The following is a 57671-nucleotide window of genomic DNA, read 5'->3' as shown; positions in this document are numbered from 1 at the left end:
CCGGAATTTGATTGGCCTGATACAACAAAATATCAGCGGCCATCAGCACCGGGTAGGTAAATAGTCCAGCGTTGACGTTGTTGTTGTGACGCTCGGATTTGTCTTTGAACTGCGTCATCCGTCCCAGTTCACCAAACTGAGTATAACAGTTCAGTACCCAGGCCAGTTGGCTGTGCTCCGGCACATGGGATTGCATAAAAATACTGGAGCGAGCAGGATCAATGCCACAGGCTAAATACAGCGCCAGGCTATCGAGCGAGGCATTACGCAACGCTGCAGGATCTTGTCGCACGGTAATGGCATGTAAATCGACAATGCAATACAGACAGTCGTAATCGTCCTGCATCCGATCCCACTGACGAAGGGCGCCCAGATAGTTTCCAATGGTCAGTTGTCCTGAAGGTTGTGCTCCACTGAGCACGATCGGCTTGCTTGTCATAGATCCTTTCCGTCTTAAAATTGTAAAAATAATCCTGCAGTATAACTGCTTCCCATACCCTAAGGCAGCAGCAAACTCCGTTTTAGCCTACTTTAGCCAGCTCAGCCCGCATCGCGTCGATGGTATCGCGATAGCTTGGACTGTTAAAAATGGCAGAGCCGGCTACAAACATATCCGCACCGGCCGCTGCAATTTCAGCAATGTTATCGGTTTTCACACCACCATCTACCTCCAACCGAATCGGTCGGCCAGATTGGTCGATCAACTGCCGTACTTGTTTTAGCTTATGCAACGTCGAAGGAATAAAGCTTTGACCACCAAAACCCGGGTTGACCGACATCAGCAAAATCAGATCAACTTTATCCATCAGATAATCCAACACCGATAACGGGGTGGCAGGATTGAGCACCAGACCAGCTTCACAGCCATGCTGACGAATTAATTGCAAGGTGCGATCGACATGACGGCTGGCTTCCGGATGAAAGCTGATAATGCTGGCTCCGGCTTCGGCAAATTGTGGTACCAGTGCATCCACCGGCTCTACCATCAAATGCACATCAATCGGGGCCTGGATCCCGTAGTCGCGCAGAGCCTGGCACAGCATGGGACCAAAGGTCAGGTTAGGCACATAGTGATTATCCATCACATCAAAGTGCACCACATCGGCACCAGCGGCCAACACCTGATCCACATCTTCTCCCAAACGGGCAAAATCGGCAGACAAAATGGAAGGCGCAATTAAAAAAGGTTGCATGGCTAAGTTCTCCGCACCAAAAGAGTGGCTACTTTACTGAATTTAGGCCGGAAAAGCACCCGTATTCACTGCACAAAAAGCAAGCAGCATTGCACCAGCCCAGCACAATAAAGTATGCCTGCGGCAACGAAAATAAGCTTAACAATCTGATTTATATAAATAAATTAAGCTGGCACAGTTCTTGGAATCGCCATGTGATAATCAAAACACAAGGACAACTGCAATGAAGAAAACCATCCTAGCCAGCGCTTTGCTGCTCGCAATCAGCGGTCTTAGCACAGCTCAAGCCAACGAAGTCGGCATCAGCGCCGAAGTAAGTGGGATGACCAAGTATGTATTCCGTGGTTACAAGCTCACCAATCACTTCCACGTGCAAGGTTCGATTGAAGCGGATTACCAGGGCTTTTACGCCGGTTTCTGGGGCACGACCGATCAAGAGGTTGGTTCAGAGACCAACCTTTACCTTGGCTATGGCTTTGATGTCAGCGATAGCATTGCGCTGGATATTGGTGTGCTGCAATACCGTTTTGACGGCATTGATGAAGACTATCTGGAATACCATATTGGCGTCGATTTTGGTTTTGCCGGCATTACCTTTTATTACGATGAATTCGATAATATATACATCGAGGCCAGCACCGAGTTTGCCTTAAATGATCAGTGGAGTATTGGCCTGCATGCCGGTTGGGAAGACTCCGATGAGTCGCTGTACGATGTTGGCATCAGTCTAAATTACGCCATTACCGATACATTGACCGCCTCAGCTTTTGCTACCAAAAAAGAAAGCGGCGATCGGGCCATCTTTTTCGGTCTCACAGCGTCTTTCTAAGACGCTTTACTTACCAACTGCTTGCGCAACAGACCAGCATAAAAGTAAATAACTTGTATCCCACCGCTCATTCTGCTATGGTATCTGCCATAGTTAGGATGCTGCGGGATTTTTTTGATGGAAGCTTTGTTACAGCATAAAACACGGATAGCCCTGCTGGTCTTAGTGCTGCTGGCTAGCGGTGTTGCGTGGCTGCTGCAGTCTGACCACAGCACACTTTCTTGCCAGACCTCTGCTGAATGCGCTACCCAATTTAGCTGGCTAAGCTGGTTGCAGGGGCAAAGCCGCTCTTCACAGTTTCACTTTGTTGACTTAGTTGAGTTGCTGGATCGGATGCTGCCAGTCAACAATGACAACAAATAAGCCCGCCTCCTGGAAGCAAGTTCTCAAAGCTGTTGCCGGTGCATTTATCGGTGTTCAATCCGAGCAGCAACGCCAACAAGATTTTAATGCCAACAGTCCTATGCCCTACATCGTTGTAGGGGTGGTAATGGCCTTAATTTTTGTCGTTACCGTACTGCTCGTCGTATCTTGGGTACTACGCTGATCACATTGCTGACTGGCGGTTGGTACAAAGCAAATAGCTCTGCCACCTTTTTGCGTCCATCGCCTTTTTGACTAATGGAGCGGGCGACCTGGATTGGATGTAAGCTCGCTTGCTGGTAAATTTTTCGGGTTAAGGTGGTATCGTGATTACTGATAAGCACAGTGCAGCCCTGTTGCGATGCTTGCTCGGCAAGGTTGGCAAGTTGCGCCTGATCATCCAGATTAAAGCCTTCCCGGGCATAGCTGGTAAAACTGGCGGTTTTACTGAGCGGTACATAAGGTGGGTCGCAATAAACCACTGATCCCGGCGCTAAGTCAGCAAATACCTGTTGATAGCTGCTGCAGCTAAACTCAGCCTGCTGCGCTTTTTCTGCAAAAAAATACAGTTCAGCTTCTGGGAAGTACGGCTTCTTGTAACTGCCAAAAGGCACGTTGAACAAGCCTTTCAGATTATAGCGGCATAATCCATTGTACCCGTGGCGATTAAGGTACAAAAATAGCACCGCTCGTTCATAGGTATCGGTACTGTCATTAAAACGCTGGCGGAAATTGAGGTAACACTCTTTTTGATTGCTGGCTGCAACGAAACAGGCTCTGGCGTCCGCCACAAACTGTTCAGGTCGCTGTTTAACAATCTGATACAGGCTGATTAGATCCTGATTAATATCATTCAGCTGGTAACGAGCATACTGGGTATTCAAAAATACAGAGCCTGCACCGACAAAAGGCTCAACCAGAGTATCACCTTGTGGCAAAAAACGGGCTAAGGACTCCACCAAGTTGTACTTGCCACCAGCCCATTTTAGAAAAGCCCGTTGTTTGGATTTACTCATTGACTGTGATTACCCTGTCCCGGTTGACTCGAGCGAATCTCCTGCCACACCTGTTGCATCGATTTAATAAAAGGAGTCTCAGCTCTTAGAGCCGCAGGGATCTCAGCCCGGATTGCTCTGGCCTGCTCAGCAGTTCGGTAAGCAGCAAGCACTACCACCCACTGTGACTGCCCATTGTGCTGTCGCTGATAAATCAACACGGTTAGTTCCGGGTAAGACTGACGCACTGCCTGAGCAGCATTTAGATTTGCAAAGGCGCCCAGTTGCAAGACATAGTGGTCTTCATTCATCGCTAATAGCTTGGCTTCATCATATGGCCAAGCATTAGGTTCCAGTAAAATCGTATCGGATCCAGGCGCAACGTCTTCTGGGTGCTCAGTGATAGCAGTTTGCCCGGCCATCGCAGATTGTTCGGCACTAGCGAGCTGCTCAGTAGTCTCTGGCTGCATGGCAGGCACAGCTGAAGGTATTTCCAGCGCTGGCTCATCCATAAGCTCTTGCTCGCCGGCTGCTATTGATTCGGTTAGATGCAAGGCTTCAGCATCAGTCAGCAAGGTATCGTCGGCGCTAGTTTCATTAGGAAGCCTATTGTCAACGTCCGTTTGACCGGGTTCAGCTTCAGACACCACAACATCGGCCGGGCTCCACGCTTGCACCACTGGCCTGGGCTGATTATCAGCCAGTAATAACTCTGGCTCTGATGGCTGAGACAGCCACCAAAATAGCAGAATAGCCACAACCCCCAACACAGCCAGCACCAGAGATGCTGTTCGGTACTTTTGAGCCAACATAGCAACCGGCTTGCTGTCGCTTCGCTCCGACACAACCTCGGGCTCCAGCAAACGGTGTAAATTGCCTGCAGCGGCTTGCAAGCGCTCAGCAGCCGAGCGCGTTTGCAACATCTGTACTGGCAGCAACTGCTCTGCTTCAGCTTCAGTTACCGGTGAAATCGCCAGGTTAAGCTCAGCCTCCGTTAATACATCAGGGCCTGTGGTGATGATATGAATAGGGTGGGCTCGCAACAACGATAAACAGCCTAACGGCAAACTACCCTGACTATCTAAGATCCAGACCAATGGTTGGGGATGCGGCTGCTCCAGCAATTCCATCAGGTTTGTTTCAAACTCACTTAAACCAAACCATTGCTGCAGAAGATGCTTCTGACACTGTGTAGTCGTCATATCTGGCTGGGAGGAAAAATAAGCCAGATTCATTGCATCCGATAATAGCTCTGCAAGCACCAGACTCAGTGTTGTTTTACCTGAGCCGGTGCCGCCAATAAGATGGATATGTTGAAACCCATTGAACTCAATTTGAAATAATACCCGTTCCAGCAGCTCACGCTGCGAGGGCAGTAAAGTAGCGTGAGCTTGTAGCTTAGCAGCTAGGGGTGATAGCGACATTCAGGAAAAAACACTCAGCAATTCAACTTCATCAACATCAGCAATGATTTCACTATAGCCAAACGAAGTTGGCAATACAAATCGCATCTTGCCAGCCCGGACTTTTTTATCCGTCTTCATATAGGGTAAAAAGTCCTGTATCGACATGCCTTCAGGTTTTGCCACCGGCAGGGAAAAACGTGTTAGCAACCTTTGAATACGATTCAGCTCGGCTGCCGATAACCAACCGCGACTGTGCGCTAATTGCCCAGCCATGACCATACCAACAGCAACTGCCTCCCCATGAAGCCAGCGACCATAACCAAGCCAAGCTTCAATCGCATGCCCAAAGGTATGCCCCAGATTCAACAAGGCACGTTTGCCCTGCTCCGTTTCATCTGCGGCAACGATATCTGCTTTCATCTGACAACAGTGTGCAATCATTTCGCCCAGTACAGTTGGCTCCAAACGCTCAATGGCTTCAGCTTGTTGCTCTAAATAATCGAAAAAGTCAGGATCCGCTATCAGGGCATACTTAACAACTTCCGCCATGCCCGCAGCAAACTCTTTCGCTGGCAGTGAAGACAGCACATCGGTATCAATCAATACCTGCTGTGGCTGTTTAAAAGCCCCGATCATATTCTTACCAAGGGGGTGATTCACCGCTGTTTTCCCACCGACCGAAGAATCGACCTGAGACAACAAAGTCGTTGGGATCTGAATGAAGTCGACACCACGCTGATAGGTGGCGGCAACAAAGCCGGTGATATCCCCGACAACGCCACCACCAAGTGCGACCAGCAAACCATCACGCGCAAAGCGATTTTCAAGCAAAAATGTCTGAATATGACCAAACTGCTCCAGCGTTTTGTAGGCTTCGCCGTCCGGCAACAAAAAGTGCAGCACCTGGCTGTTAGCAAACAAACGGCTTGCGGCTTCTAGATAAAGAGGCGCGACAGTCTCGTTGCTGATGATGATAACCTGAGGGTAGTGTTTTATCAGCAGGCTTGGCTGCTGCAGTAGGGCTGGGCCTATATCGATAGGGTAGCTGCGTTCACCCAGTTCAACCCGAACACGATGCATAAGCAGCCCCCTTTAACTGAAAGATAGTAAAACGAAATCAGAAACCCAGCTGTTCTACGATTTGGCTGGCTACGGCGCGAGCACTTTGCTCATCCGTCCGCACAGTCAGGTCGGCAATTTCTTCATACAACGGATTACGCTCTGTTGCCAGTCGCGTCAGCACCTCTTCTGAATCTTCTTCTGTTTGTAGCAATGGTCTACGCTTATCGCGTTGAGTACGGGCAACCTGCTTTTCAATTGGAGTTTCCAGATACACCACAATACCACGTGCGGACAGCCGATTCCGGGTTTCTTTGCTGGTAACAGAACCACCGCCCGTTGCCAGAACAATGCCCTGCATTTCCGTCAAGTCTTGAATGACATTCTCTTCACGAACCCGAAAACCAGCTTCACCTTCTAAATCGAACACCCAGGCGATATCAGCACCGGTTCTGCGTTCAATTTCCTGATCCGAGTCATAGAAATCAAGATGCAGCATGTCTGCCAAATGACGGCCAATTGTGCTTTTACCAGCACCCATAGGACCTACAAGGAAAATATTACGTTTTTCTGCCATATGTCGTCGTGCTAATTCATTGTCTTGGTGAACTTAAAGTCAGGAACAAAGGCTCCCACGAAGATTTGAAGCGCTGAATTATGTCAGCAATGGCGTTCGCTTGGCAAGCTTATTTCAAAAATATTAGCCGGTTTGCCGACCACTCAGCAAGCAGGCCGGACATAGCCGGCCTGCTTGCTGAGCTTAGAGCTAAAAAGCAGCTCACTTACAAGCCATCGGTTAAGATCCTTGGCGTCACGAAAATCAACAGCTCAGTCTTTTCATTGAATTCGCTGGTATTCTTGAACAAGCGACCAACATAAGGGATATCGCCAAACAACGGAACTTTGGAGATAGCAGAGATAGCCTGTTGCTGATAGATTCCGCCCAGCACAATGGTTTCACCATTATCAACCAGCACCTGGGTTTGAATACGTTGGGTATCAATGGCAGTGGCGGGGCCTGTTGGCGTTTGGACCGTATCACCCCGTGTATCCTGAGTAATTATTAAATCAAGGATAATGCGGTTGTCAGGGGTAATCTGCGGCGTAACTTCCAAACTTAACACTGCTTTTTTGAAGGTAACCGTAGTAGCACCACTGGATGCAGCTTGCACATAAGGGATTTCAGTACCTTGCTCGATGCGAGCCATTTTCTGGTTGGATGTAGTGATCCTTGGGCTGGCAATGATTTCGGCTTTATTTTCTTGCTCCAGAGCCGACAACTCTAAATCAAGGATGGTACCATCCGATAACTTAGCGACATGAAAGGCGATATTACCGGCCGGATTAGTGACCGGTAAATTGACATTCCAGCGCTGATCCAGGCTAGGAATGACACCACCCGCTATTGTATTAGCACCGGCCGCAGTACCTGAAGTACCCTTGGTGCGCTGCTGATCAGAGAATCCCCAGCGAATACCGAGATCTTCCTGCACATTGTCTTTGACGGTAACCATCCGCGATTCAATCAACACCTGCCGAACAGGAATATCCAGGCGCTCTACCAAACGACGGGCATTTTCAATTGAGCGACTGGTATCACGGATCAAAATGGTATTGGTTCGATCATCCACTGTGACAGCGCCACGCTCAGATAACAAGCTGGTATCCTGATTACGCAGCAGTGCGGCTATGTCAGCAGCTTTGGCATAGTTGATGACCAGAAAATCAGAATACAGTGGCTCCAGATTTTCAACATCCAGCCTTGCTTGCAGTTCACGGGCCTCTCGGCTAGCCAGTTCATCAGTCGGCGCAACCATTAAGATATTACCATCCATGCGTTTATCCAACCCACGAACCCGTAATACGATATCCAGCGCCTGATCCCAAGGCACACCATCCAGACGTAGAGTGACATTACCAGTTACCGAGTCGCTGGTAACCAGATTAAAGCCATTGTAATCAGCAATAATCTGCAGCACGGTCCGAACCGGAATATCCTGGAAGTTAAGAGAAATGGCCTGCCCCTGATACTCACGCCCGCCTAAAATACTGCGTTGAGTGGTATCCCGCTGCACGGTCAGAGTAAAAATATTGTCGACTTGCTGGTAGCTGTGCGTGAAGGCTTCCGTTGGTTCAATCACCAGTCGGCTGATACCATCCTGATGAAAGGTTTCAATCTGCCGAACAATGGTACCGAAATCCATCACGTCTAAAATATACAACATGTCATCTGGAATGCTGGTGTTATGAAAGTCCAGATGCAATTTGCCGGCGCGCTCAGTCACATTCACTGCCGCGGCATTATTACGCAGGAACACCAAAACACGCCCCTCACCACGCTCACCACGACGAAAATCAATGGCCTGGATGGCATTTAGTGCACGCGGTTTAATTTGGTTGTTGTACGTTGGTATCGACTCAGTCTGGCTGTCTTGTAAATGCAGAAAAAAGCTGTTGCCATCCTGTCGTGTCTGGTAGGGGTTTAACCGTTCCAGGTAGATCACGATACGGGCACTTTGCTCTTCACTGAACGTATTTATTTCCTTGATACCAGCCCGGCCTACATCGATTTGTGCCAGCGCTTCATCCACCCCTATATTGCTGAACAACAGCTCAATACGGGCCGGTTGGCTGAACACCTGGACATCCGGAGACTGGCCAAACGATCGATCAAATACAAACTCAAGCTCAGTCTCACCGCTCATTAATGGGCTGTAACGCACATCATGCAACAATGGCCTGGCCGTTGCCGGCAAGCTCAGCAACACCATTAATACCATAGCCTTGTAGATGGCGTATTTTACATGGCTTCTCATTGTTTTAGTCATCTTATCCATCATGCATTACACACCTGTTAATTAGCAGATCCAGCCATCTGCAACGTTGTTGTTCTTTCCTGCCAACAGCCTGCTCCATCAGGGATTAGCTCAAGCAATTCAATGTGCGTTGGAGTAACTGCCAGCACCCGGCCATGGTACAAACCAAGATAGTTACCCGTTGTCACCCGATGCAATGTTTGATCCCCTGCCTGGATCAGAGCCCATAACTGGCTGCTGTCACCCAGAGTACCACTCATGATCAAATTATCTAACGCAAAACTTTCCAATGGCTCCCTACGCCGATTTGGATCGGGGTGCGGACAATCACGTTGCTGCACAAAACGCTCCTGAATGACCTCGCGCCGTGGCAGCGCAAACGGACTTCTTGCCTGCGCACCTTGATAAGCAATGTGTTGAAACTCTTTCATTTCAGGCAAAGGCTCAATTCGGGTACGCGTATTGGCTTTCACTTCAGCCTCAAACTGATGAATATCCGAAATATCATCAAAACAGGCTGTTAAAAATAGCACCATTGAAACTAACCACAACCACCTCATTGGTCAGCCTCCTTGTAACGATAGGTTTTCGCCACAACATTAAAACGCAGCTTACCATCCTGCTCCGCAGCAATATTAAAATCGTGCAGACTAACGATACGCGGTAAGCGAGCAACTTCACTGACAAAGTTACCAAACTGATGGTAGTCACCTATCACATCAATACGTATCGGCAACTCGGTATAAAACTCTTTCTCAATCTCCGGCATCCAGTTAATCCGAACAAAGTTCAGTCCACTGGTGGTGCCAACATAGGTAATGTCATCCAATAGACCAGGGGTTTCATGCGTTGCCGGCAACTGTTTTAACAAAAACGAAAAGGTTTGCTCCATCTCGGCCATTTGCTGTTTGTAAGGCTCCAAATTCACGGCCGATGCATACTTGGTGCGGTACTCCTGACGTAGCTGCGTTTCCTGACGCTGGGCTGCATTTAAATCATCAATCTTACTGCTAACAAGCATGTAATAACTGAGCGCGGCAACTGCTACAGCCACCATGGCTGCAAAGATGACCTTCACCACAGCAGGCCAGCTGCCAATGTTGTCCAGTGTCAGCTCATTGACGTCAATGTTGGAGAAGTCAATATTCAAATCAAGCTTCATGGCATCTCCCCTTGCAGCACTTCAAAGCCTTGCACCCGGACATGCATTTTGAAGTCACTCAACAGCTGATTACTACGACCCGTTTCAATAAACTCCAGCAAAGGGTCCGACAGCAGCTCGGAGTCTTCCACCAGACGAATCATATTGGCCAAGCGATTATTGGATTCACTTCGACCATTGATAAGAATGGCGTTGCCCTTTTTCTCCAAACTGGTCAAATAAACGCCGCTTGGCACCACTCGCACCACTTCGTCCATGATCTGAGTTCCCAAGTTACGACTGCCTTGCAACTGGCTGATCAGTGCCATCCTCTGCTGCAGACTATTCTTGGTCTCATTCAAATCACGAATTTCAGCAATTTGTCGGTTCAGTTTATTAATCTCAGCTTGCAAATACTGATTGCGCTTTTGCTGCCCTTCCAGCCTGGCACTGTAAATCGAACTCACAACGAAAACCAGCATGAAACTCACCAGGGCTACGGCAGTCAAAATGCTCATATATTTCTTTTGCCGCTCTTTACGCGCAGCCTCGCGCCACGGCAGTAGGTTTATATGTGCCATGGTGAAAAACTCCTCAACGCCAGGCCTGTGGCAACCATCAGTTGCGGCCCCTGCTGTTTCAGTAATTCTTTATCAACCGAGCTCGCGCAATTCATGTCGGCGAATGGCCTGGCGATCACGGTATAAATACCTAATTCGTCCGTCAGCAACTTATCGATGCCTTCAAGCAGAGACGTACCACCGGAAATCACCAGATAATCAATATTCTCTTTACCACTGGTGGTCAAATACATCTGAACACCACGCCGAACTTGCTGCAGCAACATGGTTTGAAAAGGTGCCAACACTTCAAAGGTATAGTTGGGTGGTAAATCACCATTTACCTTGGCTTGCTCTGCCTCTTCGTAACTTTTGTTGTAGTAGGATAAAATACTGCGAGTGTATTGCTCACCACCAAATACCTGGTCACGGGTGTAAAGTGTTTTGCCTTTTTCCAACACCGATAAAAGTGTCATGGTTGCGCCAATATCGACCATAGCAACGACTTTCTGGTTGGCATCATCTGGCAACTGTTGCAGACAAAGAGCCGCTGAGCGGCTTAGTGCATAGCTTTCCACATCGATCACTTTGGCATGAAAACCACCATGCTCCAACGCCGCTACACGGCTTTCCACACTCTCGGTGCGGGCTGCACTTAGCAATACATTGACTTTGGATGGATCGGATTCATTCGTATCCAACTTCTCAAAGTCCATGCTGACTTCGTTGAGTGGATAAGGAATGAGGCTATCGGCCTCGACCTCAATTTGGCTTTCCAGTTCAGCATCGGTTAAGGCGACATCCATAAAAATGATTTTACTGATGACCGTTGAACCTGAGACTGCTGCAGCAGAAAACTTAACCGAGCGCGGAATTTTTTTACGGATTTTATTTAATACATTGCCCACGGCTTCAATGTCCTGGATTTCACGTTCGGACATAGCTCCTTTGGCCATCGGTTCAATTGCAAAGGCTTCCAGCTGGAATTGATCCTGCTGCTGACTTAGCAACACAGCTTTTACCGAGTGGGAGCCGATATCTATGCCCACCATCATCGGAGACTGTTTTCGAAAGAGTGGTTTCATCATAGCAACACACAGCCGTAGTTATTACATTTGTTATTGTTATACAATGTAGCTTAGATCCTTTTTTCAGGAATAAAAAGAGTTTATTCAAAAACAAACAACTATATACTAGTTGTCCGATGTCCAAATTGACAGTTGTAACTGAGGCGAATGGGTGTCCTGGCTTAAAAAAATTCTGTATTTGTGCTTAATTGGGCTTGTTCTGGCTGTGTTAACAGTGGCGGGGGCCTATTGGTATGTGAAAGATGATCTACCTGATGTGAGCTTGCTGCAGGATGTGCGGCTGCAAACGCCCATGCGCGTTTTTACGGCAGATGGTGAGCTGATGTCGCAATTTGGCGAGCAACGGCGCATACCTCTGACCCTTGACGAAATGCCACCTCAATTAATTGAAGCTTTCCTCGCCACGGAGGACAGTCGCTTCTACGAGCACCCAGGCTTTGATGTGATTGGCATGATGCGAGCTGCTATCGTAGTAGCCAGCACCCGGGATGCTAAGCAGGGTGCCAGTACCATTACCCAGCAGTTAGCACGAAACTTCTTTTTAACCCGTGAAAAGAAAGTGATCCGAAAGATCAAAGAGATCTTCTTAGCCGTTCGTATTGAGCAACTGCTGACTAAGGATGAAATTCTTGAGCTCTACCTGAACAAAATTGAACTGGGCCATCGCGCTTTTGGTGTTGGTGCTGCTGCTCAGGTGTACTTCGGTAAAACAGTTGATGAACTCACCCTGGATGAAATCGCCATTATCGCAGGTTTACCTCAAGCTCCTTCTGTGTTAAATCCTGTCCGCTCACCTGTCAATGCCCGTAATCGGCGCAATATTGTGCTGGGCCGAATGTTGGCCATGAACTATATTTCTGAACAGGAATACCGTGAAGCTCTGCAAGCGCCGGTCATAAGCCGTCGCCATGGCGCTCAGATTACTGCTTCGGCTCCCTATGTTGCGGAGATGGTCCGACAGCAGGTCGTGGATATGTTTGGTGAAGATTACGCCTACAGCGCTGGTCTGCAGGTATTTACCACCATCACTAAGCCTATTCAGGATGCAGCCCGTCGCTCCCTCCAGCAAAATTTGTACGATTACGATGAGCGTCATGGCTATCGAGGGCCACAAGCCCAGCTTTGGACCGCAGTAGTAAATGGAGCGGAGAAGGATCCAACCTGGCAAGAAACAGAGATCCTAAACTACCTGTCAGAGCACACCACCCTGGAAGATTTGCATCATGCCATCGTGGTCGCAGTTGAAGAACAAGAAGCTCAAGTGCTGCTGGCTGATGGTCGGCAACAGACCTTGCCGTGGGACGGCCTCAAATGGGCCCGCCGTTTTATCAACGATCAACGCCAGGGGCATGCCCCTAAGCAAGCAGCAGATATTCTGCAACCTGGCATGCACATCCGGGTGCGTCACAATGGCGAACACTGGCAATTAAGTCAGGAACCCGAAGCCACCAGCGCTCTGGTGGCCATAGATCCAAATACAGGTGCCATCCAGGCATTAGTCGGTGGCTTTAGCTTTGCTCAAAGTCAGTTTAACCGGGCAACCCAAGCCAAGCGTCAGGCAGGCTCTACCATTAAGCCTTTTATTTATTCGGCAGCCTTAGAGCATGGTTATACTTTAGCGTCCATTGTCAATGATGCCCCTATCCATCACTGGGATCAGGGCGCAGGCATAGCCTGGCGTCCCCGCAACTCTCCCGCCGTGTACGACGGCCCTATTCGGGTGCGTGAAGCGCTGGCCAAATCAAAGAACGTGGTATCGGTGCGCTTACTACGCGGTGTCGGCATCGACGCCACCATTCAACACTTGCGCAATTTTGGCTTTGCTGAATCCGACTTACCGCGTAATGAAACCTTATCGCTAGGCTCTGCGTCAGTGACTCCACTGGAACTGACGGCCGGCTATGCTGTTTTTGCCAACGGCGGTTTTCTGATTGATCCTTATGTGATCGATCGTATTTACAACGAAGAAGGCGAGCTGATTTACCAACACCAGCCTAAAATTGCCTGCCGTGACTGCTTGGAACGACCGGAGCCAAGCGCTAAGGGACCAGCGCATGCAGACGGCGATGCAGAAGCTCAGTTGGCCCAACTCTTTGCCAGCTTAGATCCGGTCCCAGAAAAGTCACAGTCGGAAGCATCGAACCAAGCCACACGCGTGCTTTCTGAGCAAAACGCATTCTTAATCCGGGAAGCCCTTAAATCCAGTGTTTGGGGTGGTGGTAACTGGAACCGTGGTACCGGCTGGAATGGCACCGCATGGCGGGTTCAGAGCTTGCAACGCCGTGATATTTCCGGCAAAACCGGTACCACCAATGATTCCAAAGATACCTGGTTTGCCGGCTTTAACAGCCAACTGGTCGGTGTCGCCTGGGTAGGCTTTGACGATGCCAACCGTAGCCTGGGCCGTGCCACCTGGAACGCGAATTTAGGACGCGATCAAAGCAGTGGCGTCGAGGCCGGTGCCCGAACTGCCCTGCCCGCCTGGCTGGAGTTTATGCGAGTGGCGATGAAGGATATGCCGGCAGATCAGGTGGAAACACCTTCTGGTATCTCCTCAGTGCGTATCGATTTGGAAACCGGTTTATTAACCCGGGCCAATGATCACACCAGTAGTTTTGAATTCTTCCTGCGAGGCACTGAGCCGAGCCAGTACGCTCAACCCGGTAGTCCAGCTTTCTCATTTGATGAAGATGAACCCAGCACCGAGCTGCTGGAACTGTTTGATTAAACTGGTAGATACTTATAGCAACTCAAACAAAACGGCTAGCTCAATGCTGGCCGTTGTTCATGCTTGGGACGGCCTATTGCTGAGCAGCCAGCCAAGCCTTTGCTTGCACCAGCGCTGGCAGCACTTGCTCCGGACTGGTCCCCCCCAGCGCATTGCGCCGCGCCATACCTGCTTCTAAGGTTAATGCTGGATAGACATCCTCACCGATAACCGCACTGACTTTTTGCATCTCAGCAAGTGGCAACTGCTCCAGTGGCACTTGCTGCCCGGATGCAATCAGCACCAACTGTCCGGATAAGTGATGGGCATCGCGGAAGGGAATGCCCTTCCCCACCAGATAATCAGCCAAATCGGTTGCATTGCTGTAGCCTAGCTCAGCCGCCTGACGACAAACATCTACTTTCACGCTTAAATGTGGCAATACCGTCGCCAATACCTGCAAGGATTGCTGCCACTGCTGCATCAAGTCAAAGAAGCCTTGTTTGTCTTCCTGCATGTCTTTGTTGTATGCCAGCGGCAAGCCCTTCAGCACATGCAAAATAGCCACCAGTTGGCCCAGAATACGGCCACTTTTGCCGCGCAGCAGCTCGAATACATCCGGATTCTTTTTCTGCGGCATCAGCGATGAGCCACTGCTGATGGCGTCACCCAATTTAAAGAAGCCCGCTTCACCAGAACAAAAGAAAATCACATCTTCCGATAAACGTGAGACATGAGTCATGCACAAGCTAGCAGTCGCAGACAGCTCAACCACGAAATCCCGATCGGACACCGCATCCAGGCTATTGGCTGCGGCGGTATCAAAACCCAGTTGCTGTGCCAACCAGCTGCGATCCACCGGTACACCGGTACCAGCCAGGGCGCCCGCACCAAGCGGACAAACATTCAGCCGCTTGCTGGCATCGTCCAAGCGGCCCAGATCACGTTTAAACATCTCCACATAAGCCAACGCCCAATGCGCCACCATCACCGGCTGTGCGCGTTGTAAGTGGGTATAACCCGGCATCACCGCCGTGCCGGCAGCCTCAGCGAAACTCAGCAATGCCTGAATACTGCCCAGCAAACTGCTGCGCACAGCGCTGGCGGCAGCCCGGGTCCAAAGCCGTAAATCGGTCGCCACTAAATCGTTGCGACTGCGGCCGGTATGTAGCTTACGGGCTACCGCGCCAAGACGCTCGGTCAACTTACTTTCAACCCAGCTGTGAATGTCTTCCTCGCCGCTTTCGACCGGCAAACGAGGATTTTGCAGCAGCTCCTCGGCCAACTGCTGCAACGCCTGCTGCAGCTGTTTAGCTTCATCCTCTGCAATCAGGCCAGCTTCGGCAAGGCCTGCAGCCCAGACTTTCGATGCTGCGATATCCTGCTGCGCCAGCTGGTAGTCAAAGCTGATGGAATCATTAAAGGCTTTGAACTCATCCAGCGTGGCTTCGGTAAAACGCCCGCCCCACATCGCCATAATCAGGACTCCTGCGCTGTTTTATCAGCCGCATGCATGGCACGGATGCGGCTGGCCAGGCTGTACAAACGAATAAAACCGGCTGCATCCTGCTGGTTGTAGACTTCATCGTCTTCAAAGGTAGCAAAGGCTTCCGAGTACAGGCTGTTGACAGAGCGACGCTTGGCTACAGTGACCCGGCCTTTGTACAACTTCAATACTACATCACCGGTCAAGTCCTGCGCCAGGCTGGTCGCAGCGGCCAGTAAGGCGTCTTTAAGTGGGGTAAACCAGCGGCCATCGTACACCAGCTGGGCAAACTTCAGGCCTATCTCCTCACGGTAATTCAGCGCCGTACGGTCATACACCAGAGCTTCAAGCCCCTGCAAGCCGGCCAGTAAAATGGTACCGCCCGGGGTTTCATAACAACCACGGGATTTCATACCCACTAAGCGGTTTTCGACAATATCAATCCGGCCCACGCCATGCTCGGCTCCAATATCATTCAGCAAGCTTAAGGCCTCGACCGGGGCCAATGCCTGACCATTGATTTTTTGCAGCTCACCAGCCACAAATGACAGCTCGACATAGGCTGGTTGATCCGGCGCCTGCTCCGGCGATTTCGTCCAGGTCCAGACCTGCTCAGATGGCTCGCACCAGGGGTCTTCCAGCTCACCGCCTTCGTGTGAAATATGCCACAGGTTGGCATCCCGGCTGTAAATCTTGGTGGCAGACGAGGTGGTTGGGATTTTCTTTTCAACCAGATAGTCCAGCAAGGATTGCCGGGAGCTGAACTCCCACTCGCGCCAGGGCGCAATCACTTTGAGTTGCGGCGCCAACGCCGCAAAAGCGCTTTCAAAGCGCACCTGATCATTGCCTTTGCCGGTGCAGCCATGGCTGAGTGCATCAGCGCCTACTTTCAGGGCCAATTCGACCTGAGCGCGGGCAATCACCGGCCGGGCCATGGAGGTGCCCAGCAGGTACTGACCTTCGTAGACGGCGCCGGTTTTTAAGGTCGGGTAGACCACTTCACGCATCAACTGATCGCGCAAGTCCACCACGTAACAGCTGGATGCCCCTGAGGCGATGGCTTTTTCTTCCACCCCGGCCAGTTCGTCATCGCCCTGACCGACATTGGCGACAAAGGCCACCACTTCGCAGTTGTAGTTGTCTTTTAACCAAGGCACGATGGCCGAAGTATCCAATCCGCCGGAATACGCCAATACGACTTTTTTTACACTCATCTCGCACCTCATGCTAAAAGTTGAACCAGCACCGCATTTTGCGCGTGCATTCTGTTTTCTGCTTGCTGCAATACCAGGGCTGCTTTACTGTCCAGCAGCTCGCTGGTGACTTCCTGCCCCCGATGCGCGGGCAAGCAGTGCATTAAATAGGAAATGCCCAGTCGCTCTAACACAGCACTGGACAGCTGATAATCACCAAAACGACGCAACTGCTCGGCTGCATCCATCGATTCTCCCATCGACACCCAGGTATCTGTGTAGATAGCCTGGCTACCATGAGCTTCGGATAAATGATGGCTTAAACTCAGGCTGGCGCCAGTTTTTGTGGCAATGGCCTGCGCCTGTTGCAGTACATGGCCATCCGGACCATGATTAGGCGGCGTGATCACCACCAGTTTCATGCCAGCTAAGGCGGCGCCCAGCATCAACGAATGGCAGACATTGTTGCCATCGCCGACAAAAGCCAGTTGTACCTGACTTAAATCGCCGAAGGTTTCGTGCAAGGTCAGCAAGTCGGCCAGCGCCTGACAGGGGTGGTATAAATCGCTGAGCGCATTGACCACCGGAATACCGCTGCTGGCGGCAAGTTTCTCCAGCGTGCTCTGCGTATAAACCCGTGCGACGATGGCATCGGTCCAGCAGGCCAGATTACGACCAAAATCCTCCACCGTCTCCCGCTTACCCATAGCACCATTTTGCTGATCCAGGTAAACGCTGTGCCCACCCAATTTATGGATACCTACATCAAAGCTAACGCGGGTTCGTAGTGAAGGCTTTTCGAACAATAAGGCGATGCTTTTACCGGCTAGGGCTTGTTGGTACAGTGCTGGCTGATGCTTGATTTGCAATGCCAGTTGCAGCAAGTGCTGCAACTGCTCTGGTGAGAGCTCCTGCAAGGACAAGAGTTGATGAAAAGATGTCATAAGCGAACTCGCTGTGTTTTTTAATCTAAGGTTGGATCCGGCTACCTACCGGCTGACCCGCCAGCAACGCCAGTAACAGGTCCGGTTGTTGCCAGCCGGCCACTACGATGCTGCGCTTTAAGGCTTGCGCCGTTTCCAGCGCGGCGTCCAATTTGACTTTCATGCCGCCCTTAATCACGCCGCTGGCAACGAGGCGGTTGGCGGCTTGCGCATCTAACTGTGGAATTAAGCTGCCATCGGCTTGCAAAATCCCTGGCACATCGGTCAGCAGCAGTAAATCACCCTGCAGCAACTGGCAAAGCGCTGCGGCCGCCAAATCAGCATTTATATTCAACAGTGCGCCGTTGCTATGGCCGATGGAGCTAAGCACCGGGGTAAAGCCTTGCGACAATAATCCCTGCAATAACTCGGGCTGGCCTGGCATGGCCTTGGCAACAGCGCCCAGTTGCGGGATGGCTTCAAAGCGACAACTGCCACCAGCCCCCAAGGTTAAACCAACTGGCTTTAGTTCCGCCAAATCGGCCAAAGCCACCAGCTCCGCATTAACCCCGCCAGCCAAAGCACCGGCAATCACTGGCATTTGCTCAGGCGGCGACACCCGCTGGCCATCGATCTTTTCAGTGACAAAGCCAAAGGTCTGCAACCAGATTTCTACCTGAGCACCGCCGCCATGCACCAACACCAGTGGCCGCTGCTGTTTGATGTGCTGGCAGACCGCCAGTAAAGCTGTAATCGCTGGCGGCTCTTGCAACAGACGACCGCCCAGTTTGACAATAAGTGGCCGTACCTCAGTCACGATAACCTCCTGCCAGCAAGCCGGCTGCTTCCGGGTAACCAAACTTTAAATTGGCCAATTGCACCGCCTGAGCCGCTGCGCCTTTTAGCAGGTTGTCGATGGCAGACACCACCACCAATTGCTGGCCATGCTGCTGCCAGTGCAGATCGCAGAAACAGGTGCCAGCCACATCAGCGACATTGGGTGAACGCGGCAATAAGCGCACCATCGGTTTGTGCTGGTAATGCTGCTGATAGGCCGCATCGACCTCGGCTTTGCTGATACCGGCCTTTAAGCAGACACTGATGGTCGCCAGAATGCCGCGCTTAAAATTACCCAGGTGCGGGGTAAAGACCACAGAGCAGCCCAGCGTCTGCTCAATTTCCGGCCGGTGCCTGTGGCCAAAAAAGCCGTAAGCCGAAAGGCCAACTTCGCAAAAAGAGGTACCAAGACTGGCTTTGCGCCCAGCCCCGGATACGCCACTGATGGCATTGATCACCGGCACAGCACCTTCGGCCAGCAAGCCAGCTTTGATAAGCGGCAATAACGCCAGCGCTGAAGCGGTTGGATAACAGCCAGCCACGGCAAATAAAGAATGTTCCAACTCAGAAGCACTGATCCATTCTGCCAGGCCATAAGGAGCCTGTGGCAGAAGTTCCGGATGCTGATGCGGGTAGCCATAAAATTCCGGGTACAAGGCAGCGTTTTTTAACCGAAAAGCACCGGATAAATCGAACACTACCAGTCCCTTGGCCAGCAATTGCGGTGCCAGTTCTTCGCTGGCCTCGTGCGGTAAAGCTAAAAAGGCGATATCCGCCTGCTGCGCTACCTCATTGATAGCTTCAGGCTGCCAGGGCAGTACCTGCAGATCCAGCTGATTGCTGTACCTTGGATACAAACTGGCAAAAGCCTCAGGCTCACGACCAGCAGATGCATAAGCAGCCACTAACTCAATGGCCGGGTGCTGGCTGATCAGTTGCACCAGCTCGGCACCGCTGTAACCAGCTGCGCCCAATATAATTGCGCGTTTTTTCAACAAAACCATTGATTGAAACTGAGATTGAGATTGCGACATCGGCGACTTTCCTCACACGGATAAGCCGCTAGTCTACGCAGTGACACAGCAAAAAACAAGAATTATTATGCTGTTTTTGTGAATTTATATCCAAATGTTGTCGAGATTAAATAATTAGTCTGCCGGCACTGGGTTACCGGCAGATGACAAAGCAAGCCTCCACCTTAAGCCTGCGTTTGAGCAAGCGGCCGAACGCCAAGTAAATGACAGATGGCATAGCTTAATTCGCTGCGATTGAGTGTATAGAAATGGAAGTGCTCTATCCCTTCCCGGCTTAACACTTTCACCATTTCCATCGCAATATTGGCCGCTACCAGGTTGCGGGTGGTAGGGTCTTGCTCCAGACCTTCGTAGGCATTATGCATCCAGCCAGGCACTGCCACATTGGTTAGAGCAGCAAACTTCAGTAACTGCTGAAAATTGGTCACCGGCAAAATTCCAGGAATAATATCAACATCAATCCCAACAGCGGCACAGCGATCGCGGTAACGCAAAAACTTTTCCGCATCAAAAAAGAACTGGGTGATGGCGCGGGAGGCACCGGCATCAACTTTTCGTTTTAAGTTCAGCAGATCAAATTGCGCATTGGGTGCTTCCGGGTGCACCTCTGGATAAGCCGCCACTGAAATATCAAAATCGGCTACCGAGCGCAGGATCTCGACCAGATCAGCAGCATAAAGCGCAGGCTTCTCTGTGGTGCCTGCAGGCAAATCACCTCGCAGCGCTACTATGTGGCGAATACCATTGTCCCAGTAATCACGGGCGATTTGTTTCAGCTCTTCAACACTGGCATCGATGCAGGTCAGATGCGGTGCGGCAATCAAGCCAGTACGTTGCTTGATGGATTTAATGATGTCGTGGGTACGATCACGCTCGCCGGAGTTGGCTCCATAGGTCACCGAAACAAAGCTCGGCGCCAAAGGGGCTAAACGCTCAATGGACTGCCAGAGCGTCTGCTCCATTTGCTCGGTTTTTGGTGGGAAAAACTCAAAACTGACCTTGGTTTTCCCTTGCACATCGTGCAGGTTGCGGTTAATCGCTTCTAAAAATTGGGCATGAGCAAAGGACATTTACGACGACCTCGGTAAATTAGCAACATTTGACAATAACAACTGGCGGCTAAGCTGCGCCAGATCCGCATGCACACCACCGGCAGTAACGGTTCGGCCAGCACCGGGACCTTTGATCACCAAAGGCAGCTCCTGATACCAGTCGGACTCAATCACAAATACATTGTCGCACGGTTGAATGGCAGCCAATGGGTCCGAACCTGGCACGGCGACTAAGCGAACGCAGGCATCGACCCCATCAGCGGTCAGGCGAAGCTCGCCGACATAACGCAATTGCTGGTGTGAGGCTTGCTCAAAGTGCTGCTGCATCAACGCATCAAACTCAGCGCGCTGTTGCCAGAAATGATCCCAACTTGCGCCTGCCAAAGCTTCAGGCAGTAAAGGTTCCAGCCTGATATCGGCTAAATCCAGTGAGCAACCGAGTTCCCGGGCCAGCACCAGCAACTTGCGCTGCACGTCGCGACCGGATAAATCCTCGCGCGGATCCGGCTCGGTATAACCCAGTTCTTTCGCCTGCAGCAGCAAGTCGGAAAATGCCCTGCTGCCATCGTATTGACACAGTAACCAGGACAAAGTACCGGAGAAAATCCCGCTGATGCGGCTTACTTTATCGCCGGCAGATTGCAGCTCATTCAATGCTCGCTGCACTGGTAAACCAGCACCAACCGTAGTATTGCTCAGCCAGTGCAGCTTTTGCTCATTGAGCTGGTTAAGGATCTGCTGATACTGCGGCTCAGGCAAAGTAACGCCTTGCTTATTGGCACTGATAATATGACAACCTGCGGCAATAAAATCCGGATACTGCTCGGCCAGAGCCTGGCTTGGTGTTAAATCAATCAGCACCTTAGGGGCTGGCAAACGGGCAATTTCAGTGAGCAAGGCCTGCTGATTTAAAGGCCCGGCCTGTTGTAGCAGTGAGGGTAACTCGTGCACGGCAGCAGGTTTTAGCACCATCTGGCGCGAGTTAAATAATGCTGCTAATTGCAGGCCATGGCTACCCTGACAGCGCTGCTGATGCCCCGGTAATAAACGTAAAAACTCGGAGCCCACATTTCCCGTGCCCGCAACTATCAGCTGGATGTCAGGGCGTGGCTGGGTGCAATACTGATGCAGTTCGGCAAAACTCACGGCAGATAGCTCCTGTGCAAATAACCAGACGGCAAGTTCTTTGTTCTGATAAGTGTGAGCGGGTCGAAGTCGCTGGAGACAGGCCGCCACATCGGCAGGTAAGGTCTCTTGCTGCACAGGCGCAGGCTTTAACCAGGCCACTGCATAATAGGCCGTGGTATCATGCACTGCATGCACCTGGCGCTCAGCCAACAGCTGCACCGCCTGATCAGCAACCTTAGCTGGTAGTAACCACAGGTTGCCCTGCGCACTTTGTTGCAGGGACACCACAGGTTGTTGCAGTTCAGCAGCCAACCAATGAGCATCAAAGCCATGCAGGTCATGCACACTGAGTAGCACCATCTGCTGCAAATCGGTGACAAAGCTGGCCTGGCAGCTGGTATCCGGAACGATCTGACAGCCCTGGCGTTCAGGTTCAAAGCTGGAACGCACCTGCAGCTGAGTCTGACTATTGTACAAAGGGGCCAGCGTACGGGCGTGCAGTACCGGGTTCCCCAGTTCTGCCAACAAGCAAGCCTGGCGCCAGCTCACCTGATGATAAGGTCGGGCCGCCGGTAAACGGCGTGGATCGCCGCTGTAAATCGCATCCACATCGGTCCAGATATGCACCTGCTGTGCTTGCACCAATCGCCCCAGTATAGTGGCGGAATAGTCGCTGCCATTGCGCCCCAGCGTCAGACTGTGTCCGGCCGGATCGCGACCAATAAAGCCGGTGACGACCTGAATGCCTTCCGTTCGAAGCGCCAGCAAATGCTGCTCGGACTCATCCCAGCGGATTTGCTGACCTTCAACGGTCAAAAATTTTCGACTGTCCAGCCAATCGGCTTGCAGGCCGGATTGGCGCAATAAGCGACTCAACAGCAAGGCGGATAAAGATTCCCCCAGTGCCAGCACATCAGCCGTTTGGCCAGACTGAACCTGTTCAGGCAAAGCTACCAACCACTGGGTCAGCTCGGTCAGCACTTCGTCTTGCCAAGGGGTAGTCAGGGTCTGACGAACCAACTCAGTCAAAGCACCACCCAGCTCAGCTACAGCCTGCTTAATCGGCTCGCCCTGACCGGCCAGCGCTAACAAAGCGCAGAGCTGATCAGTGGTTTTGCCCGGTGCTGACACCACCAACCAGAAGTCACTGTGCGGTTGCAAATCATGTTGCTGCACAATCTGCTTTACTATCTGAGCCACCGCCTGAAAGCGGCTGGCATTGGCCAGGCTGGTACCGCCAAATTTATGCACCTGGCTGTTAGCGGCACGATCAAGTTTTCTTAAAGCTTGTGTTGTCATCATCTCACCATAAAGCGGTCAATGCCGGATTCAACGGCAATGGCTGCGAAAAATCTTGTTTGCTATCAATAGCACCACTGGCACTTGGGCCTGACGCTTTGGCACTGGCCTGGCTGGTAGCAGAATCGATCTGCTGGCGACCAGCCCGGCTGGCTGATTCCAACACAGCAAAGCCATGCGCTAAATCCGCCAGTAAATCGTCAATGGCTTCAATGCCAACCGACAAACGCAGCAGGGTTGGCCCTATACCAGCGGTGACTTGCGCTTGAGCATCCATCGAGGCATGGGTCATGCTACCTGGGTGGCAAATGAGGCTCTCGATACCACCGAGCGATTGAGCCAAAGTAAAGCACTGCAGTGCATCCAGAAAATCCTGCAGTAAAGCGGGCTCAACTGCTAAGTCAAAACTAAGCATGGCCCCAAATCCCTGCTGCTGGGCCTTTGCAATAGCATGGCCAGGGTGATCAACCAAGCCAGGGTAATAAACCTTACTGACCAAAGGCTGTTGCTGCAAAAAAGCGACGATCCGCTCCGCATTAGCCTGATGCTGCTGCATCCGAGGCAATAAGGTACGCAGGCCTCGCAGTGTCATGTAAGCATCAAAGGCTGCGCCGGTAATGCCCAGACAATTGGCCCACCATTTTAGTTCATCGCCCACCGCTTGATCGGCGCAAATCAAAGCACCAGCGACCACATCGCTGTGACCATTGATGTACTTGGTGGTGGAGTGAACGACGATGTCTGCTCCCAATGCCAGTGGTTGCTGCAGTACCGGCGATAAAAAAGTGTTATCTACTACCACCCTGGCAGTCAGTTTCTTGGCCAACTGGCAAACAGCGCGAATATCGGTGATTTGGAGCAAGGGATTGCTCGGCGTTTCCAGCCAAATCATCGCGGGCTGAGCGGCTTCAATCTGGCTGACCCAGTCCTTTTGCTGGAAATTGACAATCACCAGTTTAAAGCTCTGTTTACGCTCAGCCAGATTGGTAAAGAGCCGATAACTGCCACCATAGCAATCATGCGGGATCACCAAAGTATCAGCCGGTGTTAATAACTGCAGCGCCAGCAAACACGCCGACATACCGGTATTGGTCACGATGGCTTTGGTTCCCCCCTCCAGCTCAGCCAAAGCCTCAGCCAGCAGATCGCGGGTTGGGTTGTTGGAGCGGCTGTAATCATAAGCGCCTGCCTTGCCAAGTGCTTTTAACCGATAGGTGGTGGTCAGGTACATCGGTGGCGTCACTGCTTCATGGGCTGTGTCCTGGGCAATACCCGCCCGGGCCGCTATGGTAGCAAAGTGACGTTGGCTCATGCTGAAGCTCCTGAGTTATTTTAGATGTTTAGACGTCTAAAAGTATAACCAGATAAATGGCGATGTCAAAACTTTTCTCTGCTAAGATAAAGCTTATTGCTGGATGGCTATTTGACTGAAGCGGTAAAAGAGTTAAAATTTCGGCACTTGCTACCACCCGATGCAGCAATGGATTGAAAGTGCGGGCGGTGAAGCATCCAACGACAACAACTACAAGGTATTGTTATGGCTAAATGGAATGGTGAATACATTCACCCCTATGCGGAACATGGTAAAAAATCCGAACAAGTCAAAAAAATTACTGTGTCTATTCCGCTGAATGTTCTGAAAGTTTTAACCGATGAACGCACCCGACGTCAGGTCAACAACCTGCGCCATGCCACCAACAGTGAATTGCTGTGTGAAGCTTTCCTGCATGCCTTTACTGGCCAGCCATTGCCAAGCGATGACGATCTACGTAAAGACAGCCCGCATCAAATTCCGCAGGAAGTACGTGATATCCTGACCAGCATGGGCAAGCCGATTCCGGAAATCATTGAAGCAGACGATACCGAAGACTAAGCCGTGTTGCATTTCCAAAGAAAAACCGCAGCCCAGAGCTGCGGTTTTTTATTGCTGGTATCCTGTTAGCGTACCAGACGGGCTACACCGGAAGCGATAGCTGCATCAGATACCGCTTTGGAAACCCGCTCCAGCAGACGTGGGTCCATTGGTTTTGGAATAATGTACTCTGGACCAAACACCAACGCATCGACTTCTGCGGCTTTTAATACCGCTGCCGGCACCGGCTCCTTCGCAATGCTGCGAATCGCATGCACAGCGGCAATTTTCATTTCATCGTTGATCACGCTGGCCCGAACATCCAGGGCACCACGGAAAATAAACGGGAAACACAGCACGTTATTCACCTGATTCGGGTAATCGGAACGCCCTGTCGCCATAATGATGTCGCTGCGGGTCGCATGCGCCAGCTCGGGTTTAATTTCCGGATCCGGGTTGGAGCAGGCAAAAATCACCGGCTTATCGGCCATCAGCTTTAGTGCTTCTGCTGGCAGGACATCCGGGCCAGATACGCCGACAAAGACATCCGCACCTTGCAGTGCATCTTCCAGCGTGCGCTTATCGGTGTTGTTGGCAAATAGCTTTTTGTATTCGTTCAGATCATCACGCCGGGTATGAATCACGCCCTTACGATCCAGCATATAGATGTATTCGCGCTTGGCGCCACACTTGATCAGCAACTCCATGCAGGCAATGGCCGCAGCACCAGCCCCCATACAGACTATGGTCGCTTCGCTGAGCTCTTTGCCTTGAATTTCCAATGCGTTCAGCATACCAGCAGCGGTGACAATGGCTGTGCCATGCTGATCATCGTGAAATACTGGAATATTGCAGCGCTTGATCAGCTCTTTTTCGATTTCAAAGCATTCAGGCGCCTTGATATCTTCTAAATTGATGCCACCAAAGGTATCAGCAATGTTGGCAACGGTATTGATAAACTCTTCAGTGGTGCGGTGACTGACTTCAATATCAATGGAGTCCAGATTGGCAAAGCGCTTAAACAACAGCGCTTTCCCTTCCATAACAGGCTTGGATGCCATCGGCCCCAGATTGCCCAAACCTAAGATGGCAGAGCCATTGGAAATCACCGCAACTAAATTGCCTTTGGCGGTGTATTTGTACACATCATCCGGATCTTCCGCAATGCAACGTACCGGCTCAGCTACACCCGGACTATAGGCCAGTGCCAGATCGCGAACAGTTTCCGCAGGTTTACTGATTTCAATACTGATCTTGCCTGGGGTAGGCTCGGCGTGATACTTCAGTGCTTGTGATTTAAAATCGGACATGATGGTTTCCTGAACGTGTTGTAGGGTGCATTAAGGCCATTGGCTCTGACCGGCTCTGGTGGGCTTTTTCCTGATCGTTGGGCTGTTATTTTATCCGTTGCCAGCACGGAAAAGAATCGTTGTTATGCAGCTCGTACCAGTCACCACCACATCCAAAGATTAGTGTATAAGCTCTAGATGTAAAGCCGTCTGGAATGATTTATAGCAAGTTTTTGCCCACCCGCCAAGTCCATTCAAAAGACTGACTCAGCGGCAATGCAGAAGGATGCAGCAAGATTGGATGCTCATGCAACCAAAGCCATGGCTAGCCCAGACAGAGACTACAACGCGACCAACAGTGACTGCATAAATTTTTTTTATGTCTCTTCCACTTCATCGATGCGAAAGAAGCGAATTGAAAGGGGGTAATTTTGAATGATACCCTCTTTTGCCTTGATGGCACCGAGCACACTAAAGGCGATAGAACAAATGACCAAAGCCAGCAGTATCGGAAAACCAATTAGGATGACGGTAAGCAGTAAAGCAATAAAGAAATAAAGCACAAAACTTAAAATCCAGTTAAAAACCACTTTGCCATGCCGGTCAATGGTGGCGTCTTCATTGCGCGATAGCCACATCACCAATGGCACCACCCAGCCGAGTATAGGCAAAATGAATGCACAAAGCTGCGCCAGATGCATCAACATAGTGTAGTGGTTGGTTTGTAAAAAAAACTGCTGCAGACTTATCGTGGGCTGGCTCAGGATTTTTTGTTTTTGCTCGGTATATTCCTGCTCAGATAGAATGCCCTTTTCACGCAATTCGTTTAATTTTTCCAGTTGCTGTAAATCCATGCTATCCCCCAGCACTCATTGAGTTTATAAACAACTTAGCCAAGATTACAGCAAACAGCAACTGAGTTCGTCTTTATCCGGAATGATTCATAAGAGGCATCCGTTAGCGCTCCCAGTAAGCCTCTTCCAGACTGTCTTCGCGCTCAGGCAAACCCTTGCTGAGCCTGGAGGCGTATTGCACCAGGATCTCGTAACTCACCCTGTTGGCATATTTACAAATCTGAGCAAAAGAAGAATACGCCAAATAGGGTTGCTCATGTTTACTCGACATTGGCTGCAACTGACGATGATGATGATTGGCTGCCATATCGTGCAGTAAGGCCGCTAAAGCACCATCACCAGCACCATTGGTGTTGGCAATGCGCTCTGGTCCACCAAGGTATGGATCAATATGCGAATAGACTTTCAGCGGCTGACGGCAATCACGCCGCAGCATAGGCCGACTGAATTCATACCGGTTGAAGTCGGCCAGACTGCCTGATTTGATCGGATGGCTGGTTTCGCGCTTAAGTGTTTCATCGGTGTAGCCACATAAGTAGAGCCCGTCAGCGCCGGCAGTAATCAGCACCATATCAACCCATTCCAGGATCGCTTCAGCGGCCAAAAGCGGGTCAGCCTGGCCGGTAAGTGCCTCGGCCTCTTGCTCGTTCATTGCCAGAATTTGTACATGCTGGCTGGCCGTTTGCTGAATGCTGCTGCGCAGCTCCTCTACCAGATGACGAGTGCCCAGGCTCATCACCACTGGCACCTCAGCTTTATTAGCCAGTTGGAAGCTATGCTCCATCGCAGCGATGATAGGTTGACCGCTGGCACGAAGCGGATAGGCACTTAGCACCAGTGCGGAGGCATTGGTCACCAGCTCAGCCGGAATGCCGGAGGCTGTTAGCTGATCCATGTCGCCTGGGTCTATCACAAAAGTACGCTCGCCATCCGGCGTGATCAGAGTAATACCCCGGCCAACATCGCCCTTAACCGCTTGCAAATGGTTTAAATCTACCTTGCTGCTGGTATGGCAAAGATAATGATAGGCCGGTGAGCCCAGAGTAATGTTGGCCGACATCACACCAAGCAACACCGATTTATCATCTGCCAGCACGGAGTAATTGTGTACCGTGTTGCCGATGGTGCCACCAGCAAAGTGATCGGAAATAGCACCCAGACTCAACAACTGCTGATAAATGCGATCGGCTTTGTCATGTTCAACCAGATTGGACAACCCCTTGCCAATGCCGTGTTGCTGCAAAAAAGTATCATCGACTTTGGCAACCACATCAACAATCACCTGATCCAGCCCTACTACATAGGTATCGCGCCTTGGATCCACCTCAAAACGAGGTAATTCCGGTTTAGGAGCCGACACCGGAAAGTAATGTTTGATTTTACGATGACCTGGAAACTTCATCTTAAGAGCTGCCTCTGGCGCAAAAAGGGGCGCTAGTGTACTTGATTGCCAGGCTTCAGGCTACTTCATCGCGCAGGAAAACCAGCTCGCTGGCACTGGACTCTTGCTGACTGAAATAATAACCACCGCTATGAAAGCTCTGCAGTTGCTCAGCCGTCTTGACCCGATTGGTAATCACATAACGAGCCATCATGCCCCGGGCTTTTTTTGCATAAAAGCTGATCACCTTGTATTGGCCATTTTTGCAATCCTTAAATTGCACATTCAACACCTTGGCCTGCAAAGCTTTAGGTTTCACTGCTTTAAAATATTCTTGCGACGCCAGGTTAAGTAACAACTCGGAGCCAAGCTCATCAAGTTGCTGATTTAGTTGTTCACTGATCCTATCCTGCCAGAAGGCATAGAGCGTCTCACCCGCTGGATTTTTCAGGCGGGTACCCATTTCCAGACGGTAGGCCTGCATTAAATCAAGCGGCCGCAGCACCCCATACAGGCCACTTAAAATCCGTAAGTGCTGCTGTGCAAATTTTAGATCCTCTGGCGTCAGACTACTTGCATCCAGGCCTTGATAGACATCCCCATTAAAAGCAAATAACGCTGGGCTGGCATTGTCTCTGGTAAAAGGCAGCTGCCAATCTGCGAAACGGGCAGCATTCAGGCCTGCCAACTTATCACTCAGCTTCATTAGTTTGGCAATATCCACCGGGGTTAGATCCCGGCAAATGTCAATCAGCTGCTTAGCATCAGCCAGCATGGCCGGCTCAGTCCGCTCCTCAACTGGAGCTTGGCGTTGCATGGCTAGATCCTTGGCAGGAGAAATCACCATCAGCATTCTGTTTATTCCTCTTGGTTATCAGCACTTAGCCTCGTCGTTATCTAGCCTGCCGAGGCTGACGGAAGCGACAGTGCCGGTAATTTGTAATGAGCCAAAAGTTGCTGGTGCAAGGCTGCAAAACGTTGCTGCCCTGCCTGGTCCAACTGGCTTTGCTGCAGCACCTGGCACAGCACACTGGCAACAGCTTGCAATTTATTGCTTGCTGGCAAGCTAGCAAGTGTCTGCCATAAGCTTAACGCTAGATTGCTGTTGCCCGGCAGATACAGAAATGCTTGCCATAGCCGGCTCAAAGCCTGATGAAACGACTGCTCCCGATAATCCAGCTGCCCCTGTTGCATAAATCCTTTGGCTGTTTTCCAAAGTTTTGGGATCTGCTGCTGCCAGTACTGGCTGTATGCCAAATCAACCGACCCGGTTAGCCCGCCCGAGAAGCTATGCTGCTGCAGTCGCTCCATGACTGCGTCGGCTTGCTTAACATCAGCCATGGCCAACTTTGCCAACGCCAGATCGATGAACGCAGCAACCGACCAGCTGCTTACATCTCCCTGCTCTGCTTCTGCCAGCCACTGCTTCGCCTGATGCAATTTACCTTGCAACAGAGCAATACGGGCTTGCACCAACAAGAGTTCAGGTTGCAACGTCTCGGTCAAAAAGCGTTTCGGAATGGCTTGCAAGGACTCTTCAGCTTTACTTAGCAAAGGATCCAATTTCAGCGACTTGCTTTGCATCGCTTTTAGCAGCAACATACGCGCAGGGTTTAAATAGTGTTGAGCCGAATCGAGCACACTATAACGATGCTGCTGGCTGGCTTTTTGCCAGCAGCGTATCGCCTCATCCAGTTGCTGGCAAAGACTGGCTAAAGCAGCTTGCACCTGCAGCACTTCGACCGATTGAGGTAACGAACGTGCTAACTCCTGACAATGCAACAAGGCCTGCTCAGGTTGCTGTTGCAGTAACGCCAGACGGATCAACCAATCCAGTGCTTCTGGTCTGGTTTCTTCTGCTTTACTGAGCACCAACAGCATATTGCTGGCCTGATCCAGATCGCCAAGCTGGAACTGAGCAATCGCATGACCCAAAAGTGCCCAACTGAGCTCTCTGCTTTGTAAAATTTGCTGGTACAATTGCGCTGCCAGCTGGGGCTGTTTATGCTGCAGCAATAATTCGCCTTTTAAGCGCAGCGCGTACAGCGCATGCGGAGGGTACTCTCTGACAACCCGATCGCACTCAGCCAGAGCTACATCAGGTGCATTTGGCAAAGCCTGAAAAACTTTCCGTACCACCAACCTTTGCTGCATCGCTCTGGCCAGTCGCTTTTCCAGCGTAAGGTATGTAAAGGGTTTTTGAATGTAGCAATCGGGTTGCCGATCACACAGACCAAAAACCGCTTGTCGCATCGATTCGGCACTGAGCATGGCGAAACAACAACCCGCTTTTAAAAGCTCACGTTTCTTGAGAGCATCAAACAGCTGAGCACCATTTAAACCATCACCCAGCTGAAAGTCAGCTAGAATAAAATCAAAGCTGTGAAGCTCTGCTTTTTCAAGTGCAGCACTGGCATCAGCTACGGCCGTAATGTGTTCGAAACCAATCTGCTGTAGCATGCCACGAATGGATGCACGAATGGGTTCGCAATCATCGACCAGCAGAATACGTTTGGTTTGGTAAAAACTGCTTTGGAAAATCATGGACGTCCTGTGATAAGTTTCCCGGTTAGAGCAGCGCCTGTCGGCCCATAACCGCACTATAGTAATATCGGCTTGTCTGCGCAATGGCTTTTGCCGCAGAACCAAATCAAACCGCAGGGAAGGCAACGGTTGTGTTGTAATTTTCCTACATTAATTTATGATAAACGCTGAAAAACAGTTTTTCGGCCAAAAATGATGGTAATTAAACAATATGAGCACGCTACTTGATCAGCTAAAAGCCGTTACCACCGTGGTTGCAGATACCGGTGATCTGGATTCCATCGCGCAGTTTAAACCAGTGGATGCCACCACCAACCCATCCCTGTTGCTGAATGCCAGTCAGCAAGTATCCAGCCAATCCATGCTCGACAATGCTATTCATTATGCCAAAGCGAAGGCTCAGAATAGCCAGGGCCAGCTGCAACTGGCCTGCGATAAGTTTGCAGTGGATATCGGCACGGCCATCAGTAAGCTGGTACCGGGTCGGGTCTCAACCGAAGTGGATGCCCGTTTGTCCTTTGATACGCAAGCTACCATTGATAAGGCCCGACAGTTGATTGCGCTTTACCAGGAAAATGGGGTGGGACCAGAGCGGGTTTTGATTAAAATTGCCTCCACCTGGGAAGGCATACAGGCAGCCCGGGTATTGGAGCAGGAAGGCATTCAGTGCAACTTAACTTTACTGTTCCATAAGGCACAGGCCATAGCCTGTGCCGAAGCCGGTGTCTTTTTGATTTCACCTTTTGTCGGCCGTATTCTGGACTGGTATAAGGCAGCTACAGGTAAGGACTATACCGCTGAAACTGATCCTGGTGTGTTATCGGTACGGGAAATCTACCACTACTTCAAAAAACACGGTTATGCCACCATTGTGATGGGTGCCAGCTTTCGCAATACCGGTGAAGTACTGGCATTAGCTGGTTGCGATCGCCTGACTATTAGCCCTGCCCTGCTGCAGGAACTGGATCAACAACAAGGTGAGCTTACGGTCTATTTGCAGGATCATGGTGCCTCGTCACCGCAGCCATCACCGATGACGGAAGCCGCCTTTCGTTGGGCATTGAATGAAGACGCTATGGCCACCGAAAAGCTAGCGGAAGGCATCCGTAAATTTGCGGCTGATCAGTGCAAACTGGAGCAACTGTTAAAGCAGCAACTATAACTAACCATTGCAGAAGGATTACATTATGAGCGCCCCCTGGCAGGCTCTGCAGCAACTGGCATCTGAGCCCTTTTCATTACGGCAGGCCTTTTCAGACGATCCGGAGCGCGCTCAGCGCTTCCGGCTTAACGCCTGTGACATTGAGCTGGATTATTCCAAAAACCTGATCAATAGCAAGCGCTGGCAACAGCTGCTGGCATTAGCAGAGCAGAGTGAGCTGCGCCAGCTGTGCTCACGCATGGTGGCCGGTGAAGCCATCAATCATACCGAACAGCGCAGTGTAGGCCATATGCGCTTGCGTTTACCGGACCACGCTTTAACGGCGCTGGAAGATCAGGCTATCGCTGAAGAAATCCGTATGTGCCGTCAGCAGATGACAGCGCTGGTCAATCAACTCAATACACAGAGCTACCTTGGCTATAAGGGCAAACCCATTACAGATTTAATCTGGGTCGGTATTGGTGGTTCCTTGCTCGGCCCACAAATGACCTGTGAAGCGCTCAGTCCCTTCAACCAGAGTCCGGTGAAACTCCACTTTGCCGGCAACATTGATGGCGCTGTGGTGCATGATATCTGCAAGACCCTGAACCCGGAAACCTGCTTGGTGGTGGTCGCATCCAAATCCTTCGGGACCGAAGAAACCCGGCAGAATGCGCTGACTCTGCGGCAATGGTTCCTAGACCATGGTGCTGATCAGGCTGCGATTGCCCGGCATTTTTGGGCAACCAGCTCCAATATCAAGGCTGCCGCTGAGTTTGGTATTGTGCCAGAGCACATCCTGCCGATGTGGGACTGGGTGGGTGGCCGTTATTCCATCTGGTCGGCCATTGGTCTGCCGCTGGCTTTGCAGCTTGGCAATGCACAGTTTGACCAATTCCTGGCCGGTGCCCATGCCATGGATCAACACTTTCTGCAGGCTGATCTAAGCAACAACATGCCAGTGGTATTGGCACTGCTTGGCATTTGGTACATCAACGGTATGGGCTGTCAAAGCCAGGCCTTGCTGCCTTACAATCATTATCTGCGTCTGCTGCCCTCTTATGTGCAACAACTGGATATGGAAAGCAACGGCAAACAGGTAGATCATGACGGACAACCGCTTGCTTGCGCCACGGCGCCTGTGATTTGGGGCGACGCCGGCACCAATGGTCAGCATGCCTATCACCAGCTGCTGCATCAAAGCCAACTGGTTATCCCTGCCGACTTTATTCTGGCTGCCAAACCTCAGCACCAGCTGGCAGATCACCACCTGCGGCTGGCGGCCCATTGCTTTGCCCAAACCCAGGCGCTGATGCAAGGTAAAACCATCGAGGAAGCCAAAGCAGAGTGTTTGGCACAGGGCTTGAGTGAAGAACAGGCCAACAGACTAGCCCCGCACAAAGCGTCACCGGGTAATAAACCAAGCAATACCATGCTGCTGCCGGAGCTGTCCCCCTTTTATTTGGGAGCCTTGCTTGCCTTGTACGAGCACAAAGTGTTTTGCCAAGGGGCTATTTGGCAGCTTAATTCCTTTGATCAATGGGGTGTTGAGCTTGGAAAACAGCTATCCGGCCCTATTTATCAATCACTTAATGGTAAATCTGAGAACTTTGACAGCTCCACTTCGGCCCTGATGTCCAGCCTGCAAAGACATCTGACCAGTAGCAAAATAGGGTAAAATGTCATCAGGCTGTCACTCTGAACCTTTATTTTTAGCGTCGTCTATGGTACATCTTTGTTGAAAATAACAACAACATCAGAGAGGCAGCTTAATGGAAAGCTTCGAAGACTTACTGAATATGTTGGAACGTCCGGCGCAAAAAGCGCGTGGTACGGGTAAACGAAAATGGCGGGAAATCGAGGCCATGAAAGAGCGGCAACGGTTAAAACGCGAACTGGCTGACATGGACTGGACCATCGAACCCGAGCTGGATGACATCGAGTTATTTTAATAAAAACGCCCACATCGCAGGATGTGGGCGTTTTTATTGATAAGCTCGTTTCACAACGCAACTTGCAATGGCAACTGCCAATCAATCGGCTGTTGACCACTGGCTATGAGTGCTTCATTGGCTTGTACAAAGTGATTGCAACCAAAGAAACCCCGGTAGGCCGATAAGGGTGATGGATGTGGCGCTGTCAGCACCGTATGCTGCTGACAGTTAATCAGACTCGCTTTGCGAATTGCATGCGACCCCCAGAGTAAAAACACCACATGCTGCGCCTCAGTACTAATTGCGGCTATGACCTTATCGGTAAACTGCTCCCAGCCTAAATCACGGTGCGAGTTGGCCTGATTGGCCACCACCGTCAGCGCTGTATTCAGCAAGAGTACACCCTGCTCAGCCCATGCTTTCAGGTACCCGTGGGCAGGGATCTGATAGTCCGAATACTCTTGTGCCAACTCTTTGTACATGTTACGCAACGAAGGCGGCACAGCCACACCAGGCCGCACCGAAAAAGCCAAGCCATGCGCCTGATTTGGTCCATGGTATGGGTCTTGCCCCAGAATCACCACTTTTAAATCGGCAAAACGAGTCAACTTAAAAGCACTGAAGACTTCTTTTTCTGGCGGGTAAATCACCTGGCCAGCTGCCCGCGCGGCTTGCACCTGCTGCATGATGTTTTGAAAATAGGGCTGATGCTTCTCAGCCCCCAAGACATCCTGCCATTCAGGCATTGGATTCAAGCTCATTCAGCAACTGCTCCAAGGCCGCAAAGTCAGCGGGTAGTTCTTTGCTCAGGCTAGGTTCGGCCTGACACTTGGCCAACGCCGGAGGCAAGGCGATGGGACACCCCAAAATATTTTCCACTTGCTCTTTAAACTTAGCAGGATGCGCCGTACCAAGAAAAACACCAATCTCGCCAGGTTGCAGCGAACGCTTGAGTGCCTTGTAAGCGACCGCAGCATGAGGCTCACTGATGTATCCATCGGCTGCAAGCTGCCGCATGCCCAGCTGGGTGTCGTCTTCATCGACCGCCATGGCTTCAAGCGCCTCACGCTGAATGACGCCTTGCTCGATCAGCGCTTCGACCCGCGGCCAGTTGTTCGGTGCACTGATATCCATCGCATTGGATAAAGTGGCCTGAGTACGCTTAGGCAGCCACTGTCCATCCCGCCAGTAACGAGGCACTGTGTCGTTGATATTGGTTGCAGCCACCATGCGCTTAAATGGCAACCCAAGCGCCTTCGCAATCAAACCCGCGGTAACATTGCCAAAATTACCGCTCGGTACAGCAAATACCACATCCTTACGCCGCTCGGCCGGCAGCTGAGCCAAGGCTTCAAAGTAATAGCAAACCTGTGCCAGTAAACGACTAATATTGATCGAGTTGGCCGAGTTGATATTCAACCGCTGCACTAACTCTTTCTGATCGAACACCTGCTTTACCAACGCCTGACATTGATCAAAGTCCCCTTCAATGGCAACACTGGTAATGTTCTCACCCAAGGTAGAAAACAGCTTTTCCTGCAGGCTGCTGATCTTACCTTTAGGGTACAGAATCACTACTTGCACACCAGGCTGACGATAGAAAGCTTGTGCTACCGCAGCGCCGGTATCGCCGGACGTCGCTGTCACTATGGTCACTTTTTGCTGTTGTTGCGCTTTGGCCAGAGCCTGCGCCATAAAGCGCCCACCAAAGTCTTTGAACGCCAACGTTGGGCCATGAAAGAGTTCCAGACAATACAGATCTTCTTTCACCAGCTGAAGAGGCGCGGGGAAGGTAAAAGCCTGCTGCACCATCTGCTGAATTTCATCCGGCGATAGTTCATCACCAAACAAGGCTTGCATGATTTCACTGCTGCGCTCTACCAAGGGCAACGCTAACAAAGCCTCACAATCCAGCTTTGGCCAGTGGGTGGGGAAAAACAACCCCTGTTGTTGGCCGAGGCCAGTTCGTACTGCCTGCAAAAAACTGACTTGATCACTGGCAACTTTTAAATTCACTAACTGCATTGGGTTGGATCCTTCACTACTCGAGCCCCTGCTGAGGCCAGTCGACAAATATGCGTCATCGCATCCTGATTTTTTTCATAATGGCTAGCCAGATAAGCGGCAGCCTTTGCGGCGATCTGCTCCGATTGACAGAGCGCAAATACCGTAGGACCAGCACCGGAAATACCAACATGGGCAACGCCCAACTCTGTTAAAGCCTGACGCAACGCGGGTAGCTCGGGCATCAGCAAAGCGCGGGCTGGCTCTGCCACCACATCGTGCAATGCCGCTATGGCTTCTACTTCGTCCTGACAATACAAAGCCGAAACAAAACGGCTAAGGCCTGCGGCGAATTCAATACTGGTTTTCAGCGGCAATTGCGCTGGTATGGCAGCTCTGGCCGCTTTGGTTGAAAGCGTGGTACCAGGATAGCTGAGTACCACCTGCCAGTGGTCAAACCAAGGCAAGTTCCGGCACAAATTGGCACTACCTGGCAGCATCAACTGTAAACCACCTAAATAGGATGGTGCCACATTGTCATAATGGACGGAGCCACTGACGCCACCTTCCGCTTCTGCCATCAACTGCAACAACTCTGCCTGGCTTAATGGCTCAGCAAAATAATGATTAAAGGCGAAACAGGCCACTACTATAGAGCAGGCACTGGAGCCAAGTCCACTGCCGACCGGCAGCTCTTTGTACAGATGCAGATCCAGTCCCGGCAGAGTTTTACCGACACGTTGTTGGAACAACTGATAGCAGCGTAAAATCAGATTGTCAGAGCTGTCGGTGGGCAGTTGATGTTGATAACGCCCACTGAGACTTAATGTAGTTGTGGCGCTTTCACCGCGAATTGCCAGCACATCGCCGAGCACCTGCCCATTGACCGGTTCAAAAGCGGCACCAAGCAAATCAAAGCCTGCGCTAAAATTCCCGGTGGATGCCGGTGCATAATAATACTGTGTCATGCTGATGGCTCCGCTCAAACTTCCTGCTGCCAGGACAAGGTCCGCAGAATATCACTAAACACTCCGGCCGAAGTTACCGCCGCCCCCGCGCCATAACCACGCAGCACAAAAGGGATCGGTTGGTAATAACGGCTGTGAATAGCCAACGCATTTTCACCATCTTTAACTTTTGACAGTGGATGATCATCAGCCAACGCCTTGATAGCCACCTGACACTTGCCATCACGGATTTGACCAATATAGCGCAGCACCTTGCCTTCGGCTTTGGCAGCAGCAACCCGCTCAGCAAAAGCAGCATCGGCTTGTGGCAGCCGGGTTAAAAAGTCGTCGATGGAACCAGAGGCATTAAAATCTGCCGGCAACACCGACTCCACCTCCACCTGGTCCAGCTCCAGCTCCAGACCTGACTCCCGCGCCATGATAAGCAGCTTACGCGCCACATCCATACCGGATAGGTCATCCCGCGGATCTGGCTCAGTGAAACCCATAGCCTTGGCTTTCAAAGTCACTTCGGACAAGCTCAACCCTTGTTCCAGCATGCCGAAAATGTACGATAAAGAACCGGACAAAATACCTTCAAAAGCCAACAGCTCGTCACCGGCATTCAGCAACCCTTGTAAGGTATCAATCACTGGCAAACCGGCACCGACAGTGGTTTCATATAAAAAGCGGCGGCGATGCTGCTGGGCAGTTTGACGCAGCTGACGGTAATACGCCATGCTGGCAGTATTGGCTTTTTTGTTCGGGGTGACCACATGAAAGCCAGCCGCCAGGAAGTCGGCGTATTGGCCCGCAATGGCTTCAGCACTGGTGCAATCAACCAGCACGGGATTGATCAGGTGCTGTTCCTGTACAAACTGATTGAGCGTCTGCAAAGAAAAGCTATGTTTACTTTGCGCTAACTGCGATTGCCACTCGGCTAAATCGACACCGTCGGGCTGCAGCAGCAATTGCTGACTGTTGGCAATGCCATAGACTTTCAGTTTGACATGGCGCTGCTGCAGGAAAGCCTGCTGCCGTTTGATCTGCGCCAATAGCTCGGCCCCCACCACCCCACAACCGACTAAAAACACATCGATGCTGGGAATGTGACTGAAAAAGTTTTCATGACAGACTTTGACCGCATCCTGGCAGGACGACTGTGCCACCACGGCAGAAATAGAGCGCTCACTGCTGTCCTGCGCAATGGCCACTACGTTGACCCGGGCTTGTGCCAGCGAGGCGAAGAATTTTGCCGCAACCCCTTTATGCTGGCGCATGCCATCTCCGACCAGGCTGACAATGGCCATATCAGCTGCAATATCCAAAGGCCGCAGCAGGTTGTTTTGCAGTTCAAGTTCAAATTCAGCTTCCAGCGCTTTTTGCGCTGCGGTTAAGTGCAGTTGAGGCACACAAAAGCTGATGCTGAACTCGGATGAGGACTGGGTGATAAGGTTCACCGAAATATTGGCCCGAGCCATAGTGGCAAAAACCCGGCTGGCCATACCAACCACACCTTTAAGACCAGGGCCAGATACCGTTATAAGTGCCAGATGCTGCAAGCTGGAAATACCTTTCACCAGCGACTCTCCATCGCCCTGACTGGCAATACAGGTGCCAGGTGCTGACGGATTCAGGGTATTTTTGATATAGCAGGGAATGCCATAGCGAGCCAGCGGACCTATGGTTTTAGGGTGCAAAACCTTGGCACCGAAATAAGACAGCTCCATGGCTTCATCGTACGATAAACGTTCAATCAACTGCGTTTGCTTCACCTGACGCGGATCCGCACTGTAGACACCATCGACATCGGTCCAGATTTCACAAGCATTTGCCTGAATACTGGCTGCAATGATGGCAGCCGAGTAATCTGAGCCATTGCGCCCCAGCAAACAAGTTTCCCCCTGTGCATTGCTGGATACAAAACCAGCCAGCAGGTATACCTGAGCTGGCGAAGCGGCGATAGCCGCTTTCAGTGCTTGCTCCGAGCCTTTAATATCGGCAGTGGCATTGAGATAATCGCCTTCACTTCGCACACATTCAATGGCCGATAACAAAGCTACTTTAACCCCTTGCACCTGCAATAGAGCCTGCATCAATGCCACACTAAACTGCTCACCTAGTCCGAGCAATTGCGCTTTGATGTGATCAGGGCAGTGCCGCAGCAGTTGCACCCCCTGCAACCGCTGTGCTAACAGCTCCAGCTGGCTTTGCATCAAGACCTGCACGGACGTGAGTCGCTCAGCACCGGCCTGTATGGCTGCATCATCCAGCAATTGCTGATAGCGCTGCTGCAGGCTTTGCAGCAAATCTTGATAATCGGCTCCCATATAGGCCAGATCGGTGAGCTCAACCAGCAGGTTGGTTACGCCTTGCGGCGCAGATAAGACCAGACAAAGCTCGGTTTGCCGGGCACTGTCTGCAACAATAGCAGCCACATCCTGAAAGCGTGCGACTGAAGCCAGCGAAGACCCGCCAAATTTTAGCACTCGCATGTATTACTCCTGAATCATTCAACTTGTTGGTCTATTTTGAACCTGGTTGCAACTCTTGGGTCTTAATGCCCTTATTCCCATCAAGGTTCGCACTGCAAGCTGCCAAAGCCTGCCTGCTTGCCGAAGCTCTGTGGGTAAAAACAAAAAACCCGTGACGGGTGAGGTCACGGGTTTTCTGGCGACAAAGCACCACCGACCTCCTACCCCGACAGGGTGGTGGTAATAATAATGGTGGTAGTGAGTGTCAGTAATTTTTTCATAGCGCCCATAATGCACAGACTTGTAGACGTCTGTCAATAGTTAATCAGCTTGAATCTTAATTTACCTTTTGCAGCACCTTTTGCAAGTCATCTCGATAGCTGGTGCTTCGGTTACGCCCTTGTCGCTTTGAAACATACAAAGCTACGTCTGCACACTGCAGCAAATCATGAGCTTCCTGATGTCGATGTGGATTCAGCTCGGCTACCCCCAAACTGATGGTGGCACGAATAATACGCTGATTGAACAACAACTGATGAGCTGCTACCTGACGGCAAATCCGCTCTGCGACTTCGTTTGCACCACTTTGACTGGTATTCGGTAAAATAATCCCGAACTCTTCCCCGCCATAACGCCCGAGAAAGTCTGACTCACGCAACAGGCTCTGAATGAAACTGGCCAGCTCAATCAGTACAAAATCTCCACCCAGGTGGCCATAGTCATCATTCAGCTGTTTGAATTTATCCAAATCAAACAAAATCAGTGACAAGGGCTGGTGATAGCGTTTGGCACGCAAGACCTCGGATTGCAATAACTGCTCCCAGTAACTGCGGTTGTAAAGCTTAGTAAGGCCATCCAGTCGGTTCGCTTGCTGCAAAGCCTGCATATTACGCTGCAATTCCAGCTGATAAATGCTGACATCGGTGGCGTCCTCAATCAGCAAGCAGATAAAGGTTTCGCCGGTATGGGGATGGACCAATGGTAGCATGCTGCAGTTTTGCATCATGTAGTCGCTGCCACCACTGACAGGTCGAAGATGTGGCAGTTTTAGTACATAAGGGCGCTGCTCCCAGGAACTAAAGGTTGGTGCGTTTAACGCCACAACACTATCCAGTTTTCGTTTCAGCCAGGCTTCCGGTAAGTCAGTAAACACATCAAACACCGACTTATGCCGGACTTCGGCCAAAGGTACACCGAGCCGACGCTCAATAAACTGGTTGTAAAAGCTGATGCCATAGTCTGTACTTAACACCAATACACCACTGTTTAATTGCTGCAATATCGGCATCGCCAGCCAATGCGCGTCCATCCGTACTCCTCGCCTATCAATACTGCTCGCTTGTACACACTTGTTGTGTCCCCAAACCCTTGCCTATCAATAATCCTGCAAAATATCATCCAGCTGCTGCTGCAGCGTCTGCAGAGCAGTGCCCGGAATCAGCAAAATCATATCGCATTGAAAAGCATAATCTGTCACTTGATATTGAATATTGACCTGCAAAGCTACGTTCCAGCGGCTCGCCAAGGCTTGCAGACGCTCAACCAGCTGATTGTTCTGGCAATTCAGTTGTCGCGGAGCACTGTACGACAAGGTGCTACCTAGCTGTGCTGCCAAACTATTTAAAAAGGTGGTGGTGAGAATGGAGCTGATGTCGGTCAACATTTCCGCGTCGCTGACCTCGCTTTGCTGATAACCCAGAATAGCGGCCAGCTGTTTTGCACTGCTTAGATTGTAGAGCAGCATCGCTTCGCCCTGCATGCCAGCTGGACCAATAAACCCCTGACTGATCAGGTGTGCTTCTTTATCGGCATACAACTCTCTCAATTGCGCAGGCATATCACTGGCTCGAACCACCTGCATTGCAGGCACCTGCAAATGAACCAGCGTATCTAAAAAGCGCGCTAACTGGTCACTGGCCAAGCCCATGGAAACATTCATCAGCTCCTGCAATGCGTCCTGCTGGTCTGGCGTCAGCATGGTCATTAGATTAACCCGTACTGGTGCATAATGTGGGCGAGTTTGTCGCTGTTAACCGGCTTTTGAATAAAAGCCAAAGCACCGAGTTCAGCTACTCGTTTTTGCATCTCAGGTTGAATGTCGGCAGAAATCACAATCACAACACATTTCAGCTGCCGGGCCTTAATGGCTTCCAACACACCGATGCCATCCAACTCTGGCATGGTCAAATCAAGAAAAACCACCCCAACTTCTTGCGAGCTAAGAATATCCAGTGCTTCCAGACCATTGGATGCAGTGAGAATGTCGGCAGCAAAGCCCTCCGGTAAGCTTTTTTTTACTTGCTTACGTGCTAATACCGAGTCATCACAAATTAAAGCGGTTAAGCTCATTCTACGGCTCTCTTTTAATTATGAGTGCTTATTTTATTTTTAATTTCTTGGTGTTACCCGCAGTGTTTCATCGACTATAACCAGAAGCTAAATACAATGCAAGTCGGCACAAACTCTGCTACTTTAGCAAAAAACACAGTTCAACTATGGCGACCAAAGGAACCAGTAAAACACCCCAGTATTATCCTTGGTACAGGCAACTAATCTGAAAATTAGGCTATAGTCATAGGTGGGCGCTATACTGATGCTTGCCACGCAAACAAGCCAGACAAAAATAAATATCGTGCTGTTTTTAAAGGACCATCTATGCAGCAAAGAAGTTTATCCAGAACCCTGCTGACCAAAGTATTATCTGTGTATTTTATTCTGACCTTTGTGGTCACGCTTGCTCAGATCGGTGCTGAATACTTCAATACCAAACGCTATATCAACAGTGAACTTGCTACCTTGCAACAAACCTTTTCCGGGAGCCTAACCCGTGCGATCTGGGAATTGAACACCCAGCAGGCCCTGGTGATTGCGGATGGTTTACTGGCTATTCCAGCGGTGGAAGGTATTATTGTGCGTGATGATAGCGGCACCGTCATCACCCAACTTGGTCGTCATGTTGACATCAGTCAGCGCCATGGCAGTGAGTTGGTCCGTGAGGGTATTCAACTCGCTGAGCAACAGTCCGGCCTTTTTGGTTATACCTTCCCGCTGATTTTTGAGTTTTCCGGCCGTGCTACCCAGGTTGGTGATGTCACCTTATTCTCAAGCCGCGCCATTGTAATTGATCGGATAAAAATTGGTATTTTCTTTCTGATCGGCAACGCCATGCTGAAAACCACCTTCTTAATCATTCTGTTTTTATTCGCATTTCGCCGTTACCTGACAGAACCGCTTGGTGAGTTAACTCAGCAAATTGAAGATCTGGAGCTGGACCATCTGGAAGGGACCCGTATCGAAGCAGGCCGGGCACAAAACAGCGTTGAGCTTGGCGTAATGACCACAGCCTTCAACCGGCTCATTCGTCGGGTTCAAGATTACAAAGCAGAACTCGAAAGCACCCAAAAAGAATTGTTGGTGAGCAATGAAAAGCTGGATCAACACAACTTGGTGCTGGAACAGGAGGTGGCGCGCAAAACCTCAGGCCTCAGCCAAGCCATGATGGATTTACAGCAGCAAAAGCAACAGCTTGAAGTAAAGCAGCAAAGTCTAAAAGAAGAAATCGAACGCCGTCGTCATATCGAGCATGCGCTGCGCAACAAGCAAACCGAGCTGGAAAATCTGGTCGATGATTTAAAGCAAACTCAAGACCGTCTGGTGCAGTCGGAGAAAATGGCCGCTCTTGGTGGACTTGTGGCAGGCATCACTCACGAAGTCAATACACCGGTCGGTATCGGCGTAACCGCTACCAGCTTTTTAGCCGAGAAAATTCAGACACTGCAAAAAGCCTATCAGGAAAAAACACTCTCACCAAAAAACCTGGAGCAATTTATTGCTGAAGCTAGTGAAACAACCAGTCTGCTTGAGTCTAATCTAAACAGAGCATCCGATCTGATCGCCAGTTTTAAACAAATCGCAGTCGATCAAACCAGCGAAGCTATCCGCACCATCCGGCTGGATACTTACATACAAGAAGTAATCCGCTCTTTGCATCCACACTTCAAGAAAACCAAGCATCAGGTGGATGTGAACTGCCCGGCAGATCTGAAGCTAACCTGCCCAGCGGGGGCTATTTCGCAAATCTTTACCAATTTGCTGATGAACTCACTGATCCATGGTTTTGAGGAGCAGGAACAAGGCCACATTCGTATCACGGTGCTGGAGGATGGCAACGACATTGATATCCGCTTCAGCGATGATGGCAAAGGACTCAATGCTGATCAGCTGGAGAAACTCTTCCATCCGTTTTTCACCACGAAACGCGAAGCGGGTGGCAGCGGCCTGGGAACTCATATCACCTACAATCTGGTCCGCCAAACGCTGAAAGGTAGTATTGAAGTAAGCAGCGAGCCAGGCAACGGTTTGCACTACCACATCCGCTTTCCAAAACAATTAGCCAGCTAACACCAACACAGAAACAGTCGCTGGCATTGTACCGGCGGCTGACCGCACGTTATACTGCCCGCTTTTCAGCACAACTGAGTGAGTTATGTGGTTTAAAAATAGTCGTGTCTATCAATTAAGTTCCCCATTGTCTGTTGACCTGGCTGCTCTGGAGCAGGCACTGGTTGAGTTTCGTTTTACTCCTTGCTCTGGTCAGCAACAAAGTAGCCAGGGATTTAGCTTTCCTTTTGAATCGGCACAGAGCTATTGCTACCAAAACCAACACTATCTGTTTTTTGCTATCAAACGACAGGAAAAGCTACTACCAGCAACGGTTGTGCAAGAAGAAATGCAGCCACGTCTTGAGGCGCTGGAAGCTGAAAAAGGCCGGGCGCTAAGCCGCAAAGAAAAAGACAGCATCAAAGAGGATGTCACTTTTGAATTGTTACCTCGAGCCTTTAGCAAAACCCAGCTGGTGCTAGCCTGCTATGACCAGAACAAACAGCGCATTATGATCAATACCAGCAGCAGTAGTCGGGCTGAAGATGTGCTGGCTTTGCTGCGTAAAGCCATGGGCTCTTTACCAGCACTGCCCTGGCTGGATCCATACCGTCTTAGCAATTGTCTGCAACTCTGGTTGCAGTCAGAGCAGTTACCCTCATCTTTTCAACTTGGTCACGAAGTAGAGCTTAAGGCGCCGGACGAAGAAGGTGCCAAAGTACGCTTTAGTAATCACTTGCTAACAACCGAAGAAGTACAGAGCCATCTTCAAGATAAGCAGGTGACCCGCCTGGAGCTGCAGCAGGAAGAAGGCTTGAGCCTGAAAGTGTGTGACGATGGCAGCCTGAAAAGTATTCGCTATCATGACAGCATCAGCAGTAAAAACGACGAGCTTGGCTGGGAAGATGCTGACGCCCGGCTGGCTGCAGATTCCCTATTGATGGCCTCAACCTTGAGCGCTGCACTTGAGCAGATCGCTCAGGCTGTGACCAAGGACGAATAAAACACAGTTCCCGACTCAGGCAAAAAGAGCCCGTACATCCTTATACACAGCGGCGATGGCAGGCTCTTGCATAAAGTCTGCATCAGGTAGCAGCCCAAGCTCAATGTAGCGGCTAAGTAAAGCTTGTTGTTGTTCCGGTTGGGGAAAGCTGCGCTGCGCTATGGTCGCGATTCGAACGAAGTCAGTATAATCCGGCTGCGCCGATACCTTGGGTTGCTGCCACTCAGCAATCACCCGCTGGTAGGTTTCCGAAAAGCCCCATGCTTTCATAATGGCCAAACCAATCTGTGGCGATAACTTCGCCATGGCGTGCCGCATAAAGCCGGGGTGACCAAAGACTTCCTGGTGCTTCTCTGCTTCCGTCAAAATGGGTAATAAACCGATATGGTGCAACAATGCTGCTAATGTCATTACATCCGGGCTTAATACGCATTTGTTTTGCAGTGAGCGATAGTAACTCAGACAGGCTACAGCTATGCTGGTGACCTGCACGGTATCCCGCCAGGCTTTGTCCATCATCTGCTGGATGTGCGCATTCTGACTTAAAAACAATTGTTCCATCGCCATCGCCGTAGCAATAGTCTTTATTTGGCTTAGACCAATGCGGGTAACCGCCTGATTTAAAGTACTTACCTTAATGGAGCGTCCCAGAAAGGCGCTATTCGCCACCCGGATCATCCGGGCAGTCAAGGCGGGGTCCATGCTGATGGTTTCTGCCATAACGGCAAGGCTAACTTCGGGATCATCGGCGGTTCGACGCACCCGTAACGCAATCTCCGGCAAGGTAGGCAATACCAGGCTATCGTTTCGTAACTTTTCAACCAGAATGGTAATAAGCGCATGTTCTGCAGACATCGGAAACCTCGTATTGGACGATTAAGCCAGTGACGGCCACTCAGGCAAACTCTGCTGCCATAGACGGATGCGCTCTAGCAACTCAGTCTGGTGATAGGGCTGCATCTTAACTACTCCCCAGATTGGTGCTGGCCAGGCTTTGTCAACTTTGAAGCGGGCAATATGATGAATGTGTAATTGTGACACCACATTACCAAGGGCAGCAATATTTAATTTATCCGGTCGAAAGTGCTGACGCAACCAGCAAGCCAGCTGCCAACTTTCCTGTTGGTACTGCAGGTAATCCTCGGGCGTTAAGTCAATCAACTCCAAAACACCCGCTCGTCTTGGGATCAGCAAGAACCAGGGGTACTGCTGATCATTGATCACGCGCAGCTGACACAAAGGCCAATCTGCGACAAAACAACTATCTTGCTGCAAGGGAGCAGCCAATTCAAAGGATGACAACTCAGGCATTGGTGAAATCCTCACTCACGATGTGCTGCATTTGTTGCACTAACTGCTGGCAAGACTGGTGTGCATGACGATGCGCTTGCTGCTCCAACTCATCGGCCAATTCAGTTAGATTGCTAAATCCCATGCTACCGGCACTGCCTTTTAAACTATGGGCTTCAAAAGCCAGCTTATCCCAGTCCTGCTTCATACAGGCTTGATGCAAGCCAGCAATTAATTCAGGCAACCTGCTGCGGAAGTTAGCCTGTAAGGCCAGCACGACAGGATCCTCAGCCAGTTTACGTTCAAACTCTTGGTAATCATGCCGACGGCCATCGCTACGATAGGATTGAATCAGTTTTAAAAATTGCTGCTGATCAATCGGCTTCGATAGCACCGACTGACAACCCGAGCGTTTATAACGCTCAATATCTTCGCTCATGACATTGGCTGTTACCGCGATAATTGGTGTCTGGATACCTGCATGGCGAATCAGCTCAGCAGCTTCCTCGCCTCCCATTTCAGGCATCTGCATATCCATAAAAATCAGATCGAAATCTTCATGAAGTGCCTGCTCAACCGCTTGATGACCATTTTCCACCATGACATAACTGGCATTCACCTGCCGCAGTAAAATACTAAGCAGCAACTGATTGTCCGGATTATCTTCTGCTACCAGGATATGCAGCGGGCATTGCTCATTCATCAGTGGAGCCGGTTGCGGCTGCTGAGGTGCCTGATACGACTGCACCAGCTCAACATTCATGCCACTGCAATCGAGCAGCACTTCAAAGTTACTGCCGACGCCTTTGACACTATCCACCCGGATATCACCACCCATTTGTTGAATGAGCTTTTTCGAAATACAAAGTCCAAGCCCGGTGCCACCAAAATGACGTGTGACGGTAGAGTCTGCCTGAACAAAAGGCTGGAACAAGCGGGATAGCTCAGCCGGAGCTATGCCAATGCCGGTGTCTTTTACCGATATTTTCAGCAATTGCGCCATCAAGTCGTATTCAACACGTATGATGACTTTACCTTGCTGTGTGAATTTGACAGCATTGCTGGTTAGATTTAACAGGACCTGTCGGAACCGCACTTCATCACTGATGATCACAGCCGGCAATGGGAAACGCAGTTGTAACTCACAATCCAGTCCCTTGGCTTTAGCTTGCGTCTGGCTTAGCTGATAGACATCATCGATAATCTCGAGGCAATGACAGGGTTCTTGTTGTAGCTCCAACTTGTCGGCTTCTATTTTTGATAAATCGAGAATATCGTTGATAAGATTCAGGAGATGCTGGCTGCTTTTGAGTACCCGCAACTGGTAATCTTTGATTCGCTCTAACTGTTGCTCCTGCACGCTTTGCTCACTAAAACCAATGATTGCAGTGAGAGGTGTACGAATTTCATGGCTCATATTGGCCAAAAACACACTTTTTAACCGACTGGCTTGTTCCGCCGTTTCCCGAGCGACAATCAACTCTTGGTTGGCTGCTGCCAAATCATCATTAGCACGCGCCAAGTCCTGGGTACGTTTGAGTACTTTTTCTTCCAATTGCTGCTTGTAAGCTCGCTCCCGCTCACGGTATACCCGCAATTGACGCACCATCACATTAAAAGCAGCAAACATATCGCCAAGCTCGTCCTGCTTTTGTACCGGCAGCAAGGTTGATAAATCCCCCCGGCCAACCGCTGTTTTCGCCTGAGTCAGTTTGCGGATTGGACTAAATACATGCCGGATCAACAGCCAATAGATACTAAATGGTAGCAACAGAATGACACAGAGTAGTAGACCTCCAATGACCCAGGACAGCTGCAAGGTATCAGCCATCAACTCGCTCTGGTTCAACCCCATCAGCAGTTGAAAACTGCCGGGTAACTCTGCACCTTTTAGCAGCATTGATTGGCCAAGCAGAGTGCCAGGGATCATATCTGATTGCTGCATACTTTGCTGAATAGTACGAAAATGGCTCGGTGCGAAAGTACTGCCAATCAACTGTGCACGATCCGTAAAGGCGATGGTTGCGGCCGGACTGATGATAAGAGAAATACTACCCGGTGTCAGTGACTGCTGCAAAATAGCACGTAGCTCATTAGGCTCCAGACTAAGAACCAGATAGCCCCATAACTGACGCGAGTCACCCACAGCAGATGAGCTGTTGTGGTACACCTTACGTGCCAGATACAAACGTTGTTCCGAGCTGTCAGGCTCGGTTGCAAAGAAGAAGCTTTCATCACGGATCATACTTTGCAAACGAGCCAAATGCCGTTGCCGAAAACGTAAAGGAGTGACATCGGCCTCTGAAGAGGGAGCAAACAGCTCGGTGGTACCATTAAGTTGCAATAACTTGATGCGGTACTCAGACCTGGCCTGGCGCTGCATAAAGTCTTGCCATTCCTGCACCAAGGATGACTGACCAGCACCATTGCTATTCAGGTAGCTGGCCAGGGTTTGGCTGGAAGACAACTCTTCCAGCTTCATACTCAACGTCATCAACTCGGTATGAATGGCTAGTTGTTGGCCATGCAGGAAATGACTGGCTTTTTGATTTGCTTGCTGCCAGTAGAAGGAGTAGCTGTACTTTATGGCAAGCACACCAAAAAAAATAGCCGGCAGCAACAACAAGGGAACCAGGTAAACCAGGAGTGTTTGTCGTAATCTCATTGCCGGATCATCTGCTGCCTAAGCCATAGTATTCATTCCACAGCATAACCAGCATTTGCTGGCAGAACAAGCTTTGTCCTGCCAGCAAATCAGCGAATGTAACAACCGGCTAGTCAGCTAAGGTTGCAGCCAACAATGCCAGCATAGGTGCTGCCGATGGTTTACCATGGATCCAGTCGCCGCCATCAACACCACTGCCTGCAATATCCAGATGCAGATAGGGTATGGGCTTGGCCTGATACTGGCCATGTGCGGCCAGGCCGGAAGCCTCCACCAGAAAAGCCATCGGGAACTGATGGCCACGAACCGTGACCGAAGAAGCCGCATTATTGCAACTGAGCACATCTTCGGCTGCGGATTTGGCTTGGATAAACTGGAAGTCCTCACGCCGGCTTCGGGATATTTCACAAGGGTCCCCCCAGAGATCACCAAACTGCTGGAGCTTAGCGGCCAATTGCAATGCTCTCGAAGGACCGTTTTCAACCAAAGCAGTATAGGGACCAACCGCGCGGGCCGCATGGCCGGTTAAGGTGGCAATGGAAAAAATCTGCGGAGTCACTTCATTCAGTGCCTGCTCTCGCAGATGTGACAATAAATCAGCCAGCACCAAACGCCCTTCAGCATCAGTGTTCCCTATCCTTACCCGCACACCGGCATGGCTGGTTAGCACTTCATCCGGCACAAAAGCATCGGATCCAATGCTGTTGCGTACCGCACCAATTTCCGCCACCACTTTCAAACCTTGCGGCTTTAAACCGGCTATCGCCAACATAAAGCCTGCCACAGCGGCGCCACCGCCTTTATCCCGGCTCATGCCCGCCATGCTGCCGCCAACTTTCAAATCAGCACCGCCGGTGTCATAAACCAGCCCCTTGCCGGCCAGCAACACTGTTTGCGCTACAGCCCCCTCAGGATTGTACGTTAAACGAATTACCGCCGGGTGATGACGTTTTACAGCCAGCGAGCTGCGGGCAACAGCCATCATCAAAGGGTAATCGCGTTGCAGTGTGGGCACATCAGTCACCACCTCTACCTGCACTGCACTACCGGCAAATGCCTCCTGACAGTAGGCGGCAAAATTCAGTGCACTCATCCGCTCGGGCTCGGTACCGGCCAAATCCCGCGCTAAACGTCTACCCGCTTCAATCGCCATCAGTTCTTTGGCCTGCTCTGGCGAGATCCCACACAAGCCAATGCTATGTAAAGGCTCAAGCTTCTCTTCACCTACCACTTCACGCCCTTCAAGTGGCTGCCATAACGCCTGACACATCGCCAGATAACTCACTGCAGCGGCTTGCTGATACAAAGGATCTTTTAGCGGCTCAACCCAAACCACAGGCGCTTTAGCTCCCATATCCTTAGCCAGACTTACAGCCTGTTTGGCGGCATCGGTAAAGCTGCGTACATCATCATAGTCTCTATCCAGGCTACCAACCGGAGCCAAAATCAAACGATGACCCGGCACTGCACTGCAATACATGCTGGTCAGCTGCTGACCGATGCGCTGATCCACCAGCTCAGCTGCATGAATGCTTTCCTTTAACGAAGCAAGCTCTGTGTGATTAAAGTCGCAAGCAAGAACGATAAGTGCATCAAATTGAGTTGCCTCAAGTGCTTGGTGCAGCGAATCAAAGGCATGAAGATGTGGATAAGACATAATGACTTCCATCTGGCTAAAAAAGTCATTATTTCGGAAAACAAAAAGCAGAACAAGCCAGCCATCACTTTAGCAGCAACGCTACTGGCAGTTCTGCTTTACGCAGAAACAGCTTTAGATAATTTTATTTTCCTGCCAGAACTGCTCTTTCTTCATTCTGGCCTGACGCTTTTCGCAAGGATTATCGCAGTCACAGGCTTTTTCAACGCCAATAGCACCCAAGCCACCACAGCTGCCACTAATGGTTTTGCGCTGTACCAGGTAGCCAACAGCCATCGCAACCACCACCAACAATAAAACTGCAAAAGTTAGTAAAAAGGTACTCATCATCGTGCAATGCCTCCCGTCTGGTTAAAGGGTTCAAAAGCCTCACTCACCAACTCAGTAAAGCCGTCATCGGTCTTCACAATCAGAATAGCGGCCAGGCCAATTCGATTGGCAAAAGCCAGTGCTTCATCAGCTTCCATGATTATCAAAGCCGTTGAATAACCATCAGCGACCATGCAAGACGCATGCAGTACCGTGCTGGATACAACCCGGCCTTGGATGGGACGGCCAGTACGCGGATCCAGGATATGGGAAAAACGAACCCCATCCTGTTCAAAGTAATTGCGGTAATCGCCGGAGGTTGCAATGGCTAAATCACCAGGCTCGATAATGCGTTGCACAGCACGACCATCCGAGTCCGGCTTTTCAATCGCAATGCGCCAAGGGCTGCCATCCGGCTTTGGCCCACGGGCGCGGATTTCGCCGCCAACCTCGACCAGATAGGCTGCAAACCCCTTGCTATCGAGCAAATCTGCTACCCGATCAACGCCAAAGCCTTTAGCAATGGTGGATAAATCTACCGAGACCCTTGGATCAGCCTTACTGAGCCAGAGCCCATCCAAGCTGAGCTTATCGATGCCGACATAAGGGAGTATAGCCTGATATTGCTCGCTGGTCGGTGCTTTTGTGATACGACCTTCGGCGCCAAAGCCCCAAAGCTCTACCAGGGGTCGAATGGTTACATCCAATAAACCACCGGTTTCCAAGCCAACCCGGATCGATTCTGCAATGACTTCAGCCGTGGGCTCGGACAGCAAAAATGGCTGGGTGCTATGCCAGCGATTAAAGCGCATCAGCTCCGAGTCCGGAATATAGGTCGACATCAACTGGTTCACCAGCTCAAGTTCGGCATCGATCTCAGCCTGCAATTGCACATAGTCAACCTCTTGCTCACCGGCAAAAACCGACACCACATAGTAGGTGCCCATGGTTTGACCATGCAAACGCTCGGGCGTGATGCGTTCCTCGGTCGGAACCGGGCTGCAAGAAACGAAAATGGCCAGCCCCAGAAGGGCCAGCCAGAGTTTGTAATGCACTTTCAACATAAGAAAGGATTAACCACCAAAGTCATCAAGCATGATGTTTTCGTCTTCAACACCCAAGTCTTTCAGCATGTTGATCACGGCTTTGTTCATCATCGGCGGACCACACATGTAGAATTCACAATCTTCTGGCGCTTTGTGATTCTTCAGGTAGTTCTCGTACAAGACGTTGTGGATAAAGCCAGTATAGCCTTCCCAGTTGTCTTCCGGTTGAGGATCCGACAAGGCCACATGCCACTCGAAGTTGTCATTCTCAGCCGCCAGCATATCGAAATCTTCCACATAGAACATTTCGCGGCTGGAACGGGCACCGTACCAGAACGACATCTTGCGCTTGGATTTCAGGCGACGCAGCTGGTCAAAGATGTGCGAGCGCATTGGCGCCATACCAGCACCACCACCGACGAACACCATCTCTGCTTCGGTCTCTTTGGCAAAGAACTCACCAAACGGGCCAGAAATCGTCACTTTGTCGCCTTCTTTCAAACCCCAGATAAAAGATGACATCTTACCGCAAGGCAGTGACAGGTTGTTTGGCGGCGGCGTCGCAATCCGCACGTTCAGCATAATAATGCCTTCTTCTTCCGGGTAGTTCGCCATGGAGTAAGCGCGGATGGTTTCATCATCCACTTTGGATTCCAGGCTGAAGAAGTTAAAACGCTCCCAATCACCACGGAATTTTTCCGGGATCTCGAAGTCTTTGTACTTCACATGGTGTGGTGGTGCTTCAATCTGGATGTAACCACCGGCACGGAACGGCACCGACTCGCCATCCGGTATACGTAGCACCAACTCTTTGATGAAGGTCGCCTTGTTGTCATTGGAGATGACTTCGCAATCCCACTTACGAATACCGAAGACTTCATCTTCGACTTCGATTTCCATGTCACCTTTTACAGCAACCTGACAGGATAGACGACAACCTTCACGGGCTTCTTTTTTGGTAATATGATCCAGCTCAGTCGGCAGAATTTCACCACCACCTGAGTGTACATGCACTGTACACTGGCCACAGGAACCACCACCACCACAGGCAGATGACAGGAAAATGCCTTTATCAGCCAACACACCCAGCAATTTGCTGCCTGGTTTGGTTTTGATGGCTTTTTCCGGATCGCCATTGATCAGGATGGTCACTTCACCGCTGGCAACCAGTTTGGATTTCGCGGCTAGAATGATGAATACTAGGGCCACTACGACCAGAGTAAACATCACTACGCCAAGAATAATCTCTTGCATCGTGTTTTCCTTCTACTGCTTACAATGAAACGCCGGAGAACGACATAAAGCCAAGACCCATCAAACCTACAATCAGGAAAGTGGAACCCAGACCACGCATGCCGTGAGGCATATCAGCGTACTTCAGTTTTTCGCGCACAGCGGCTAGCAAAGTAATCGCCAGCGCCCAGCCAACACCACTGCCCAGACCAAAAACCACGCTTTCAGTAAAGTTGTAATCCCGCTCCACCATGAAGGCTACGCCACCAAAGATAGCGCAGTTCACTGTGATTAACGGCAGGAAAATCCCCAACGCGTTGTACAGTGCCGGGAAAAACTTATCCAACGTCATTTCCAGGATTTGTACCATGGCTGCAATCACCCCAATGTAGGTGATAAAACCAAGGAAGCTGAGGTCCGCATCCGGGAAGCCGGCCCATTCCAACGCACCTGGTGCCAGCAAGTTGTGGTACACCACGTTGTTGATTGGCACAGCCAAGCCCAACACCACGATAACCGCAACACCAAGACCGAAAGCGGTGGTGACTTTCTTGGACACAGCCAGGAAAGTACACATGCCAAGGAAAAACGCCAGCGCCAGGTTTTCAATAAAGACGGCGCGGACAAATAAACCTAAATAATGTTCTAAACCCACTTGTCAGCTCCTTATGCCTGCTCAACCTGCTCTGGACGGAAGGTCCGCAGCACCCAAATAAAGAAGGCGATGATGATGAAAGCACTCGGTGCCAGCAACAACATACCCATCGGCTGGTACCAACCACCTTCACTGACCAGTGGCAAAATTTCAACACCGAATACCGAACCAGCACCACCGAGTTCACGGATGAATGCCACCACCAACAACACCAGGCTGTAACCCATAGCATTGCCAAGGCCGTCCAGGAAGCTCATACCCGGCGAACTTTTCATCGCATAGGCTTCAGCGCGTCCCATTACAATACAGTTGGTAATAATCAAGCCAACAAATACCGACAGCTCTTTGGAAACTTCATAGGCAAAGGCTTTCAGGATTTGGTCGACAATAATTACCAGGGACGCAATGATGGTCATCTGCACAATGATCCGCACGCTGGATGGAATGTGGTTGCGGATTATGGAGATAAACAGGTTAGACAGCGTCAGTACAAAGGTCAGTGCAAAGCACATCACCAAAGCTGTTGCCATCTGCGTGGTTACTGCCAACGCAGAACAAACGCCCAGCACTTGCAGAGCAATGGGGTTGTTCGCAAAGACAGGTCCAAACAGGACGGTTTTAATTTCTTTTGCACTAGCCATTATTCAGGACTCCTTGATGAACCTTGCTCAGGAAAGGACCAAAGCCTTTCTCCCCCATCCAGAAGGTAAAGGTATTCTGCACGCCGTTGGCGGTCAGAGTAGCACCAGATAAGCCATCGATTTCATGGTTCGGATCAGAAGCATTACCAGGACGTACGATAGTCAGAGCCAGATTACCCTGGTCATCGAACAGTTTTTTCCCGTCAAACTGACCAATCCAACGCGGGTTTTCAATTTCGCCACCCAAACCTGGCGTTTCACCCTGCTCGTAGTAGTTCATACCGATAATCGTGTTGCCATCCGTTTCCAATGCGATAAAAGCATGCATGGTGGACCATAGGCCGTAGCCATGAATTGGCAACACGATGGATTTCAGCTCACCAGCCTCATCACGCACCATATAAACCGGTGCATAATGCGGAGCACGACGAATGGAAGCCACATCCTGCTGCTTGCTAAGCTGAGTACTTAACTCAGGATCACGCCAGGAAGCCCGGTAATCAAACTGCATCGGATCTTTATCGGTAAACTCACCCGTAGTCAGATTAATAATGCGCTCTTCGACAAGTTTGTCGAATAACTCACGTACCTGAGCAGCCGATGCAGCACCATCCAACACTCGGGCACTACGCAAAATATTGGTCTGCGCATCCAACAGCATATTGGCTTGCTGCAAAGGACGCAGTTGCACTGCCGCTGTGGAAACCACAAAGGCACAAACCAGACACAGGGAAATGACAACGATCAGTGTTTTACTGATGGTATCGTTTTTACTAGACATTGCGTGCCAGCCTCCGTTTGATATTGGCCTGAGCCACGAAGAAATCGAATAATGGCGCGAACAGATTCGCAAACAGGATCGCCAGCATCATGCCTTCCGGATAGGCCGGGTTCACCACACGAATCATCACCACCATAAAGCCAATCAGAATACCGTAAGCCCATTTCCCCTCGTTGGTAAATGACGCTGAAACCGGGTCTGTCGCCATAAAGAACATACCGATGGCAAAACCGCCGATCACTAAGTGCCAGTGCCAAGGCATAGCAAACAAGTGATTGGTGTCTGAGCCAATGGCGTTGAACAATAAGGCGGTTAGTACCATACCCACCATCACACCCAGCACAATGCGCCAGGAGGCAATGCGGAAATAAATCAGAGCCAGACCACCAATCAACAACGCCAGGGTCGATGTTTCACCAACCGAGCCAGGGATAAAACCAAGGAAGGAGTCCCACCACAGCTGCATGTTACTGTAATCCAGGGTCGCGTTTTGGCCTTGGCTTAACAGGGTTGCACCTGAGTACCCATCCGCAACAGTCCAGACAGCATCACCTGAGATTTCTGCCGGGTAAGCAAAGAACAGGAAAGCACGACCAGCCAGCGCCGGGTTCAGGAAGTTACGACCGGTACCACCGAACACTTCTTTGGCAACGACCACACCGAAGGTAATACCCAAGGCAGCTTGCCACAATGGAATGGTAGCAGGCAGAATCAGCGCAAACAGGATTGAGGTTACGAAGAAGCCTTCATTCACTTCGTGCTTACGCACCGAAGCAAACAACACTTCCCAGAAGCCACCTACTATAAAAACAGTGGCGTAAATTGGCAGGAACCAGCAGGCACCATAGAGCATTTTCATGCCCCAGCCAGAGCTCTCTGTCAGATTACCGCCCAGTAAGTGGAAGACGGCAACCTGCCAGGTATCCGGCGTACCAAAACCTTCAGCCAACGCGGCAACAGCTTGATGCCCGACATTGAACATACCGAAGAACAAAGCAGGAAACAGTGCCAGCCACACAAAGATCATAATTCGTTTTAGATCAATACTGTCGCGAACGTGAGTCTTGTTTTTGGTGACATAGCCTGGCGTGTAAAGGACAGTAGCAATGGCCTCGTACAGCGCATACCACTTTTCGTATTTGCCGCCTTTCTCAAACTGCGGTTCAATGCGTTCTAAATAATGCTTTAAACTCATGATTAGCCTTCCTTCTGGATCGTCGTCAGGCAGCTACGCAGAATGGAGCCGTAATCGTACTTGCCTGGGCACACAAAGGTACACAGAGCCAAGTCTTCTTCGTCCAGTTCAAGGCAGCCAAGTGCCTGGGCGCTGTCGGTATCACCGGAGCACAGATCACGCAACAACAAAGTGGGCAAAATGTCCAGTGGCATGATCCGCTCGTAATTTCCGATCGGTACCATGGCACGGGCAGAGCCGTTGGTGGTAGTGGTCAGATTGAACAACTTTTTCGGATTCAGGTGCCCTAAATACGCGCGGGTAACGGAAAACTTCTCACTACCTGGAGCAATCCAGCCTAAAAAGTGTTTGTCACTGCCGTCAGCTAACACCGACACCTGAGTGTGAAAACGGCCCAAATAACCATGCACGCCATGCGCCGTAGTACCAGCCAGTACCGAACCTGAAATGATACGGTGCTCACCATCGGCAAGTTCACCTGCGGTCAGCTCCTCAACAGAAGCGCCCAGTACCGTTTTCAGCAAACGTGGCGATTTCACTACAGGACCGGCCAATGAAATAACGCGCTCAACCGGCAATTCACCACTGGTAAATAGCTGACCTATCGCAATCACATCTTGATAACCAATGTGCCAAACCACTTTTTGCAGTGAAGCACCTTCAAGGAAGTGAATGTGCGTACCCGGCAAACCAGCAGGATGTGGCCCGGCAAATTCAGCAACCTCAACCCCGGTAACAGACGTCACATCGGCGCCTGCTTTTTTGCACAGGTAGACCTTGCCGTCGGTCAGGTGCCGCAACACCGTCAGACCATGCTGGAAGGCACTAGACTTCGCCTTGATCACCAACGCCGGATCAGCAGCCAGCGGATGGGTATCGATTGCAGTGACAAAGATAGCTTTGGCGGTACTGTCAATCGCAGGCGTCTGGCTAAATGGCCGGGTGCGCAGCGCCACCCATAAACCGGAGTCGACCAGGTTTTTACGAACCTGTTCTGAGCTCAGGCTTACCAGCTGCTCTGGGCTGTATTTCTCGAACTGCACAGCATCATTGCCTTGCACTTCAATCACTACAGATTGCAATACCCGTTTAGCACCACGGTTGATTTCAACCACCTTGCCAGCTGCTGGGGCAGTAAAAACAACACCAGGGGTTTTCTTGTCTTCAAACAAGCCCTGACCTTTTTTTACTGTATCGCCAACTTCGACCAACATGGTCGGACGCATACCATTAAACTCTTCGCCGAGTACGGCGACGCGCTTGATAGCAGGCCCGTCGGTTATCTCT

At 50.7% G+C, this 57671-nt stretch carries 53 protein-coding genes (1 of these 53 running past the window's edge); 10 read left to right on the top strand and 43 right to left on the bottom strand.

Annotated features, from left to right (window positions below; all coding sequences use genetic code 11):
• Positions 1-439, bottom strand: partial view of a tryptophan--tRNA ligase gene (gene trpS / locus JJU14_RS07995; protein ID WP_228612351.1) — the start only. 566 nt of this gene lie to the left of the window's left edge; only the first 439 of its 1005 coding nucleotides appear in the window; its start codon is at positions 437-439; its stop codon lies off the left edge, out of view.
• Positions 440-521: 82 nt separating this feature from the next.
• Positions 522-1193 carry a ribulose-phosphate 3-epimerase gene (gene rpe, locus JJU14_RS07990; protein WP_228612349.1) on the bottom strand — a complete coding sequence of 224 codons (672 nt, stop codon included), beginning with the start codon at positions 1191-1193 and terminating at the stop codon, positions 522-524.
• 223 nt (positions 1194-1416) lie between these two features.
• Here rpe and JJU14_RS07985 point away from each other — a divergent pair, with 223 nt between their 5' ends.
• The 3 genes from JJU14_RS07985 (at position 1417) to JJU14_RS07975 (ending at position 2569) form a co-directional block, all read left to right on the top strand.
• Entirely contained in the window at positions 1417-2022 is a 606-nt protein-coding gene (locus tag JJU14_RS07985) for a TorF family putative porin (protein ID WP_228612347.1), read from the top strand.
• Positions 2023-2139: 117 nt separating this feature from the next.
• Positions 2140-2385: a hypothetical protein gene (locus tag JJU14_RS07980; RefSeq protein WP_228612345.1), complete on the top strand. Its 246-nt coding sequence runs from the start codon at positions 2140-2142 to the stop codon at positions 2383-2385.
• A complete protein-coding gene (locus JJU14_RS07975) occupies positions 2372-2569 on the top strand; it encodes a DUF2970 domain-containing protein (RefSeq protein ID WP_228612343.1) in 198 nt (65 codons plus the stop codon). The genes JJU14_RS07980 and JJU14_RS07975 overlap by 14 nt, the downstream gene beginning before the upstream one ends.
• Here the strand turns inward: JJU14_RS07975 and JJU14_RS07970 are convergent.
• The 9 genes from JJU14_RS07970 to JJU14_RS07930 form a co-directional block, all read right to left on the bottom strand.
• Positions 2532-3401: a Dam family site-specific DNA-(adenine-N6)-methyltransferase gene (locus JJU14_RS07970; protein WP_228612341.1), complete on the bottom strand. Its 870-nt coding sequence runs from the start codon at positions 3399-3401 to the stop codon at positions 2532-2534. The genes JJU14_RS07975 and JJU14_RS07970 overlap by 38 nt on opposite strands.
• Positions 3398-4804 (bottom strand): SPOR domain-containing protein, encoded by a 1407-nt coding sequence (locus JJU14_RS07965; protein ID WP_228612339.1) that lies wholly within the window; start codon positions 4802-4804, stop codon positions 3398-3400. Before JJU14_RS07965 ends, JJU14_RS07970 begins: the two co-directional genes overlap by 4 nt.
• Positions 4805-5866, bottom strand: a complete 1062-nt coding sequence (gene aroB, locus JJU14_RS07960; RefSeq protein ID WP_228612337.1) for a 3-dehydroquinate synthase — start codon at positions 5864-5866, stop codon at positions 4805-4807.
• 37 nt (positions 5867-5903) lie between these two features.
• Positions 5904-6422: a shikimate kinase AroK gene (gene aroK / locus JJU14_RS07955; RefSeq protein ID WP_228612335.1), complete on the bottom strand. Its 519-nt coding sequence runs from the start codon at positions 6420-6422 to the stop codon at positions 5904-5906.
• Positions 6423-6627: 205 nt separating this feature from the next.
• Positions 6628-8673: a type IV pilus secretin PilQ gene (locus JJU14_RS07950; protein WP_228612333.1), complete on the bottom strand. Its 2046-nt coding sequence runs from the start codon at positions 8671-8673 to the stop codon at positions 6628-6630.
• A gap of 26 nt (positions 8674-8699) precedes the next feature.
• Positions 8700-9221, bottom strand: coding sequence for a pilus assembly protein PilP (locus JJU14_RS07945; RefSeq protein ID WP_228612331.1), 522 nt, complete (start codon positions 9219-9221; stop codon positions 8700-8702).
• Positions 9218-9823: a type 4a pilus biogenesis protein PilO gene (locus JJU14_RS07940; protein ID WP_228612329.1), complete on the bottom strand. Its 606-nt coding sequence runs from the start codon at positions 9821-9823 to the stop codon at positions 9218-9220. The genes JJU14_RS07945 and JJU14_RS07940 overlap by 4 nt, the downstream gene beginning before the upstream one ends.
• Positions 9820-10383, bottom strand: a complete 564-nt coding sequence (locus JJU14_RS07935; RefSeq protein ID WP_228612327.1) for a PilN domain-containing protein — start codon at positions 10381-10383, stop codon at positions 9820-9822. Before JJU14_RS07935 ends, JJU14_RS07940 begins: the two co-directional genes overlap by 4 nt.
• Complete coding sequence (locus tag JJU14_RS07930) at positions 10371-11450, bottom strand: pilus assembly protein PilM (RefSeq protein WP_228612325.1); 1080 nt, start codon at positions 11448-11450, stop codon at positions 10371-10373. The genes JJU14_RS07935 and JJU14_RS07930 overlap by 13 nt, the downstream gene beginning before the upstream one ends.
• Positions 11451-11601: 151 nt before the next feature.
• Between JJU14_RS07930 and JJU14_RS07925 the strand changes: the two genes are divergently transcribed.
• Positions 11602-14178 carry a PBP1A family penicillin-binding protein gene (locus JJU14_RS07925; protein ID WP_228612323.1) on the top strand — a complete coding sequence of 859 codons (2577 nt, stop codon included), beginning with the start codon at positions 11602-11604 and terminating at the stop codon, positions 14176-14178.
• Between the two features lie 73 nt (positions 14179-14251).
• Here the strand turns inward: JJU14_RS07925 and argH are convergent, their stop codons facing one another.
• The 8 genes from argH to metB all read right to left on the bottom strand — a co-directional run bounded on the left by argH (position 14252) and on the right by metB (position 24421).
• On the bottom strand, positions 14252-15634 hold the full coding sequence (argH, locus tag JJU14_RS07920; protein ID WP_228612321.1) for an argininosuccinate lyase: 1383 nt from the start codon (positions 15632-15634) through the stop codon (positions 14252-14254).
• A 2-nt stretch (positions 15635-15636) separates the two neighbouring features.
• The gene (locus tag JJU14_RS07915; RefSeq protein ID WP_228612319.1) at positions 15637-16857 is read right to left on the bottom strand and encodes an argininosuccinate synthase; all 1221 of its coding nucleotides are present in this window, start codon (positions 16855-16857) and stop codon (positions 15637-15639) included.
• Positions 16858-16865: 8 nt separating this feature from the next.
• Entirely contained in the window at positions 16866-17780 is a 915-nt protein-coding gene (locus JJU14_RS07910; protein ID WP_228612317.1) for an ornithine carbamoyltransferase, read from the bottom strand.
• A gap of 25 nt (positions 17781-17805) precedes the next feature.
• Positions 17806-18576 (bottom strand): acetylglutamate kinase, encoded by a 771-nt coding sequence (gene argB, locus JJU14_RS07905; RefSeq protein ID WP_228612315.1) that lies wholly within the window; start codon positions 18574-18576, stop codon positions 17806-17808.
• Positions 18569-19630 (bottom strand): N-acetyl-gamma-glutamyl-phosphate reductase, encoded by a 1062-nt coding sequence (gene argC, locus JJU14_RS07900; protein WP_228612313.1) that lies wholly within the window; start codon positions 19628-19630, stop codon positions 18569-18571. Before argC ends, argB begins: the two co-directional genes overlap by 8 nt.
• Positions 19631-19794: 164 nt before the next feature.
• Positions 19795-20700, bottom strand: coding sequence for a methylenetetrahydrofolate reductase (metF, locus tag JJU14_RS07895; RefSeq protein WP_228612311.1), 906 nt, complete (start codon positions 20698-20700; stop codon positions 19795-19797).
• Positions 20701-23109 (bottom strand): bifunctional aspartate kinase/homoserine dehydrogenase II, encoded by a 2409-nt coding sequence (metL, locus tag JJU14_RS07890; protein WP_228612309.1) that lies wholly within the window; start codon positions 23107-23109, stop codon positions 20701-20703.
• A gap of 4 nt (positions 23110-23113) precedes the next feature.
• The gene (gene metB, locus JJU14_RS07885) at positions 23114-24421 is read right to left on the bottom strand and encodes a cystathionine gamma-synthase (protein ID WP_228612307.1); all 1308 of its coding nucleotides are present in this window, start codon (positions 24419-24421) and stop codon (positions 23114-23116) included.
• Positions 24422-24646: 225 nt separating this feature from the next.
• On the opposite strand from metB, the gene metJ reads away from it, so the two are divergent.
• Entirely contained in the window at positions 24647-24982 is a 336-nt protein-coding gene (gene metJ / locus JJU14_RS07880; protein WP_228612305.1) for a met regulon transcriptional regulator MetJ, read from the top strand.
• Positions 24983-25047: 65 nt separating this feature from the next.
• Here the strand turns inward: metJ and JJU14_RS07875 are convergent, their stop codons facing one another.
• The 5 genes from JJU14_RS07875 to JJU14_RS07855 form a co-directional block, all read right to left on the bottom strand.
• The gene (locus tag JJU14_RS07875) at positions 25048-26271 is read right to left on the bottom strand and encodes a malic enzyme-like NAD(P)-binding protein (RefSeq protein ID WP_228612303.1); all 1224 of its coding nucleotides are present in this window, start codon (positions 26269-26271) and stop codon (positions 25048-25050) included.
• A 356-nt stretch (positions 26272-26627) separates the two neighbouring features.
• Positions 26628-27104: a DUF4870 domain-containing protein gene (locus JJU14_RS07870; RefSeq protein WP_228612301.1), complete on the bottom strand. Its 477-nt coding sequence runs from the start codon at positions 27102-27104 to the stop codon at positions 26628-26630.
• Between the two features lie 103 nt (positions 27105-27207).
• Positions 27208-28506 carry an inosine/guanosine kinase gene (locus JJU14_RS07865; RefSeq protein WP_228612299.1) on the bottom strand — a complete coding sequence of 433 codons (1299 nt, stop codon included), beginning with the start codon at positions 28504-28506 and terminating at the stop codon, positions 27208-27210.
• A gap of 55 nt (positions 28507-28561) precedes the next feature.
• Positions 28562-29338, bottom strand: coding sequence for a peroxide stress protein YaaA (gene yaaA, locus JJU14_RS07860; protein WP_228612297.1), 777 nt, complete (start codon positions 29336-29338; stop codon positions 28562-28564).
• Positions 29339-29382: 44 nt separating this feature from the next.
• Positions 29383-31029 carry a response regulator gene (locus JJU14_RS07855; RefSeq protein ID WP_228612295.1) on the bottom strand — a complete coding sequence of 549 codons (1647 nt, stop codon included), beginning with the start codon at positions 31027-31029 and terminating at the stop codon, positions 29383-29385.
• A 211-nt stretch (positions 31030-31240) separates the two neighbouring features.
• On the opposite strand from JJU14_RS07855, the gene tal reads away from it, so the two are divergent.
• From tal to JJU14_RS07840, 3 genes are all read left to right on the top strand, one after another.
• Entirely contained in the window at positions 31241-32191 is a 951-nt protein-coding gene (gene tal, locus JJU14_RS07850) for a transaldolase (RefSeq protein ID WP_228612293.1), read from the top strand.
• A gap of 25 nt (positions 32192-32216) precedes the next feature.
• Positions 32217-33848 (top strand): glucose-6-phosphate isomerase, encoded by a 1632-nt coding sequence (gene pgi / locus JJU14_RS07845; RefSeq protein ID WP_228612291.1) that lies wholly within the window; start codon positions 32217-32219, stop codon positions 33846-33848.
• A gap of 94 nt (positions 33849-33942) precedes the next feature.
• On the top strand, positions 33943-34122 hold the full coding sequence (locus JJU14_RS07840) for a DUF3545 family protein (RefSeq protein WP_091338045.1): 180 nt from the start codon (positions 33943-33945) through the stop codon (positions 34120-34122).
• A gap of 50 nt (positions 34123-34172) precedes the next feature.
• Here JJU14_RS07840 and ung read toward each other — a convergent pair whose 3' ends face one another.
• From ung to JJU14_RS07805, 7 genes are all read right to left on the bottom strand, one after another.
• Entirely contained in the window at positions 34173-34850 is a 678-nt protein-coding gene (gene ung, locus JJU14_RS07835; RefSeq protein WP_228612357.1) for a uracil-DNA glycosylase, read from the bottom strand.
• Positions 34843-36129, bottom strand: a complete 1287-nt coding sequence (thrC, locus tag JJU14_RS07830) for a threonine synthase (RefSeq protein WP_228612289.1) — start codon at positions 36127-36129, stop codon at positions 34843-34845. The genes ung and thrC overlap by 8 nt, the downstream gene beginning before the upstream one ends.
• Entirely contained in the window at positions 36120-37076 is a 957-nt protein-coding gene (gene thrB, locus JJU14_RS07825) for a homoserine kinase (protein ID WP_228612286.1), read from the bottom strand. Before thrB ends, thrC begins: the two co-directional genes overlap by 10 nt.
• 14 nt (positions 37077-37090) lie before the next feature.
• Positions 37091-39550, bottom strand: coding sequence for a bifunctional aspartate kinase/homoserine dehydrogenase I (thrA, locus tag JJU14_RS07820; protein WP_228612284.1), 2460 nt, complete (start codon positions 39548-39550; stop codon positions 37091-37093).
• Between the two features lie 316 nt (positions 39551-39866).
• Complete coding sequence (locus tag JJU14_RS07815) at positions 39867-40838, bottom strand: GGDEF domain-containing protein (RefSeq protein WP_228612282.1); 972 nt, start codon at positions 40836-40838, stop codon at positions 39867-39869.
• Between the two features lie 66 nt (positions 40839-40904).
• Positions 40905-41513 carry a chemotaxis protein CheC gene (locus JJU14_RS07810; RefSeq protein WP_228612280.1) on the bottom strand — a complete coding sequence of 203 codons (609 nt, stop codon included), beginning with the start codon at positions 41511-41513 and terminating at the stop codon, positions 40905-40907.
• Positions 41513-41878: a response regulator gene (locus JJU14_RS07805; RefSeq protein ID WP_228612278.1), complete on the bottom strand. Its 366-nt coding sequence runs from the start codon at positions 41876-41878 to the stop codon at positions 41513-41515. Before JJU14_RS07805 ends, JJU14_RS07810 begins: the two co-directional genes overlap by 1 nt.
• A gap of 306 nt (positions 41879-42184) precedes the next feature.
• Here JJU14_RS07805 and JJU14_RS07800 point away from each other — a divergent pair, with 306 nt between their 5' ends.
• Positions 42185-43930, top strand: coding sequence for an ATP-binding protein (locus tag JJU14_RS07800; RefSeq protein WP_228612276.1), 1746 nt, complete (start codon positions 42185-42187; stop codon positions 43928-43930).
• A gap of 85 nt (positions 43931-44015) precedes the next feature.
• On the top strand, positions 44016-44912 hold the full coding sequence (locus JJU14_RS07795) for a recombination-associated protein RdgC (protein WP_228612274.1): 897 nt from the start codon (positions 44016-44018) through the stop codon (positions 44910-44912).
• A gap of 15 nt (positions 44913-44927) precedes the next feature.
• On the opposite strand, the gene JJU14_RS07790 is transcribed toward JJU14_RS07795, so the two are convergent.
• The 12 genes from JJU14_RS07790 to JJU14_RS07735 all read right to left on the bottom strand — a co-directional run.
• Positions 44928-45767 carry an HDOD domain-containing protein gene (locus tag JJU14_RS07790; RefSeq protein ID WP_228612272.1) on the bottom strand — a complete coding sequence of 280 codons (840 nt, stop codon included), beginning with the start codon at positions 45765-45767 and terminating at the stop codon, positions 44928-44930.
• Between the two features lie 21 nt (positions 45768-45788).
• On the bottom strand, positions 45789-46223 hold the full coding sequence (locus JJU14_RS07785; RefSeq protein WP_228612270.1) for an HIT domain-containing protein: 435 nt from the start codon (positions 46221-46223) through the stop codon (positions 45789-45791).
• Positions 46216-48867 carry an ATP-binding protein gene (locus JJU14_RS07780; protein ID WP_228612268.1) on the bottom strand — a complete coding sequence of 884 codons (2652 nt, stop codon included), beginning with the start codon at positions 48865-48867 and terminating at the stop codon, positions 46216-46218. The genes JJU14_RS07785 and JJU14_RS07780 overlap by 8 nt, the downstream gene beginning before the upstream one ends.
• A gap of 109 nt (positions 48868-48976) precedes the next feature.
• The gene (locus JJU14_RS07775; protein WP_228612266.1) at positions 48977-50524 is read right to left on the bottom strand and encodes a leucyl aminopeptidase family protein; all 1548 of its coding nucleotides are present in this window, start codon (positions 50522-50524) and stop codon (positions 48977-48979) included.
• Between the two features lie 114 nt (positions 50525-50638).
• Positions 50639-50851 (bottom strand): (Na+)-NQR maturation NqrM, encoded by a 213-nt coding sequence (nqrM, locus tag JJU14_RS07770; RefSeq protein ID WP_091338071.1) that lies wholly within the window; start codon positions 50849-50851, stop codon positions 50639-50641.
• On the bottom strand, positions 50851-51897 hold the full coding sequence (locus tag JJU14_RS07765; RefSeq protein ID WP_228612264.1) for an FAD:protein FMN transferase: 1047 nt from the start codon (positions 51895-51897) through the stop codon (positions 50851-50853). Before JJU14_RS07765 ends, nqrM begins: the two co-directional genes overlap by 1 nt.
• Positions 51898-51906: 9 nt before the next feature.
• The gene (nqrF, locus tag JJU14_RS07760) at positions 51907-53133 is read right to left on the bottom strand and encodes an NADH:ubiquinone reductase (Na(+)-transporting) subunit F (RefSeq protein WP_228612262.1); all 1227 of its coding nucleotides are present in this window, start codon (positions 53131-53133) and stop codon (positions 51907-51909) included.
• A 19-nt stretch (positions 53134-53152) separates the two neighbouring features.
• The gene (gene nqrE / locus JJU14_RS07755; protein ID WP_228612260.1) at positions 53153-53767 is read right to left on the bottom strand and encodes an NADH:ubiquinone reductase (Na(+)-transporting) subunit E; all 615 of its coding nucleotides are present in this window, start codon (positions 53765-53767) and stop codon (positions 53153-53155) included.
• Positions 53768-53778: 11 nt separating this feature from the next.
• On the bottom strand, positions 53779-54408 hold the full coding sequence (locus JJU14_RS07750; protein ID WP_228612258.1) for an NADH:ubiquinone reductase (Na(+)-transporting) subunit D: 630 nt from the start codon (positions 54406-54408) through the stop codon (positions 53779-53781).
• The gene (locus JJU14_RS07745) at positions 54401-55189 is read right to left on the bottom strand and encodes a Na(+)-translocating NADH-quinone reductase subunit C (protein WP_228612256.1); all 789 of its coding nucleotides are present in this window, start codon (positions 55187-55189) and stop codon (positions 54401-54403) included. The genes JJU14_RS07750 and JJU14_RS07745 overlap by 8 nt, the downstream gene beginning before the upstream one ends.
• Entirely contained in the window at positions 55182-56384 is a 1203-nt protein-coding gene (locus JJU14_RS07740) for an NADH:ubiquinone reductase (Na(+)-transporting) subunit B (RefSeq protein WP_228612254.1), read from the bottom strand. The genes JJU14_RS07745 and JJU14_RS07740 overlap by 8 nt, the downstream gene beginning before the upstream one ends.
• Positions 56385-56386: 2 nt before the next feature.
• A partial coding sequence (locus JJU14_RS07735; RefSeq protein ID WP_228612252.1) for a Na(+)-translocating NADH-quinone reductase subunit A occupies positions 56387-57671 on the bottom strand: 1285 nt, incomplete at its 5' end.

It is taken from the genome of Alkalimonas sp. (genome assembly GCF_020831925.1).
In the GTDB taxonomy this organism is placed as follows: domain Bacteria; phylum Pseudomonadota; class Gammaproteobacteria; order Enterobacterales; family Alteromonadaceae; genus Alkalimonas.
Note: the sequence above shows the minus strand (reverse complement) of the source record. Positions and strands in the feature narration are given on the sequence as shown.

Coding starts and splice junctions, on each gene's coding strand:
- rpe (WP_228612349.1), bottom strand. CDS start 1,193: ATGCAACCTTTTTTAATTGCGCCTTCCATTTTGTCTGCCGATTTTGCC.
- JJU14_RS07985 (WP_228612347.1), top strand. CDS start 1,417: ATGAAGAAAACCATCCTAGCCAGCGCTTTGCTGCTCGCAATCAGCGGT.
- JJU14_RS07980 (WP_228612345.1), top strand. CDS start 2,140: ATGGAAGCTTTGTTACAGCATAAAACACGGATAGCCCTGCTGGTCTTA.
- JJU14_RS07975 (WP_228612343.1), top strand. CDS start 2,372: ATGACAACAAATAAGCCCGCCTCCTGGAAGCAAGTTCTCAAAGCTGTT.
- JJU14_RS07970 (WP_228612341.1), bottom strand. CDS start 3,401: ATGAGTAAATCCAAACAACGGGCTTTTCTAAAATGGGCTGGTGGCAAG.
- JJU14_RS07965 (WP_228612339.1), bottom strand. CDS start 4,804: ATGTCGCTATCACCCCTAGCTGCTAAGCTACAAGCTCACGCTACTTTA.
- aroB (WP_228612337.1), bottom strand. CDS start 5,866: ATGCATCGTGTTCGGGTTGAACTGGGTGAACGCAGCTACCCTATCGAT.
- aroK (WP_228612335.1), bottom strand. CDS start 6,422: ATGGCAGAAAAACGTAATATTTTCCTTGTAGGTCCTATGGGTGCTGGT.
- JJU14_RS07950 (WP_228612333.1), bottom strand. CDS start 8,673: ATGACTAAAACAATGAGAAGCCATGTAAAATACGCCATCTACAAGGCT.
- JJU14_RS07945 (WP_228612331.1), bottom strand. CDS start 9,221: ATGAGGTGGTTGTGGTTAGTTTCAATGGTGCTATTTTTAACAGCCTGT.
- JJU14_RS07940 (WP_228612329.1), bottom strand. CDS start 9,823: ATGAAGCTTGATTTGAATATTGACTTCTCCAACATTGACGTCAATGAG.
- JJU14_RS07935 (WP_228612327.1), bottom strand. CDS start 10,383: ATGGCACATATAAACCTACTGCCGTGGCGCGAGGCTGCGCGTAAAGAG.
- JJU14_RS07930 (WP_228612325.1), bottom strand. CDS start 11,450: ATGATGAAACCACTCTTTCGAAAACAGTCTCCGATGATGGTGGGCATA.
- argH (WP_228612321.1), bottom strand. CDS start 15,634: ATGGCGATGTGGGGCGGGCGTTTTACCGAAGCCACGCTGGATGAGTTC.
- JJU14_RS07915 (WP_228612319.1), bottom strand. CDS start 16,857: ATGAGTGTAAAAAAAGTCGTATTGGCGTATTCCGGCGGATTGGATACT.
- JJU14_RS07910 (WP_228612317.1), bottom strand. CDS start 17,780: ATGACATCTTTTCATCAACTCTTGTCCTTGCAGGAGCTCTCACCAGAG.
- argC (WP_228612313.1), bottom strand. CDS start 19,630: ATGTCGCAATCTCAATCTCAGTTTCAATCAATGGTTTTGTTGAAAAAA.
- metF (WP_228612311.1), bottom strand. CDS start 20,700: ATGTCCTTTGCTCATGCCCAATTTTTAGAAGCGATTAACCGCAACCTG.
- metL (WP_228612309.1), bottom strand. CDS start 23,109: ATGACAACACAAGCTTTAAGAAAACTTGATCGTGCCGCTAACAGCCAG.
- metB (WP_228612307.1), bottom strand. CDS start 24,421: ATGAGCCAACGTCACTTTGCTACCATAGCGGCCCGGGCGGGTATTGCC.
- metJ (WP_228612305.1), top strand. CDS start 24,647: ATGGCTAAATGGAATGGTGAATACATTCACCCCTATGCGGAACATGGT.
- JJU14_RS07875 (WP_228612303.1), bottom strand. CDS start 26,271: ATGTCCGATTTTAAATCACAAGCACTGAAGTATCACGCCGAGCCTACC.
- JJU14_RS07870 (WP_228612301.1), bottom strand. CDS start 27,104: ATGGATTTACAGCAACTGGAAAAATTAAACGAATTGCGTGAAAAGGGC.
- JJU14_RS07865 (WP_228612299.1), bottom strand. CDS start 28,506: ATGAAGTTTCCAGGTCATCGTAAAATCAAACATTACTTTCCGGTGTCG.
- yaaA (WP_228612297.1), bottom strand. CDS start 29,338: ATGCTGATGGTGATTTCTCCTGCCAAGGATCTAGCCATGCAACGCCAA.
- JJU14_RS07855 (WP_228612295.1), bottom strand. CDS start 31,029: ATGATTTTCCAAAGCAGTTTTTACCAAACCAAACGTATTCTGCTGGTC.
- tal (WP_228612293.1), top strand. CDS start 31,241: ATGAGCACGCTACTTGATCAGCTAAAAGCCGTTACCACCGTGGTTGCA.
- pgi (WP_228612291.1), top strand. CDS start 32,217: ATGAGCGCCCCCTGGCAGGCTCTGCAGCAACTGGCATCTGAGCCCTTT.
- JJU14_RS07840 (WP_091338045.1), top strand. CDS start 33,943: ATGGAAAGCTTCGAAGACTTACTGAATATGTTGGAACGTCCGGCGCAA.
- ung (WP_228612357.1), bottom strand. CDS start 34,850: ATGCCTGAATGGCAGGATGTCTTGGGGGCTGAGAAGCATCAGCCCTAT.
- thrC (WP_228612289.1), bottom strand. CDS start 36,129: ATGCAGTTAGTGAATTTAAAAGTTGCCAGTGATCAAGTCAGTTTTTTG.
- thrB (WP_228612286.1), bottom strand. CDS start 37,076: ATGACACAGTATTATTATGCACCGGCATCCACCGGGAATTTTAGCGCA.
- thrA (WP_228612284.1), bottom strand. CDS start 39,550: ATGCGAGTGCTAAAATTTGGCGGGTCTTCGCTGGCTTCAGTCGCACGC.
- JJU14_RS07815 (WP_228612282.1), bottom strand. CDS start 40,838: ATGGACGCGCATTGGCTGGCGATGCCGATATTGCAGCAATTAAACAGT.
- JJU14_RS07810 (WP_228612280.1), bottom strand. CDS start 41,513: ATGACCATGCTGACGCCAGACCAGCAGGACGCATTGCAGGAGCTGATG.
- JJU14_RS07805 (WP_228612278.1), bottom strand. CDS start 41,878: ATGAGCTTAACCGCTTTAATTTGTGATGACTCGGTATTAGCACGTAAG.
- JJU14_RS07800 (WP_228612276.1), top strand. CDS start 42,185: ATGCAGCAAAGAAGTTTATCCAGAACCCTGCTGACCAAAGTATTATCT.
- JJU14_RS07795 (WP_228612274.1), top strand. CDS start 44,016: ATGTGGTTTAAAAATAGTCGTGTCTATCAATTAAGTTCCCCATTGTCT.
- JJU14_RS07790 (WP_228612272.1), bottom strand. CDS start 45,767: ATGTCTGCAGAACATGCGCTTATTACCATTCTGGTTGAAAAGTTACGA.
- JJU14_RS07785 (WP_228612270.1), bottom strand. CDS start 46,223: ATGCCTGAGTTGTCATCCTTTGAATTGGCTGCTCCCTTGCAGCAAGAT.
- JJU14_RS07780 (WP_228612268.1), bottom strand. CDS start 48,867: ATGAGATTACGACAAACACTCCTGGTTTACCTGGTTCCCTTGTTGTTG.
- JJU14_RS07775 (WP_228612266.1), bottom strand. CDS start 50,524: ATGTCTTATCCACATCTTCATGCCTTTGATTCGCTGCACCAAGCACTT.
- nqrM (WP_091338071.1), bottom strand. CDS start 50,851: ATGAGTACCTTTTTACTAACTTTTGCAGTTTTATTGTTGGTGGTGGTT.
- JJU14_RS07765 (WP_228612264.1), bottom strand. CDS start 51,897: ATGTTGAAAGTGCATTACAAACTCTGGCTGGCCCTTCTGGGGCTGGCC.
- nqrF (WP_228612262.1), bottom strand. CDS start 53,133: ATGCAAGAGATTATTCTTGGCGTAGTGATGTTTACTCTGGTCGTAGTG.
- JJU14_RS07750 (WP_228612258.1), bottom strand. CDS start 54,408: ATGGCTAGTGCAAAAGAAATTAAAACCGTCCTGTTTGGACCTGTCTTT.
- JJU14_RS07745 (WP_228612256.1), bottom strand. CDS start 55,189: ATGTCTAGTAAAAACGATACCATCAGTAAAACACTGATCGTTGTCATT.
- JJU14_RS07740 (WP_228612254.1), bottom strand. CDS start 56,384: ATGAGTTTAAAGCATTATTTAGAACGCATTGAACCGCAGTTTGAGAAA.